The organism is Mycobacterium basiliense, from assembly GCF_900292015.1.
In the GTDB taxonomy this organism is placed as follows: domain Bacteria; phylum Actinomycetota; class Actinomycetes; order Mycobacteriales; family Mycobacteriaceae; genus Mycobacterium; species Mycobacterium basiliense.
This window is the reverse complement of the sequence record NZ_LR130759.1, coordinates 5,065,291-5,121,495: the sequence shown is the minus strand read 5'-3', so window position 1 is coordinate 5,121,495 and position 56,205 is coordinate 5,065,291. Positions and strand designations below refer to the sequence as shown.

Annotated in this window: 58 protein-coding genes and 1 pseudogene (2 of these 59 cut by a window edge); 30 read left to right on the top strand and 29 right to left on the bottom strand. The window is 64.3% G+C overall.

What is annotated here, in order from left to right:
- From MB901379_RS21780 to uppS, 4 genes are all read left to right on the top strand, one after another.
- Positions 1–143 carry the final stretch of a histidine phosphatase family protein gene (locus MB901379_RS21780; RefSeq protein ID WP_158018500.1) on the top strand. The gene continues 409 nt to the left of window position 1, outside the view, so the window shows 143 of its 552 coding nt (coding positions 410–552); its start codon lies beyond the left edge, outside the window; the stop codon is at positions 141–143.
- A 354-nt stretch (positions 144–497) separates the two neighbouring features.
- Positions 498–1,430: a polyprenyl synthetase family protein gene (locus tag MB901379_RS21775; RefSeq protein WP_158018499.1), complete on the top strand. Its 933-nt coding sequence runs from the start codon at positions 498–500 to the stop codon at positions 1,428–1,430.
- A 73-nt stretch (positions 1,431–1,503) separates the two neighbouring features.
- On the top strand, positions 1,504–3,060 hold the full coding sequence (locus MB901379_RS21770) for an MFS transporter (protein WP_158018498.1): 1,557 nt from the start codon (positions 1,504–1,506) through the stop codon (positions 3,058–3,060).
- Between the two features lie 591 nt (positions 3,061–3,651).
- Positions 3,652–4,350 carry a polyprenyl diphosphate synthase gene (gene uppS / locus MB901379_RS21765; RefSeq protein ID WP_232021935.1) on the top strand — a complete coding sequence of 233 codons (699 nt, stop codon included), beginning with the start codon at positions 3,652–3,654 and terminating at the stop codon, positions 4,348–4,350.
- Positions 4,351–4,387: 37 nt separating this feature from the next.
- On the opposite strand, the gene MB901379_RS21760 is transcribed toward uppS, so the two are convergent.
- Positions 4,388–5,695, bottom strand: coding sequence for a serine hydrolase (locus MB901379_RS21760; RefSeq protein WP_158019368.1), 1,308 nt, complete (start codon positions 5,693–5,695; stop codon positions 4,388–4,390).
- 31 nt (positions 5,696–5,726) lie between these two features.
- Positions 5,727–6,044: a mycobilin-forming heme oxygenase MhuD gene (mhuD, locus tag MB901379_RS21755; protein ID WP_158018497.1), complete on the bottom strand. Its 318-nt coding sequence runs from the start codon at positions 6,042–6,044 to the stop codon at positions 5,727–5,729.
- 56 nt (positions 6,045–6,100) lie between these two features.
- Here mhuD and MB901379_RS21750 point away from each other — a divergent pair, with 56 nt between their 5' ends.
- Together MB901379_RS21750 and MB901379_RS25380 are read left to right on the top strand one after the other, a co-directional pair.
- Entirely contained in the window at positions 6,101–6,868 is a 768-nt protein-coding gene (locus tag MB901379_RS21750; RefSeq protein WP_408632316.1) for an alpha/beta fold hydrolase, read from the top strand.
- 72 nt (positions 6,869–6,940) lie between these two features.
- Positions 6,941–7,165, top strand: a pseudogene (locus tag MB901379_RS25380) (PE family protein); the annotation flags it as partial.
- Between the two features lie 116 nt (positions 7,166–7,281).
- Here the strand turns inward: MB901379_RS25380 and MB901379_RS21740 are convergent.
- Positions 7,282–8,559, bottom strand: coding sequence for a cytochrome P450 (locus tag MB901379_RS21740; RefSeq protein WP_232021933.1), 1,278 nt, complete (start codon positions 8,557–8,559; stop codon positions 7,282–7,284).
- A 451-nt stretch (positions 8,560–9,010) separates the two neighbouring features.
- Between MB901379_RS21740 and MB901379_RS21735 the strand changes: the two genes are divergently transcribed.
- From MB901379_RS21735 to MB901379_RS21715, 5 genes are all read left to right on the top strand, one after another.
- Positions 9,011–10,225: a type III polyketide synthase gene (locus MB901379_RS21735; RefSeq protein WP_158018494.1), complete on the top strand. Its 1,215-nt coding sequence runs from the start codon at positions 9,011–9,013 to the stop codon at positions 10,223–10,225.
- Between the two features lie 8 nt (positions 10,226–10,233).
- Complete coding sequence (locus MB901379_RS21730; RefSeq protein WP_158018493.1) at positions 10,234–11,163, top strand: aldo/keto reductase; 930 nt, start codon at positions 10,234–10,236, stop codon at positions 11,161–11,163.
- 26 nt (positions 11,164–11,189) lie between these two features.
- Positions 11,190–11,588, top strand: coding sequence for a nuclear transport factor 2 family protein (locus MB901379_RS21725; protein WP_232021932.1), 399 nt, complete (start codon positions 11,190–11,192; stop codon positions 11,586–11,588).
- A gap of 179 nt (positions 11,589–11,767) precedes the next feature.
- Entirely contained in the window at positions 11,768–13,225 is a 1,458-nt protein-coding gene (locus MB901379_RS21720; RefSeq protein ID WP_158018491.1) for a cytochrome P450, read from the top strand.
- Between the two features lie 112 nt (positions 13,226–13,337).
- A complete protein-coding gene (locus tag MB901379_RS21715; protein WP_158018490.1) occupies positions 13,338–14,087 on the top strand; it encodes a sulfotransferase family protein in 750 nt (249 codons plus the stop codon).
- A gap of 36 nt (positions 14,088–14,123) precedes the next feature.
- Here MB901379_RS21715 and MB901379_RS21710 read toward each other — a convergent pair whose 3' ends face one another.
- From MB901379_RS21710 to MB901379_RS21700, 3 genes are all read right to left on the bottom strand, one after another.
- Positions 14,124–14,978, bottom strand: a complete 855-nt coding sequence (locus tag MB901379_RS21710) for an oxidoreductase (RefSeq protein WP_158018489.1) — start codon at positions 14,976–14,978, stop codon at positions 14,124–14,126.
- Positions 14,979–15,369: 391 nt separating this feature from the next.
- Entirely contained in the window at positions 15,370–15,789 is a 420-nt protein-coding gene (locus MB901379_RS21705) for a nitroreductase family deazaflavin-dependent oxidoreductase (RefSeq protein WP_158018488.1), read from the bottom strand.
- Positions 15,790–16,032: 243 nt separating this feature from the next.
- Complete coding sequence (locus MB901379_RS21700; protein WP_158018487.1) at positions 16,033–16,944, bottom strand: HhH-GPD family protein; 912 nt, start codon at positions 16,942–16,944, stop codon at positions 16,033–16,035.
- Between MB901379_RS21700 and MB901379_RS21695 the strand changes: the two genes are divergently transcribed.
- Positions 16,943–17,569, top strand: coding sequence for a carbonic anhydrase (locus MB901379_RS21695; RefSeq protein ID WP_158018486.1), 627 nt, complete (start codon positions 16,943–16,945; stop codon positions 17,567–17,569). The two genes, MB901379_RS21700 and MB901379_RS21695, sit on opposite strands and share 2 nt — an antisense overlap.
- 104 nt (positions 17,570–17,673) lie before the next feature.
- A complete protein-coding gene (locus MB901379_RS21690; RefSeq protein ID WP_158019367.1) occupies positions 17,674–18,474 on the top strand; it encodes a hypothetical protein in 801 nt (266 codons plus the stop codon).
- A gap of 9 nt (positions 18,475–18,483) precedes the next feature.
- Here the strand turns inward: MB901379_RS21690 and disA are convergent, their stop codons facing one another.
- From disA to MB901379_RS21675, 3 genes are read right to left on the bottom strand one after another with little or no spacing between them, the layout of a single operon-like run.
- Entirely contained in the window at positions 18,484–19,560 is a 1,077-nt protein-coding gene (disA, locus tag MB901379_RS21685) for a DNA integrity scanning diadenylate cyclase DisA (protein ID WP_158018485.1), read from the bottom strand.
- Positions 19,561–19,579: 19 nt separating this feature from the next.
- Positions 19,580–21,004 carry a DNA repair protein RadA gene (gene radA, locus MB901379_RS21680; protein ID WP_158018484.1) on the bottom strand — a complete coding sequence of 475 codons (1,425 nt, stop codon included), beginning with the start codon at positions 21,002–21,004 and terminating at the stop codon, positions 19,580–19,582.
- 46 nt (positions 21,005–21,050) lie between these two features.
- Positions 21,051–21,617: a hypothetical protein gene (locus MB901379_RS21675; protein ID WP_158018483.1), complete on the bottom strand. Its 567-nt coding sequence runs from the start codon at positions 21,615–21,617 to the stop codon at positions 21,051–21,053.
- A gap of 452 nt (positions 21,618–22,069) precedes the next feature.
- On the opposite strand from MB901379_RS21675, the gene carD reads away from it, so the two are divergent.
- The 5 genes from carD to rlmB are packed head-to-tail and all read left to right on the top strand — an operon-like array spanning position 22,070 to position 26,163.
- The gene (carD, locus tag MB901379_RS21670) at positions 22,070–22,558 is read left to right on the top strand and encodes an RNA polymerase-binding transcription factor CarD (RefSeq protein WP_003419482.1); all 489 of its coding nucleotides are present in this window, start codon (positions 22,070–22,072) and stop codon (positions 22,556–22,558) included.
- 17 nt (positions 22,559–22,575) lie between these two features.
- On the top strand, positions 22,576–23,259 hold the full coding sequence (gene ispD, locus MB901379_RS21665; protein ID WP_158018482.1) for a 2-C-methyl-D-erythritol 4-phosphate cytidylyltransferase: 684 nt from the start codon (positions 22,576–22,578) through the stop codon (positions 23,257–23,259).
- Positions 23,256–23,753: a 2-C-methyl-D-erythritol 2,4-cyclodiphosphate synthase gene (gene ispF / locus MB901379_RS21660; protein ID WP_158018481.1), complete on the top strand. Its 498-nt coding sequence runs from the start codon at positions 23,256–23,258 to the stop codon at positions 23,751–23,753. The genes ispD and ispF overlap by 4 nt, the downstream gene beginning before the upstream one ends.
- A 58-nt stretch (positions 23,754–23,811) precedes the next feature.
- Positions 23,812–25,230: a cysteine--tRNA ligase gene (cysS, locus tag MB901379_RS21655; protein ID WP_158018480.1), complete on the top strand. Its 1,419-nt coding sequence runs from the start codon at positions 23,812–23,814 to the stop codon at positions 25,228–25,230.
- Entirely contained in the window at positions 25,231–26,163 is a 933-nt protein-coding gene (gene rlmB / locus MB901379_RS21650) for a 23S rRNA (guanosine(2251)-2'-O)-methyltransferase RlmB (protein WP_158018479.1), read from the top strand.
- An 8-nt stretch (positions 26,164–26,171) separates the two neighbouring features.
- On the opposite strand, the gene MB901379_RS21645 is transcribed toward rlmB, so the two are convergent.
- The 9 genes from MB901379_RS21645 to MB901379_RS21605 form a co-directional block, all read right to left on the bottom strand.
- The gene (locus tag MB901379_RS21645; RefSeq protein ID WP_158018478.1) at positions 26,172–27,413 is read right to left on the bottom strand and encodes an SLC13 family permease; all 1,242 of its coding nucleotides are present in this window, start codon (positions 27,411–27,413) and stop codon (positions 26,172–26,174) included.
- 13 nt (positions 27,414–27,426) lie between these two features.
- Positions 27,427–28,347 (bottom strand): MBL fold metallo-hydrolase, encoded by a 921-nt coding sequence (locus tag MB901379_RS21640; protein ID WP_158018477.1) that lies wholly within the window; start codon positions 28,345–28,347, stop codon positions 27,427–27,429.
- On the bottom strand, positions 28,347–29,105 hold the full coding sequence (locus MB901379_RS21635) for a LamB/YcsF family protein (RefSeq protein WP_158018476.1): 759 nt from the start codon (positions 29,103–29,105) through the stop codon (positions 28,347–28,349). Before MB901379_RS21635 ends, MB901379_RS21640 begins: the two co-directional genes overlap by 1 nt.
- A 21-nt stretch (positions 29,106–29,126) precedes the next feature.
- A complete protein-coding gene (locus MB901379_RS21630) occupies positions 29,127–29,690 on the bottom strand; it encodes a sensor domain-containing protein (protein ID WP_232021931.1) in 564 nt (187 codons plus the stop codon).
- Between the two features lie 152 nt (positions 29,691–29,842).
- Positions 29,843–30,559, bottom strand: a complete 717-nt coding sequence (locus tag MB901379_RS21625; RefSeq protein WP_158018474.1) for a sensor domain-containing protein — start codon at positions 30,557–30,559, stop codon at positions 29,843–29,845.
- A gap of 14 nt (positions 30,560–30,573) precedes the next feature.
- Complete coding sequence (locus MB901379_RS21620; RefSeq protein ID WP_158018473.1) at positions 30,574–31,287, bottom strand: sensor domain-containing protein; 714 nt, start codon at positions 31,285–31,287, stop codon at positions 30,574–30,576.
- 49 nt (positions 31,288–31,336) lie between these two features.
- Positions 31,337–32,197 (bottom strand): metal ABC transporter permease, encoded by an 861-nt coding sequence (locus tag MB901379_RS21615; protein ID WP_158018472.1) that lies wholly within the window; start codon positions 32,195–32,197, stop codon positions 31,337–31,339.
- Positions 32,194–33,012 carry a metal ABC transporter ATP-binding protein gene (locus MB901379_RS21610; RefSeq protein WP_408632396.1) on the bottom strand — a complete coding sequence of 273 codons (819 nt, stop codon included), beginning with the start codon at positions 33,010–33,012 and terminating at the stop codon, positions 32,194–32,196. The genes MB901379_RS21615 and MB901379_RS21610 overlap by 4 nt, the downstream gene beginning before the upstream one ends.
- Entirely contained in the window at positions 33,009–33,926 is a 918-nt protein-coding gene (locus tag MB901379_RS21605; protein ID WP_232021930.1) for a metal ABC transporter solute-binding protein, Zn/Mn family, read from the bottom strand. Before MB901379_RS21605 ends, MB901379_RS21610 begins: the two co-directional genes overlap by 4 nt.
- A gap of 143 nt (positions 33,927–34,069) precedes the next feature.
- Here MB901379_RS21605 and MB901379_RS21600 point away from each other — a divergent pair, with 143 nt between their 5' ends.
- Positions 34,070–35,149 carry a LacI family DNA-binding transcriptional regulator gene (locus tag MB901379_RS21600; RefSeq protein WP_158018470.1) on the top strand — a complete coding sequence of 360 codons (1,080 nt, stop codon included), beginning with the start codon at positions 34,070–34,072 and terminating at the stop codon, positions 35,147–35,149.
- A 7-nt stretch (positions 35,150–35,156) separates the two neighbouring features.
- On the opposite strand, the gene kstR is transcribed toward MB901379_RS21600, so the two are convergent.
- On the bottom strand, positions 35,157–35,759 hold the full coding sequence (gene kstR, locus MB901379_RS21595; RefSeq protein ID WP_158019365.1) for a cholesterol catabolism transcriptional regulator KstR: 603 nt from the start codon (positions 35,757–35,759) through the stop codon (positions 35,157–35,159).
- 272 nt (positions 35,760–36,031) lie between these two features.
- On the opposite strand from kstR, the gene MB901379_RS21590 reads away from it, so the two are divergent.
- Positions 36,032–38,173 (top strand): acyl-CoA dehydrogenase, encoded by a 2,142-nt coding sequence (locus MB901379_RS21590; protein ID WP_158018469.1) that lies wholly within the window; start codon positions 36,032–36,034, stop codon positions 38,171–38,173.
- A 52-nt stretch (positions 38,174–38,225) separates the two neighbouring features.
- Here the strand turns inward: MB901379_RS21590 and MB901379_RS21585 are convergent, their stop codons facing one another.
- Both MB901379_RS21585 and MB901379_RS21580 read right to left on the bottom strand, forming a co-directional pair.
- Positions 38,226–38,756, bottom strand: a complete 531-nt coding sequence (locus MB901379_RS21585) for a hypothetical protein (RefSeq protein WP_158018468.1) — start codon at positions 38,754–38,756, stop codon at positions 38,226–38,228.
- Positions 38,757–38,801: 45 nt separating this feature from the next.
- A complete protein-coding gene (locus MB901379_RS21580; protein ID WP_158018467.1) occupies positions 38,802–39,878 on the bottom strand; it encodes a ferredoxin--NADP reductase in 1,077 nt (358 codons plus the stop codon).
- Between the two features lie 193 nt (positions 39,879–40,071).
- Here MB901379_RS21580 and hsaA point away from each other — a divergent pair, with 193 nt between their 5' ends.
- The 4 genes from hsaA to hsaB are packed head-to-tail and all read left to right on the top strand — an operon-like array spanning position 40,072 to position 43,610.
- Positions 40,072–41,256 (top strand): 3-hydroxy-9,10-secoandrosta-1,3,5(10)-triene-9,17-dione monooxygenase oxygenase subunit, encoded by a 1,185-nt coding sequence (gene hsaA / locus MB901379_RS21575; protein ID WP_158018466.1) that lies wholly within the window; start codon positions 40,072–40,074, stop codon positions 41,254–41,256.
- On the top strand, positions 41,256–42,131 hold the full coding sequence (hsaD, locus tag MB901379_RS21570) for a 4,5:9,10-diseco-3-hydroxy-5,9,17-trioxoandrosta-1(10),2-diene-4-oate hydrolase (protein WP_158018465.1): 876 nt from the start codon (positions 41,256–41,258) through the stop codon (positions 42,129–42,131). The genes hsaA and hsaD overlap by 1 nt, the downstream gene beginning before the upstream one ends.
- A complete protein-coding gene (hsaC, locus tag MB901379_RS21565) occupies positions 42,128–43,030 on the top strand; it encodes an iron-dependent extradiol dioxygenase HsaC (protein WP_158018464.1) in 903 nt (300 codons plus the stop codon). The genes hsaD and hsaC overlap by 4 nt, the downstream gene beginning before the upstream one ends.
- A 13-nt stretch (positions 43,031–43,043) precedes the next feature.
- Positions 43,044–43,610, top strand: coding sequence for a 3-hydroxy-9,10-secoandrosta-1,3,5(10)-triene-9,17-dione monooxygenase reductase subunit (gene hsaB / locus MB901379_RS21560; RefSeq protein ID WP_158018463.1), 567 nt, complete (start codon positions 43,044–43,046; stop codon positions 43,608–43,610).
- Between the two features lie 100 nt (positions 43,611–43,710).
- Here the strand turns inward: hsaB and MB901379_RS21555 are convergent, their stop codons facing one another.
- Entirely contained in the window at positions 43,711–43,962 is a 252-nt protein-coding gene (locus MB901379_RS21555; RefSeq protein WP_158018462.1) for a hypothetical protein, read from the bottom strand.
- A gap of 167 nt (positions 43,963–44,129) precedes the next feature.
- Between MB901379_RS21555 and MB901379_RS21550 the strand changes: the two genes are divergently transcribed.
- Together MB901379_RS21550 and MB901379_RS21545 are read left to right on the top strand one after the other, a co-directional pair.
- Complete coding sequence (locus MB901379_RS21550) at positions 44,130–44,507, top strand: BlaI/MecI/CopY family transcriptional regulator (RefSeq protein WP_158019364.1); 378 nt, start codon at positions 44,130–44,132, stop codon at positions 44,505–44,507.
- Positions 44,504–45,439, top strand: coding sequence for a M56 family metallopeptidase (locus MB901379_RS21545; RefSeq protein ID WP_158018461.1), 936 nt, complete (start codon positions 44,504–44,506; stop codon positions 45,437–45,439). The genes MB901379_RS21550 and MB901379_RS21545 overlap by 4 nt, the downstream gene beginning before the upstream one ends.
- On the opposite strand, the gene MB901379_RS21540 is transcribed toward MB901379_RS21545, so the two are convergent.
- Together MB901379_RS21540 and MB901379_RS21535 are read right to left on the bottom strand one after the other, a co-directional pair.
- Positions 45,402–46,304 (bottom strand): cytochrome c biogenesis CcdA family protein, encoded by a 903-nt coding sequence (locus MB901379_RS21540; protein ID WP_158018460.1) that lies wholly within the window; start codon positions 46,302–46,304, stop codon positions 45,402–45,404. The genes MB901379_RS21545 and MB901379_RS21540 overlap by 38 nt on opposite strands.
- On the bottom strand, positions 46,301–46,849 hold the full coding sequence (locus MB901379_RS21535) for a redoxin domain-containing protein (protein WP_158018459.1): 549 nt from the start codon (positions 46,847–46,849) through the stop codon (positions 46,301–46,303). The genes MB901379_RS21540 and MB901379_RS21535 overlap by 4 nt, the downstream gene beginning before the upstream one ends.
- Before the next feature lie 203 nt (positions 46,850–47,052).
- On the opposite strand from MB901379_RS21535, the gene MB901379_RS21530 reads away from it, so the two are divergent.
- Positions 47,053–47,889, top strand: a complete 837-nt coding sequence (locus tag MB901379_RS21530) for an arylamine N-acetyltransferase family protein (RefSeq protein ID WP_158018458.1) — start codon at positions 47,053–47,055, stop codon at positions 47,887–47,889.
- Positions 47,890–47,898: 9 nt separating this feature from the next.
- On the opposite strand, the gene MB901379_RS21525 is transcribed toward MB901379_RS21530, so the two are convergent.
- The 5 genes from MB901379_RS21525 to fadD3 form a co-directional block, all read right to left on the bottom strand.
- Positions 47,899–49,065 carry a pyridoxal phosphate-dependent aminotransferase gene (locus tag MB901379_RS21525; RefSeq protein ID WP_158018457.1) on the bottom strand — a complete coding sequence of 389 codons (1,167 nt, stop codon included), beginning with the start codon at positions 49,063–49,065 and terminating at the stop codon, positions 47,899–47,901.
- A complete protein-coding gene (ipdE2, locus tag MB901379_RS21520; RefSeq protein ID WP_158018456.1) occupies positions 49,062–50,012 on the bottom strand; it encodes an acyl-CoA dehydrogenase IpdE2 in 951 nt (316 codons plus the stop codon). The genes MB901379_RS21525 and ipdE2 overlap by 4 nt, the downstream gene beginning before the upstream one ends.
- Positions 50,013–50,350: 338 nt before the next feature.
- Positions 50,351–51,292 carry an acyl-CoA dehydrogenase family protein gene (locus MB901379_RS21515; protein WP_158018455.1) on the bottom strand — a complete coding sequence of 314 codons (942 nt, stop codon included), beginning with the start codon at positions 51,290–51,292 and terminating at the stop codon, positions 50,351–50,353.
- Positions 51,289–52,422 carry an acyl-CoA dehydrogenase family protein gene (locus MB901379_RS21510; protein ID WP_158018454.1) on the bottom strand — a complete coding sequence of 378 codons (1,134 nt, stop codon included), beginning with the start codon at positions 52,420–52,422 and terminating at the stop codon, positions 51,289–51,291. Before MB901379_RS21510 ends, MB901379_RS21515 begins: the two co-directional genes overlap by 4 nt.
- Positions 52,423–53,943: a 3-((3aS,4S,7aS)-7a-methyl-1,5-dioxo-octahydro-1H-inden-4-yl)propanoate--CoA ligase FadD3 gene (gene fadD3 / locus MB901379_RS21505; RefSeq protein ID WP_158019363.1), complete on the bottom strand. Its 1,521-nt coding sequence runs from the start codon at positions 53,941–53,943 to the stop codon at positions 52,423–52,425.
- 58 nt (positions 53,944–54,001) lie between these two features.
- On the opposite strand from fadD3, the gene ipdE1 reads away from it, so the two are divergent.
- From ipdE1 to kstR2, 3 genes are all read left to right on the top strand, one after another.
- On the top strand, positions 54,002–55,150 hold the full coding sequence (ipdE1, locus tag MB901379_RS21500; RefSeq protein ID WP_158018453.1) for an acyl-CoA dehydrogenase IpdE1: 1,149 nt from the start codon (positions 54,002–54,004) through the stop codon (positions 55,148–55,150).
- Complete coding sequence (gene ipdF / locus MB901379_RS21495; protein WP_158018452.1) at positions 55,147–55,935, top strand: (5R,7aS)-5-hydroxy-7a-methyl-1-oxo-2,3,5,6,7,7a-hexahydro-1H-indene-carboxyl-CoA reductase; 789 nt, start codon at positions 55,147–55,149, stop codon at positions 55,933–55,935. Before ipdE1 ends, ipdF begins: the two co-directional genes overlap by 4 nt.
- A 101-nt stretch (positions 55,936–56,036) precedes the next feature.
- Positions 56,037–56,205, top strand: the 5' end (the start) of a protein-coding gene (kstR2, locus tag MB901379_RS21490) for a TetR family transcriptional regulator KstR2 (RefSeq protein ID WP_158018451.1). The gene runs 434 nt beyond the window's last position; 169 of the gene's 603 nt are visible here — the first part of the coding sequence; its start codon is at positions 56,037–56,039; the stop codon falls past the right edge of the window.

The following is a 56,205-nucleotide window of genomic DNA, read 5'->3' as shown; positions in this document are numbered from 1 at the left end:
CCGTCACGCATCCCGCCGTGATTCGCGCGGCGACCCTTTTGGCGCTGGGCAGTCCCGCGGAATCGTTCTGGCGCATCGACATTGCGCCGGTCGGCCGCACCGTCATGCGTTTTCGAGACCATCGGTGGACGGTTCGGCTTTAGTGTCCGTCTCGGGATCCGCCACCGGCCATCCTGGTAGCTATCGCTGGGAGCGGTGGTGAGTCCCGCTCGGGCGGTCGGTTTGGAGTTGCGGATCGATGAGCAGGCGCTAGATCTCGCATGAGCGGCCTCCGCGCAACTGAACGCCCACACGTATGGTTTCACCGTGATACTTTTATCGACACTGTTGTAAATTCCACATTTGGGTAACGGCGAGCGGGCCGCTTCTGAGATCGCTCCAGGAGGGCGGTGGCAATGTCAGAGACGACGAACCCCGTTCGGGCTACGGCAGTGCCCACGCGAATTCCGGCCCTAATGAACGAGATTCGACGTCTCATTGAACCGAAGCAACGCGCTGTGATTGACAGTGTCCCGCCCGAGGTGCGGCGTTGCGCGGGGTTTCATTTCGGGTGGTGGGAAGCCGATGGACGCGAAACTTCGGCGCGCCATGGCAAGGCGATTCGGCCCGCTCTGACGGTTAGCTGTGCGCGTGCAGCGGGTGGGACCAAGGATGCTGCGATTCCAGCTGCGGTAGCGGTCGAATTGTTACACGACTTTTCGTTATTGCACGACGACATCATGGATGGTGATGTAACCAGGCGGCATCGCCCCGCGGCGTGGGTGGAATTCGGCGTACCGATGGCGATCCTCACCGGTGACGCGCTGCTGACACTGGCGTTGGACTTGGTTCACGAGGGGCCATCGGGGGCAGCGCTGCGCGAAGCTGCGCTAGAGTTGTGCGCCGGTCAATCCGCCGACCTCACCTTTGAGCATCGCACGGGAGTGCGGCTGTCTGAGTGTCTTCGCATGGCACAACAGAAGACGGGTTCCCTGTTTGGCGTGGCGTGTCAGCTGGGTGCGCTCTCGGCCGGGACCGGCAACCGCATCGCCGAGCGCTACACACAGTTCGGACGTCACCTGGGCCTCGTCTTTCAGCTGGTCGACGACATTCTTGGCATCTGGGGCCACGAAGCGGCTACCGGCAAACCTGTTTGCTCCGATCTCAAGTCGAGGAAGAAGTCTTTGCCGGTGGTAGCCGCTTTGTCCTCTGGAACGGCTGCGGGGGCAAGGCTGGAAGCGCTACTTGGAAGTGGTGACGTCCTGGATGATGACGCGTTGGCGCACGCCGCCGAACTGATTGAGGATGCGGGCGGTCGCACCTGGGCCGAAGCCGAGGCACTGCGTCATCGAGCCCTGGCCCTTGATGCTCTGGCCGCCGCCGAGCCGGAGCCGGCAGCGGCGGATGACTTGCTGGCATTGGTTGAGCTGATGACCGTGCGGGTTTCCTGATGGCCACGGTTGTTCGGCCGGAAGGGGTGGTGGCCGCACCGGTTGAGCGTGTGGTCCCGGGATTCGAGCTTTCATGAACAGCGGCAGCGTCCGTCCGAAGATCGTGCTGGGTGTCATCGTTCTGGGTAGTTTCACCGCCGCTATCGATTTGACCATCGTCAATGTTGCGCTGCCCACGTTGTCTGTTGTGTTTCAGGCGAGCAATGCCGAGCTGCAATGGATTGTCGATGCGTATGCGATTACCGCGGCCGGATTACTCTTGGCAGCAGGCAATCTGGGTGATCGCTACGGCAGGCGCGGGTGGCTCAGCATCGGGCTCGCTATTGTCGCCGCCTCGTCTGTGGTGGCCGCCAGCGTCAGCACGGCGCAAGCGGTCATCGCGGCGCGTGCGGTGATGGGAGTCGGTGCCGCGATCATTTTTCCGACCTCGTTGGCGTTGGTGGCAAATATCTTCGGTGATTCGACGCACCGAGCCAGAGCAATCGGAGTCTGGTCAGCGGTCACTGGCATTGCGGTGGTGAGCGGGCCGATTCTGGGCGGATGGCTCATAGCGCATTTTTCGGTGGTCTCGATCTTCTGGGTCAACGTGCCGATCGCACTCGTTGCCATCGTCGGTGCGAACATTTTCGTACCCACCTCGCGTAACCCAGATCGCCCACCCATTGATCTACCGGGTTTGGTCGTGTCCACAATTGGTGTGAGCGTCTTGACCTACACGCTCATCGAGGCACCTAACATCGGCTGGGCCAGTACGAAAACCGCTGCCGGTTTCGCGATATCGGCGGTCTTGCTCGCGGTGTTTCTCTGGTTGGAACGACGCACGTGGCACCCAACCGTTGATCTGTCGATTTTTGCGAATCGCCGGTTCTCCGGGGGGACCGTCGCGATCACCTGCGGCTATCTGGTGATGTGCGGCTTCATCTTCGTGGCCACGCAGTACCTCCAGCTTGTCGCTGCGTACAGTGCATTCGACACTGGGGTGCGATTGGTACCGCTTGCGATTTCCTATTCGTGTATCAGCATCGTGGCTCCGCGGAGTGTCGAACGGATGGGCACCACCGCTGTGGTTGTCGGTGGACTTGTGATCGTGGCGGTCGCGGTGGCTTGGGCGGGTGGCTTCGACGCCGGTACATCGTATTGGGTGATTGCAGCGGCGATGGCCGCACTCGGTGGCGGGCTCGGCCTCACGATGACCCCGGCCGGTGAGGCCGTCATGGGCTCGCTGAGCCCGGCGGCCGCCGGTGTCGGTATGGCGGTGACCGGGGTTGCCCGCCAGCTCGGAGGCTGTCTGGGTGTGGCGATCGTGGGCAGCGTTTTCGCGTCGGTTTACATGCGGTCGATGAAGAGTAGTGACGCGTTGCGTGACGTCGACCCCGCGGCGCGCGCCGCGATGCGCCGATCGATGGCCGCTGCTGGCCAGGTTCTTGACCAGCTCCCGGTCCACGAAGCGCCCGGGATTCGCCACGCTGTCGAATCGGCGTTCCTGGAAAGTTTGGAAATCAGTTGCCTGGCTTGCGCGGCGTTCGCGGTGCTCGGCGCTGTCGTGGTCGCCGTGCTGTTGCCTGCGCGCGGTACGGGGCGCGCCGACGTGACGATGCCTGTGACCGCCGCGGCTAGCGAAGTTCCGTAACAGGCGGGGCTAATGCCGGCGTGATCCGCCCATGAGGGGAATGAGCGTTCCGGATGTGCGGGCAAGGATGGCCACGAATATGTCGCCTGTCGTCCGATACGAGTGGCGACGAGCAGGGTGCCCGATGGGCGCTCAAAGCCAGATTGCGGCTGGTGCGTCTTCGCCGATAATCCTGCAGCCCTGCCGTTCTCGGCGGCAATCGGGGCGGAATTCGGAACGATCAATACTCGACACGAATTCGACCACAGTGCCGTCCCATCGGCGCGCGACAACGTCAATGCCGCCAACGCGAATCCCGGAATTTGGACCACGAGGCAATATTTCGTGTGTAATATTTCGTGAAACTGGACGGGGGCGTCTAGGTCGTCGTCTTCTCGCATCGTAATAACCTTGGGCAGGCGGGACTTGATGGAAACGGGCGGTCGTCAGCTCGCTGGGATCGGCGACGCGCCAACGGCCCGGCGGGCGCTCGAAACGGAGCCAACGACGCCACCTGTCCGCGCGCCCAACCAGCGGAGCGCCGAAAGCTCGCCTGGTTCGCAGCGTACTGACCAGCTGGCGGGCTCGTCCGGCCGACGGCTACCGCGCAACGTGGCCTTTGTTTTGGACGGGAACCGTCGCTGGGCCGCGAAGCGCGGACTCTCGTCGGAGGAAGGCCACCTGGCCGGCGGAAAGGTCGCGTTTCAACGGGTTCGCGACGCATGCGAGTTCGGCATCGAGCAGCTAACGCTATTCGTTTTCTCGACGGAGAATTCGGCTCGTTCCGTCACAGAAATCGCCAATCTTATGAATATCTTTGCCGCCGCCCTGGATCGCGGAATCGTGGAGTGGGCGCCCCTGGGAATTCGGCTGCGATTGATGGGTTCGCGCCAGGGGCTACCCCAGGCGGTATTGGACGCCGTGGACCGCGCCGAGGCGGCCATGGCGGACAACGATGGGATGGATCTGTTCATTGCGCTCAACTACGGGGGGCGTCAAGAGGTGCTCAACGCCGCACAGCACTACTCCGGCGGCGGCGAAGCGGAGTTCGAGCGATTGCTCTACGCTCCCGAAATGCGCGACCTCGATCTGATCATTCGAACCGGGGGCGACCGGCGCCTGTCCAACAGTTTTCTTTGGCACTCGGCTTATGCCGAATTACTGTTCGTCGACGAGCCGTGGCCCGAATTCACCCGCGAACGCTTCGAATTGGCGCTGGCAGACTTCGCACAGCGGGTGCGTACTTATGGCAGCTCTCACCGCCAACCGGACACCCTGGAAACCCGCTCGGGCATGACTGACATGGCCTGAGTTCTAGCGATCGGCTACGGCGCCGTGGTCCGGGCCGCTATTTGGGACCCACCAACGCGAACACCTGTTTTGCGAGCTGGAGCATCCACGCGGTCACGTTGGGTCCATGGTCGCGGGGCCAGTTCAGCTGAAAGCTGACCACCCAGGCGCGTCCCGTCTTGTCTTCGGCGTACCAACTGAAGGTCAGATCACCTGGCAGGCCACCGGCTTTCGCGCCGATGTAGGGCCAATCATTGCGGTCCAGCTGGATACCCGCGACGGCCGACAGGATCTTTTTAACGGGTGCGGCCGGACCGACCGCATCGGCTTGCAACGCCAGGTGCACCCGACAGATGTCCTCGGCGCTGCCGTACCACTCTGCGCCATAGTTGGAGGCAGGAGTGTGGGCCCGCGTCGGATCCGGTTGGTAGGGTGTGGCATTCGCCTGCTCCAGCAACTTGGCGCGATCCTGTTGCGACGCCTGCTTCCATTGTTCCCGTAGGTCGGGTCGGCCCCAGCCGACGGAGAACAGCTCATACATCGTGGGGAACGGAGTCATGCTGGCCGGATCGTGATGGCCGGCGGTGGCCAGCGCTTCTTCGATGGCATGGGTGCCCAGCCGGCCGATGAGCAAGTCGGTGGCCATGTTGTCGCTGGTGGCTATCATCTTCTCGGCGGCGGTGCGAACCGAAACGTGGTCCCCGGGAGCAAGTTCCAGGCCCGAGGAGCCTACGGCTTTGCTCTTGGTGGTCACGGTCAGCGAATCATCCCAGGACACCGTGCCGTCTTTGATCGCGCCGGCCACAGCATGCAGCACGTACAGCTTGAAAATCGATGCCAGCGGCAGGGATTCGCGGGTGTTGGTGCCGGCGACCGAGTCGCAGCTCCGGTTGGTCACATTGGCAACCTGGTACGAGTAACGGGCGCCGGTCTTGCTCAGCACCGCGTCGACGTCGCGCCAGGAGCTGATCGACGGCGGCTGTGTCTCGAGGTCGAACCGGTCGACCTGGCCCTCATCGTCGGTGTGGATCCGGATGTCCTGCCGCGCGCCGTACGACGAGATGAGGTGAAGCGTGGCCACGCTGGCGCCGATGTCGACGCCCTCAACCGTGAAGGGGCGATCCCACCAAAGCTCTTCCATGACGTGCTCGACGGGGTCGACCTGGCCGGGCGCGGCCAGGGTGCCCACCGAGACCGGACCGATCGGCCAATCCGAGTTGAGCATGTCCACGGTCTGCTGCGCCCGGAGGCCGGGCGGGGTTCCGGTGTCGATCCGATGCCCCGGGTCGGCGGCTTTCGCGGTCGGGGTGGGGGACTGCGCGCAGCCGGAAGCCAGGGTGGTGGCCAACGCCGCGGCGGCGCCCATCGCCGTCGCGCGACGCCGCACCGTCTGCCCGCTACCCAGCCTGGTCAGTACTGGCAACGTCGAGGACAACCTCAAATTCCAGCAGCGACGCGCCCGTCGCCACGGGGTTGGCCCGATGACCGGCATGGGCTTCTTTGGCGGGACCGTTCGCCCAGGCCTGAAAAGCTTCATCAGACTCCCAGTGTGTCACCACGAAGTAACGGTCTTCTCCCCTGACCGGACGTAGCAGCTGAAAGCCGAGGAAGCCCGGCGAATTCTCCACCGCGTGTGCGCGGTGGGCGAAACGCTTCTCCAGTTCGGGGCCGGCATCGGCGGGCACCTCGATTGCGTTGATCTTCACCACTGGCATGCCGCTAGGCTACCGCGCTTGGCTCAGACGCTTGCATGCCGCGCAAAGATAGGTCCATGCCCACCGATCTGTTGACTCCTCGCGGAGGCGAGGGTGAGCCGGTGGTCTTGGTGCATGGACTGATGGGCCGGGGGACCACGTGGTCGCGTCAGTTGCCGTGGCTGACCCGGTTGGGTGCCGTCTACACCTACGACGCGCCATGGCATCGCGGCCGCGACGTCACCGACCCATATCCGATCAGCACCGAACGCTTTGTCGCCGATCTGGGCGCGGCGGTGGCCGGGCTGGGGGGCCCGGTGAGGCTGGTCGGGCATTCCATGGGCGCCTTGCATTCGTGGTGTTTGGCCGCCGAGCGGCCCGAGCTGGTTTCGGCCCTGGTCGTCGAGGACATGGCGCCGGATTTTCGCGGCCGCACCACCGGTCCATGGGAGCCGTGGCTGCACGCACTTCCGGTGGAATTTGATTCCGCGGAACGGATATTCGCCGAATTCGGGCCGGTTGCCGGCCAGTACTTTTTGGAGGCATTCGACCGCACCGCCACCGGCTGGCGGCTGCACGGCCACACTGCACGCTGGATCGAGATCGCTGCCGAATGGGGCGGCCGTGACTATTGGTCGCAGTGGCGCGAGCTGCGCTCACCGGCCCTGCTCATCGAAGCTGGCAATTCGGTAACTCCACCAGGTCAGATGCGTGAGATGGCCGAAATAAATTGTGTCGAACGATATTTACGGGTTCCGGAAGCCGGGCACCTGGTACACGACGAAGCGCCCGGGATATACCAGCGCGCGGTCGAAACCTTTCTGACCGCGCGCAATGTTGGCTGAGAAGTCACCCGCCGGTTGCCAACGGGGGTTCGCTCAAAGCCGAGCGTAGCATACTAAGAGGTATGGAATGTCATTGGTGTTGGAGCGGCTGACGTCTTCGGCTTCGGATTTCACCGGTATCGGCTCGATGGTCACCTCGGCAAATGCCGCCGCGTCGACTCCCACAACTTCCACAACTCCCACAACGATCTGCCGGCCGCGGCTGAAGATGAGGTACCGACGGCCATCGCGGGGCCGCTTGGTTCGCAAGCGCAGGAATATCGGCTGATCAGCGCACAGCCGACGCGGTTTCATCAGCAGTTCGTTGCGGGGTTGACCGCCGGCGCGCGGTCGTATGTCAGCGCCGAGGCGCTCAACGTCGGGTTGCGGCGCGCGGATTGGCGGCAGTCTGGCGGCGCAGTGTTGCCGGTGAGCTACTGGGGCTCGTGTCTGGGTGCCTTTTCGCTCCATGCGATCGGCAACGTCTTGAGGCCGCGGCTCAGCACGAAATCGTTCTGGCGTGGCCGGAAGTCTGGGTCGGCCAGCTTCAGTCCCGGTAGCCGCGACAACAGTATTTCGAAGGCGATGCGGGCTTCCAGGCGTGCCAGAGGTGCCCCGACGCAGAAATGGATCCCACGGCCGAATGAGAGGTGTTGGCCGGTGCGGGGGCGGTGCAGATCGAATACGTCGCCGCCCGGGCAGAACGCCTGGTCTCGGTTGCCCGAGCCGTACAGCGCCAGAAACTTGGTGCCTTTCGGAAACGACATGCCGCCAAGATGGGTGTCGCGGGTGGCGGTGCGTAGAAAGCCGAGCACGGGCGCCTCGTAGCGCAGTGACTCCTCGATGGCAGCAGGTATCAAGTCGTGGTTGTCCCGCAGTGCGATCAGCCGCTCGGGAACGATCAGCAGTTGGTAGAGCAGGTTGCCCAACAGCTCCGCGGTCGTCTCGTACCCTGCCACGATCATCGAAATCAACAGCGACACAAGTTCTTCAGCGGTGATGCTTACTCCCGGATCGCCGCTGGGCGTGATCAATTCTTTGATGAAGTCGTCGCCGCGGCTGCGCTGCCGATCTGCTACCAAGTTGTGCAGGTAAGTATGCATGGCGCGCACACCGGAGGTTGCCGCCGCCATTGCCTGCTCCGGCATCTCGGCGACGAAATTGAGACCCATCAGGTCGGTGGTCCATCGTAGGAAACGTGGCTGATCCTCCGCGGGGACGCCAAACATGCCCAAGATGACTGCGACGGGTAGGGGATAGGCAAAAGCGGAAACGAAATCTGTTGCACTGTCCTGGAATCCGTCGATCAAGTCATTAGCGATGTGCTGGATCATAGGTGCCATCAGTGCCACTCTGCGGGGGGTGAAGCCGCGGCTGACCACTTGTCTCAGGCGGGTGTGATCGGGCGGGTCCAAGGTGTCCAGCCCGCGGATGACGGCCTCGGTCGGGAGGCTGCGCCCCGGGATGGTGGGCAGGCTGTCGTGTGAGGAGAAGGTCGTCGGGTCGGAGGTGATCGCCACGATGTCGTCGTACCGGGTGATTAGCCAGGCACCGAGCATCTCGTGGTAAGAAATCGGCGCCTCGGCGCGGGCCCAGGCAAAGTACTCGAACGGGTTCTCCGCATGCGCACCGTACGGCTCGAAGGACAGTGTCGGCGCATTCTCGGTAATCACCGCCGTTGCTGGATTATTTGTCCTTTCCCCGGCCTCCATACATAACCCCTTCCCGTATCTGCGTTGTGCGAGCGTAAAATAACACACAATTCTGCAAGCGCACAGGAAACAGAAATATCCTGCGACTTTTGTATGCCCACATTCCTCGAAGGAACCGGTTATTCGATCCGAATTTCGGAGCGCGCGAAAACGGCCAAAGCGGCCCGAGCTAGCTGTCGTGTACCGCCGATGGTGGGCAGGCATAGCGTGTGTCACAACGTATCTCATCGATACACGCCATAGCAAGACCGAGCGTGAGCGGGAAGCCAGGCGACATAGTATTAAGAATTTGTAACACCGATTCGACAAGTTTGGCCTCCGGATTGAGAAAAAACTATCGGCCCGATGTGTGTGCACAGTACACAGCGACTTTGTGCACATTACACATTGACCTCATTGGCTTTCGGAAGTGAAAATTCCGCAACCTCGATATCAACGGAAAGCGGGTTGCATGCCACTGCCGCATCGTGTCGATGCCAATAAGAAGCGTCCGGGAATAAATGGTGGCCCACAGACTGCGTCGGAAACATTTGAACTCGACGACGGCTCCGGATCGCTTGGCCCGATCCTTTGTCGCCCCGCGGTTCATTTGCCGGAGTGCGTAATCACGCTTGATCAGACACTGCAGTTGGCCGAAAACCTGCACTGGGACCATCCGCAATACGATTTGGCTGTCCAGCTGATTAGCAACACTGGAGTACTCACCCGGCACCTGGTGCAGCCGATCGACGTGACGCTCGAGCATCCCGGTTTTGAGGCCCGCAATGCCGTCTATGTTCGTGAGGCGAAGGCGCGGATCCCCGATGTGGTGTCAGCGGCGTTGACGAACGCGCAGGTGTCAGTCGATCGCATCGATGCGATCGTGTTCGTGTCTTGCACCGGCTTCACCATGCCGTCGTTGACCGCGTGGATGGTCAATAATCTGGGCTTTCGTAGCGACGTGTGCCAGATCCCGATTGCGCAGCTGGGATGCGCCGCGGGCGGCGCCGCCATCAATCGGGCGCATGACTATTGTGTGGCGCACCCCGGTGCCAATGTGCTCATCGTGGCCTGCGAGTTCTGCTCATTGTGCTATCAACCAACTGACATCAGCGTGGGAAACCTGTTGTCGAATGGCCTCTTTGGTGATGCGGTCGCCGCCGCGGTTGTTCGAGGCGATGACGGTGGGTTCGGCTTGCGGATAGAGCACAGTGGATCACGTCTCGTTCCGGACACCGAGGACTGGATCTCGTACGCGGTGAAGGCGACTGGCTTCCACTTCCTCCTCGACAAGCGCGTTCCCCGGACCATGGAACAACTCGCGCCGGTGCTGGCCGAGATCGCCGCGCAGCGAGGCTGGGATGCGTCCAACTTGGACTTCTACGTTATTCACGCGGGCGGGCCACGTATCCTGGACGATCTCTCCAAGTATTTACATGTGCCGGCGAGCAGCTTCGGGCATAGCAGGGCCACCCTGACGGAATGCGGCAACATCGCCTCAGCGGTGGTGTTGGACGCGCTGCGACGTCAATTCGAGACGGGCGATCTCAGCGAAGGTGCCCGGGGAATAATCGCAGGTTTCGGCCCCGGTATCACCGCGGAGGTCGCAATTGGTAGGTGGGCTGGTGTCCGCCAGAAGCCGATCGAGCGACCGCTGTCAAGCAATCTAGAAACCAACCTGGCCTAAGGAATTCGATGACAACTGCACTCAGCTCAGTCCCCCGGACCCTAACAATGGGTGGCGATCTGGTCGTCAACCGACTTGGTTACGGTGCGATGCACCTGACCGGGCCCGGGATGTGGGGTGACCCGGTTGACCCGGACAACGCAATTGCGTTGCTGCGCCGCGCGGTCGAGCTCGGGATCACCTTCATCGATACCGCGGACTCTTACGGACCCGGTCACAATGAGCGGATCATTCGCCGTGCCCTGCACCCCTATCCAGATGACGTGGTCATATGTACCAAGGGCGGCTTGCTGCGGTCGGGGCCCAAAGATTGGACGAGGGAGGGTGATCCGTACATTGTCCCCCTCGGGCGCCCCGAATACCTGCGCCAACAGGTTGAGGTAAGTCTGTGCAATCTCGGCATGGACTGCATCGATCTGTATCAGCTGCACAGCATCGATCCCACCGTCCCGGTTGCAGATCAGTTTGGTGCACTCGTCGAACTGCAGCAGCAGGGCAAGATCCGCCACATCGGGGTGTCTGGTCAGCCGGAAGTGACCGCGGCCGAGCTGGAAGCAATCGGCGCATACGCCGACATCGTTGCGGTCGAGAACCTCTTTAACATTGCCGATCGGGCCGGCACTGGGGCGTTGCGATATGCCGAGGAACACGATATTGCCTTCATCCCATGGTTTCCGCTGGGACACGGTGACCTTGTCGGGCCGGACAGCCCCTTGAACACCATTGCGGCCCAGTTTGGGGTGACACCACCGCAGTTGGCGTTGTCATGGCTGCTTCATGTGTCCCCCAACACCCTGCTCATCCCGGGAACGACATCGATCGCGCACCTTGAACAGAATCTCGCGGCCTGGAATCTGCAGCTCAGCGCGGCAGATATGACGGCGATAACCACAGCCGTCGACCAGTCAGGTGTTGATGTTTGGCGGCCGACACGATGACTACGCGTTGAGAAGCGACTGCGATGATGTCCGAGGAACACCCCAACGTCGCGACTCTTCGCGCGATCTATGCCGATCTCACCGCGATTTCGGCATACGTAACTGAGGACGTTGTGCTGCACGCCGCCGAACGTGCTATCCCAGGTGCCGTTCCCGTCTACACGGGTGCGCAGGCGGTTCTGGACAAAGAGGTTGACCTAATCCGAAGAACGGCCGGCACGTTGGTGATGGACGTCGACTTCGTCGTCGCAAACGACTATTTCGGTACGGCCGCTGGACTTCTGCGGGCCAGCTTGGGCGACGAAGCCATTACTATGCCGTTCTGCGGGCTCTGGCGATTCCACCACGGAAGGATCGTCGAACATTGGGAGAACGCTTATGCTGCAGATGAGTTCGCAAAGTTTCTCGCTCGGAATCCCGTGTGATGACGTCACCGGACCCAGCGTCTATCGGCAAGCCTCGCCCGTCGTCGGCCCTTTCCTGGGCATCGTGGCCAACGGGCCGCGACGATGCTAGCCGGGCGTTCGGTATGAGTGAAACGCGAAGTATGGCCATCTCGTGTTCATTTCCGATGGCACGCGGTTATCTCTGAGAGGAATGAAGTATGGCCAGGTCCACCGTGGATTCGGCGGTCCACTCCGACGAGACGATTCCTATGGCGCCCGGGGGATTGCCACTGCTCGGCCACACCCTCCGGCTTCGGCGCGATCCACTGGGATTTCTGGACTCGTTACCCGCAGTGGGTGACCTGGTTCGATTCCGCATCGGCCCCAAACATGTGGTGATGGTTTGTGATCCGGAGCTTGCCGGTCAGGTGCTCGGCGATGACCGGACCTTCGACAAGGGAGGACCGCTGATTGAACTGGTCAAGCCGTTGGTCAGCGACGGGCTGGCGACGTGTCCGAGGAGTCGACACCGACGGTATCGGCGGCTGATTCAACCGGTCTTCGATGCCGCGCGCTTCCCCGACTATGCCGACCGCTTAACGGCCGCGACCAGGTCGGTCACCGATGGTTGGCGCGACGGCGGTGCCATCGACGTACCGGCGGAAATGCGCAGGATTTCCATCCATGCCGCAGTGCGGGTGTTGTTCTCAGGGGTGCTGGCGCCCTCGGTGGTGGATCGAATGGCGGATGACTTCACCACCTTCCTGGTTACCGTCGCTCAACGGGTAGGTAGGCCACCGATTTTCGATCGGCTGCCCAGCCCGGATAACCGCCGGCATGACAAGGCGATCGGCCGCCTTCGCAACACCATCCAGCAAGTAATCGATGATCGTCGTAGTTCGAGGGGCACCTACGACGATTTGCTCACCGCGCTGCTGACAACGAACGCGGAGGGCCAGCAAGAGCTGGCTGACGACGTGATCCTGGGACATGCGGCCACTTTCATCGCGGCGCCCACCGCGACTATTGCCAGCGTGATGGGCTGGGTGCTGCTGATGGTGGCAAGCCATCCCGACATTGCTGCTCGTCTACACGCCGAAGTTGACACCGTTTTGGCGGGAGCCGCGGCTGACTTCGGACATGTGGCGGAGTTGAAGTTCACCCGCCAGATCATCATGGAAACCATCCGGATGTACCCCAGTGTGTGGATCATGACGCGCGTTGTCACGGCGTCGACTCGGCTTGGCGGGCACGTCATCCCGGCCGGAACGGTGCTCACCTACAGCCCCTATCTTGTGGGCCGCAGCGCCCTCTATGACAACCCCGAGCGCTTCGATCCGGACCGCTGGGATGAGTCTCGTCCCGCACCGCCCCGGCATGCATCGATCGCTTTCGGGGGAGGAGCCCGCCAATGCATCGCGATCCAGGCGGCACCACTTGAAATGATCCTTGCCCTCGCCACGATCGCGTCTCGCTGGCGTCTCGAAGTCGTCCCCGGTACACCGCTGCGCCCACGCGCAACCGTCAATCTGACCGCGCGGGGTCTACGCATGCGTACATTTCTTCGGGCAAATCGGGACGTTGGACGGCCTTTAGCTGATATGGCGGACATCGCACGCAAGAACGCCTCCGCGGGAACGCGGAGGCTGACACGTCGAAAGCCGTGGCTGATCTAGTATCCGGGCCGGTAGTCCGGTTGCGCGTACGGAGATCGAAATCGCGGGTCAGCCAGTGGTCAATCGTGTGTTCACCGTCAGGGGTCAACCCCACGCTGAGTGAGGAGTAGCTATGCAGGTCATTGGTGTTGGATTTGGCAGAACAGGGACGAATTCGCTCAAACTTGCGCTCGAGGCTTTGGGTTTCGGTCCGTGCCTGCACGCCTCCAACCTGGTCCCGACTCCCGAGCTCACAAGGGAATGGGCCGACTTGCTGACCCATCGATCGGTGGACAAGCGCGCAAAACTGTACGAACTCCTCAGTGATTATGAGTCCACCGTCGACTGGCCTTCGTGTTTGGTCTGGTCGGAGATGATCCGCATGTATCCGGCCGCGCGTGTCATCCTCACTGTTCGCGATCCTGACAGCTGGGTGAACAGCTTTGTGGAAGCACTTGCTCCGCTTTGGCTCAACGCAATGGAGAAGGTGAATGACCCAGGCCTTTCACAGTCGCCCCTGGGTGCGTCCTACCAGCTACTTAACTCCTTCGCCCAGTTGGAATTCGGCGGACGTGTGTTTGACCCCGCGGTGCTCAAGCGCCGCCTCCTTGAACATCACGAGCAAGTGAAAGCTGCCGTGCCACAAGAGCGTTTGCTGGTCTATTCGGTTTCCGAGGGCTGGCCAAGCCTGTGCGAGTTTCTCAACGTCGATGTCCCGTCGATCGAATTTCCGCACACGAATGACCGGGCGGCGTTCAAGGTCAAGCAGGAGGAATTCTTCAAACTGCAGGAGAATTTCTCTCAGTTGCCTTCTGGGTCTGCGCCGCTCAGCTGGGACCATGAGTTCAGGGCTTCTGACGCCAAGCCCGCGTCCGGTCGGTAGTTTCGCGACCAGGTTCCACTCGAGATGCGTGCGGACTCACGTCCGATGTACGGCGATGTTTGTATCGGAGTCTGGCGTTGCTGTTAGGTTGTGAGCTTTGCGAATTCCCTTGTCCATCACCGTAGCGGGAGCCAACTTGTGCATCAGCGACAGTCGGCGGGCCAAGGATCCGGCCGTATACCGTAATTTCGGCCGAAGGCTGGTCGCCGCCCTAAGGGCGACGCGCGCGACCACCAAGGGGTCGTCTCCAAGGTGGAGCGCCTCGTGCAGCGCCTGTCGGACTCGCTCGCGCGTGGCCGCATAGCTTTCGATCGGTGAATCCGCATCGGCCGCGTTGGCGCCGAACGCTGTGTTGGTTAGTGCGGGCTCGATGACTGAGACTCGAATCCCGAATTCGCGGATTTCGTGATCGAGGGATTCTGAGTAGCCTTCGATTGCATGCTTTGTGGCTGCGTAGAACGCTGCATAGGGTGCCGGCAAGAAGCCCAACACCGAGCCCATGTTGATGATGCGGCCGCTGCGCTGAGCGCGCAGATGTGGTAGCACCTCACGGGTTACTCGCACCAGCCCAAAGAAATTCGTATCGAAAAGCTGCTGCGCTTGGGCGAGCGACGTCTCCTCCGCGGCGCCGATAATGCCGGCACCGGCGTTGTTGACCAGAACATCGATACGGCCCGTGCGTTGGATAACCATGGCGACAGCTTCGGCAACCGAAGCGGCATCGGTCACATCGAGCCGCACTAGTTCCACGCCGGGAATGGGGTCCGTCCCGTTCGGCTTGCGATAGGTACCGAACACCTGGAAACCGTTCTCGGCGAGGGTCTTCGCAACGGATCTGCCGATTCCCGAGGAGACCCCAGTGACCAATGCCACGGATGGTCGTTGATTCATGTCGACTCCTAGCAGACCCCAACCGCGTACGTCTGGCATTGGCAACCTCGCGCCAGTTGTAGTGCGATGTTGGCTCTACCTTGTTGGTGCTCAAGGGGTTAAGCCTGGCGAACGCAGTACTGGACAGCCCGCTGGTGGGCTGATCTACACAGACTTTTATACCTGTGTTCCGCCGGCCGGCCCGATGGCAAAGTGCACATATGTCAAGGATTTGCGCAGAGGAAGTGCTCTTGACAACGCCGTGTGATTTATTGTGAGTCCTAGCGGGCAGATGTCCGTTGTGTCGGCGGGGCAACTGCGTGGAAAAGCTCTGCTTGTCTGGCTGGCGCCCGCTAGGCCCTGGTCTTATTGCCGCTGCGGAATGGCGTCATGTCGGCCGCATAGCGCCGGATCATATTGGCTGCAACTCGATTACGGGAATGACACGGTTGGTCTTGGATTGGTATGCGCCAAAGCCCGGCTGCTGTTCGACGATGCGTGCAAAGGCTGCGTTGCGCTCGTCTGGGGGCAGTTCACGGGCACGTACCGCGTATGTGTCGGTTCCGATTTCGATGCGTGCGGTTGGGTGGGCTCGTAAATTGTGCAGCCAGGCTGGGTCGACGTCGGCGCCCGCATACGACCCGACGATGAGCAGTGTGCCGTCGAATTTAAACGTCATCAGCGGGTTGATACGCTCCTTGCCGGATTTGGCGCCGGTGGTGTGTAGAAGTATTAGGGGTGCGCCTTCAAACGGACCTCCGACCTTTCCGCCGTTGGCGCGGAATTCCGCGATGACCTGGTCGTTTCCGGGCATTTCGGGTTGATCGGCCATCGCTGTGATCTCCATATCCGGTCATGGGTTTGGCGCCCTTGGGTGGGCGCAGGTCGGTCGGCTTGCGCCATCTGAGTGAGTCTGTGACGGTCGAACTGGAAGTGGGTCAATCATATCCGTTGACGAGTTGCGTTTGCGCGGTATGACTGAATTTCTCTGTTGCCCAAGGGCTTCAACCCCAAGGGCTTCAACCCCAAAGGCCAACCCCAAGGCTTCGACTGACGCGTTGGTCCGGCGGAGAATCTACTGCTCGCCGGCCAACGCGAAACGGCCGTCGACCGTCTTGGTTATCAGGCCGTCGGCAAGCAACGAGTCCAGTGCCCGGTCACGCTGTTGGGTATCGGTCCGCCAGGCCACATCCAGCTGTGACTTGGTGACTGGAGCATTGTTGGCGCGCAACACGTCCAGTAGGCAGCCGCGGACCTGGCGGTCCGTTCCCGCGTAGCGCTGAACTGGGCGGGGGAGACCGGCGGACGCCGGAAAACCGGCCTGGCGCCATGCGCAGGCATCCAGTGGGCACAATCCGCATCGCGGGGTTCGTGCGGTACACACCGTGGCGCCCAGCTCCATGAGTGCCACCGAAAATTGTGGGGCGGTAGCGTCATTGGGCAATAGCGCAGAGACGTCGGCGTGATCACGCCTCGCCGACGGCGCACCGGCATCGGAGCGGCCATGGATGGCCCGGGCCACCACGCGTCGTACGTTGGTGTCCACCACCGGAACGCGCTGTTGGTAGGCGAAACAGGCCACCGCCCGTGCGGTGTAGCTACCCACGCCAGGCAAGGTGAGTAGGACCTCGACGTCGTCGGGAACCACGTCGTCATGATCGCGCGCGATCACGGTGGCGCACTCGTGCAAGCGCTTGGCTCGCCGCGGATAGCCCAGTTTCCCCCACGCACGCAGCACATCGGCGGCAGTTGCTGCGGCAGTCGCTGACGGCGTCGGCCACCGCCGCACCCAGTCCGGCCAGATCGACAGCACGCGCGACACCGGCGTCTGCTGCAGCATGAACTCACTGACCAGGATTTGCCACGCGCTGACCCCGGGGTGTCGCCAGGGTAGGTCGCGGCTCGTTCGCTCAAACCAACCGACAAGATTGGCGGCTGATATGTGTTGCGGACCGCTCATCGGCGCTTGCGGCACAATGGCTGGCATGCCCAATACCAATCCGGTAACCGCGTGGAAAGCACTCAAAGAGGGTAACGAGCGTTTCGTTGCAGGCAAGCCCCTGCATCCCAGCCAAAGCGTCGACCATCGAGCCAGCCTGGCTGCCGGGCAGAAGCCGACAGCGGTGATCTTCGGGTGCGCGGACAGCCGCGTGGCGGCCGAGATCATCTTCGACCAAGGGCTGGGCGACACGTTCGTGGTCCGAACGGCTGGACATGTCCTCGATTCGGCCGTGCTGGGCTCCATCGAGTACGCGGTGACGGTGCTCAGTGTGCCGCTCGTCGTGGTACTAGGACATGACAGCTGTGGTGCGGTCAATGCCGCGTTGACGGCGATCAACGACGGCAATCTGCCCGGCGGCTATGTGCGTGATGTGGTTGAGCGAGTGGCGCCGTCGATTCTGCTCGGCCGGCGTGACGGCCTGAAGCGCGTCGACGAGTACGAGCAGCGGCACATATACGAGACGGTGGCGCAGCTCATGTCGCGTTCCATGGCCATATCGGAGCGGGTTGCCGCGGGAACGTTGGCAATTGTGGGCGTTACCTACCAGCTTGCGGACGGGCGGGCGGTGTTGCGCAACCACGTGGGCGAGATAGGCGACGCGGCCGTCTAGGCCGGAGTCTTTCGGTGGCACTAACACGGCGGTTGCTCAGCTAACCGGGCGACACGCCGAGGCGGGTCAATCAAGACAGCGTGACCTGGCCCTACGGTGTGAATGTGCTGGATCTGGAACCGCGTGGCCCGCTACCTACGGAGATCTACTGGCGGCGCCGGGGCCTGGCCCTGGGCATCGCGGTGGTAGTGATCGGGGTCGCGGTCGCCACCATCATCGCCTTCGTCGGCAGTACCGCCGGCGCCAAGCCTGTTGCCAAAGCCGACAAGACCGACTCGGCTCAAGGGCATCCGGGCACCGACGCGCCGCAGGCGCCGCAGCCGGCGGGCCAAACCGAGGCCAATGCTCCGGCGGCGCCGCCGCAGGGTCAAAACCCGGAAACGCCGACACCTACCGCCGCGGTACAGCCGCCGCCGGTACTCAAAGAGGGCGATGACTGCCCCGATTCCACCTTGGCGGTCAAAGGCCTGACCAATGCCCCCCAGTACTACATCGGTGACCAGCCGAAATTCACCATGGTCGTCACCAACATCGGGCTGGTGGCGTGCAAGCGTGATGTGGGTGCCGCGGTACTTGCGGCCTACGTCTATTCGCTGGATAACAAGCGGTTGTGGTCCAACTTGGACTGTGCACCGTCCAACGAGACCCTGGTCAAGACGTTCGCGCCCGGCGAGCAGGTGACCACCGCGGTGACCTGGACCGGGATGGGGTCGGCGCCGCGTTGCCCACTACCGCGGCCGGCGATTGGGCCGGGTACCTACAACCTGGTTGTGCAGTTGGGTAATCTGCGGTCGCTTCCGGTCCCGTTCATTTTGAATCCGCCGCCACAGCCGCCCGGCCCGCTACCCGCTCCTGGTCCGGCGCTAGCGCCACCGCCGGAGGCTCCACCCGCCCAGGGCGGGTAGCTCAGCCGGCTAGTGGTCGGCAATGGTCGACTCCGCTAGCTGAGACAGCCCCTCGCGCACGTGACGGGACCACATGGTCCCGATGCCGTCCACCGATTGCAGGTCGCTGGCGCTCGCTGCGAGCAATCCCTGCAGGGTTCCAAAGGCACGCACCAAAAGATCGGCATGTGCGAACTGCAACCGGGGAATACCCGCCATCGCGCGATAGCCACGCGGGCTCAACGCGGAATCCTGGGCCTCGGTTGTCGTTGGATACCTGAAAACCTTTGCCAGCACCGTGAAATCGAGCAACTCGGTGTCCGATAGCGCATCCAGCTCGCTGAGCGTGGCGTCGATTTGCATTCTGGACAGTGGTTCGGGGCTCGCATGGTAATCGCGCACGATCAACTCCCGGGCGGTGTCGTTACCACCAAGCAGCTCTTCCAGCTGCAGGCGCAGCTGGCGACCGTCGGTGCCAAGTTCGACTGCGTCGTAGTCGATTCCGCGACCGATCCGGCGGACCAACTCGAGCCGCTGTACTACCGTCATCACGTCGCGAAGCGTGACGAAGTCCTCGATTTCAGCCCTGGACAGCTGTCGGCTGACTTCGTCAAGCCGGGTTTTGTACCGCTCCAGCGTGGCAATCGCCTGATTGGCGCGCGACAGGATGGTCGCGGAATCGGTGAGGATGTGGCGTTCGCCGCCAACGTAGACGGTCACGATGTTCATCGAATGGCTGACCGAGATTACCGGGTGACCGGTCTGGATCGCGGCCCGTTCCGCCGAACGGTGGCGGGTGCCCGATTCTTCGGTGGGTATGGACGGATCCGGGACCAGCTGCACGTTGGCCCGCAAGATCCGGCTGCCGTCGGTGGATAGCACCACGGCGCCGTCCATTTTCGCCAGCTCGCGCAGCCGGGTCGGTGCATAGCGGACATCCAGGGAGAAGCCGCCATCGCAGATGGCCTCCACATTCTCGTCGTGGCCAAGCACGATCAGGGCGCCGGTGCGCCCGCGCAGGATACGTTCCAGCCCGTCCCGAAGTCCGGTGCCGGGTGCCAAACGGGCGACAGCTTCACGCAGAGTCGGACGAGTCACAGCGTGCATTCTGCTATGCATTCGCCGGTTAGCGTGCGGTGTCCAGCCGATGCGCGGATGCCGGGGCGGCGCTGCGGTGATCGGCGATGTCGATCATGTGCTCAAGCGCCGCCACGATGGTGGGGGCGCACAGCGCGTGCAGACCCGCAGGTAGTGCCTCGCAACCCGGGGGGATTAGAGCGACGCTGAACCCCTGGCGGGCGGCTTCAACCAGGCGCCGTTCCATGCCGTTGACCCGCCTCAGGTCGCCGGCCAGACCGACCTCGCCGATCATCACCGCGGTGGTGGGCAGTGGCAGGTTCGCATATGCCGAGGCCAGCGCGATAGCGACCGCCAGGTCCGACGATGGATCGGTCAACCGCATACCACCCACCGTGGACAGGTAGATGTCGTTGGCGGCGAGCGTCAGCCGGGCGTGTTTCTCCAGGACGGCGGTGATCATCGCGGCCCGAGCATGGTCGATCCCGCTGACGGCACGCCGAGGTGAGCCCCCGGACGGCGTCGCCAGCAGGGCCTGGACTTCCCCGATGAGCGGCCGTTTTCCGTCCAGGGTGACCGTGATGGCGGTACCGGGCACCGGTGTCGGTCGCTGGTCCAGGAACAGGTTGGACGGGTCGGCGACTCCTTCGATGCCGGTTTCATGCAGGAGGAAACAACCGACCTCGTCGGCGGCGCCGAATCGGTTCTTGACGCCGCGAACCATCCGCAACCCGCCGTTGCGGTCGCCCTCGAAGTGCAACACCACGTCGACGAGGTGTTCCAGCGATCGCGGGCCGGCGATCGCCCCGTCCTTGGTGACATGACCGACCAGGATCAGGGCGAACCCGTCGGCTTTAGCGGCCGTGGTCAACGCGGCCGTGACCGCGCGCACCTGCGTGACTCCACCGGCAACGCCGTCGGCCTCGCTGGTGGACATCGTTTGCACCGAGTCGACGATGACCAGCGCCGCTTGCATGGCATCGATGTGGCCGAGCACCGCGTGCAGGTCGGATTCGGCAGCCAGGTAGACCTCCGCGTCGACGTCCGTGTCGCCGCAGCCGATTCGATCGGCGCGCAGACGGATTTGTCCAGCGGACTCCTCTCCGGAGACGTACAGCGCGCGCTGCCCGGACTGTGCCCAACGGTGGGCCACCTCAAGCAGCAGCGTCGACTTACCCACTCCTGGCTCGCCGGCCAGTAGCGTCACCGAGCCGGGCACGACCCCGCCGCCCAGCACTCGGTCGAGTTCGTCGATGCCGGTGGGGCGGTGCTGGCTCAGATTGGGTTGGATGGAGCTGATCGGGACGGCGGGCGACGTGGGCGCCGATGCTGGGTGGCTGCGACGACCGGCCGCGCTGAGCAAGGACACCTGTTCGACGGTGCCCCAACCGCCGCATTCCAAGCAGCGGCCCACCCATTTGGCGGTGCGATGGCGACAGTCTGAGCAGCGGTATTGCGAGCGAGCGTTGGCCACGCCGCGACCGTATCGGTTGGGTGTGACAGCCCGAGCGGACCGTCGTTTAGTGCTTGCCCGACTCCGGCGCTACTTCTTGCGGCTCGGACAGCGGGGCCGATATGGGCACCGTCACCGTACCCTCCCCGGCCTTTTCGAAGCTGAAGGTGAAGGTGTAGTTGAGGCCATTTGTGATGGGTTTGGCCAACACCACGCTTGCCCTGGCCGCTTGGTTGGACTCGAGCGGGCCCGGTGCGACGATCTGGCCATCAGGTGTGCCGATAAACAGCATGCCGCCCGCTGGTAGTCGAGCATCGCCAGTCATTACCACCGCGCCGATGTCGCTGGTGATGCTGACCAGTCGATCCTCCTGGTCGGGCGATTGGTTGACGGCCACCAGCACCAAGTCCACGGTCCTACCGGGTTGCAGAAAATCGCCGTTGCGCTGCAGGGCCTGGATTCGGATGTCACGCAGCGCCACGTTGTTGATGGTGAGCCTGTTGCCGTTCACCGCCGGCTCCTGCACAGCCGTCTGGCTGATCTGCCCCGCTCCGCAACCGCTGACCAGAGTGGATAGCAGCGCGACCAGGCCGACGAAGCCGATCGAGGAGAGGCGGATCTTGAAGCGGTTCACTCAATGCCTCCTGCTGGGCTCCAAGCATGTTCGGTCACCTGACGGCATGCTGCGGGCGATTCAACTATGCACAGTAGTAGGTAGCCGTCGCCGAGGGTAGCGCACGGGTATCGCTGCCGCCTGGCTGGCCCCGTTCAGTAAATGGATCGTTTAACCCGCAATTAACCCGCAAGCAACCCGCAGTGCGCCCTTTGCGATTCTGTGACGCGATCGGGAGGACGCCGCGGGTCGGCCGTCGGAACCGATGACCGGCCGCCGCATTGGCGGAGCCCGGGGGCTGTTGCGGACCGTCCAACTCGCTGGCACGAGGCCTTCCAGAACCTGCTGTCATGCACGTCTTGAATCCCCTGTCAACCCCCAATCTTCAGCCGCGGTGCCCCTGACCTGCACCGTTGGCCCCCGTGTGTGAGGGCGGCGTGTTAGGATGGAGTGACGAAAGGGGCTCAAATCAGATGATCTTCAAGGTCGGTGACACCGTTGTCTACCCGCACCACGGTGCTGCGTTAGTCGAGGCGATCGAAACCCGAACCATCAAAGGGGAACAAAAAGAGTATCTCGTCTTGAAAGTGGCGCAGGGCGACCTGACTGTTCGAGTGCCTGCCGAGAACGCCGAGTATGTCGGGGTTCGCGACGTCGTCGGCCAGGAGGGTCTCGACAAGGTTTTCCAGGTCTTGCGTGCCCCGCACACTGAAGAGCCAACCAACTGGTCACGTCGGTACAAGGCAAACCTCGAGAAGCTCGCGTCGGGCGACGTGAACAAGGTTGCCGAGGTAGTGCGCGACCTTTGGCGTCGTGACCAGGAACGCGGTCTGTCCGCCGGTGAGAAGCGGATGCTGGCCAAGGCCCGGCAGATCCTGGTTGGCGAATTGGCGCTGGCCGAAAGCACCGACGATGCCAAAGCCGAAACCATCCTCGACGAGGTGCTGGCCGCCGCTTCCTGAGTACCCCGAGGCTCTAGGTGGCCGACGGAACGGGCACCGTAGTCGCGATTGTTCCGGCCGCCGGGTCGGGAGAGCGGCTCGCGGTCGGTGTGCCTAAGGCGTTCCATCAACTTGGCGGTCAATCGCTCATGGAACGCGCTGTCGACGGCCTGCTGGGGTCGGGCGTCGTCGATGCCGTCGTGGTGGCGGTACCGCCGGATCGTACCGATGAGGCCAAGCTGATCCTGGGCCACCGAGCCATGGTTGTGGCCGGCGGCGCCGACCGCACTCAAACGGTAAGCCTGGCCTTGGCAGCGGTAGTCGAGATCGCCGTACCGGAGTTCGTGCTTGTGCATGACGCTGCGCGCGCGCTCACCCCGTCAGCGCTGATCGTGCGGGTGGTTGACGCGCTGCGGGCCGGTCAGGTGGCGGTCGTGCCGGCACTACCACTCACTGACACAATCAAGGTCGTGGATGCCAACGGAGCGGTCCTGGGCACCCCGGAACGGGCGGGGCTAAGGGCCGTCCAAACCCCGCAGGGGTTCGCCACCGATGTCCTGCTGCGGGCCTATCGGCACGCGGACGGTGCCGGCTTCACCGACGATGCATCGCTGGTCGAGCACATTGGCGGCCAAGTTCAGGTGGTCGCCGGCGACCCGCTGGCGTTCAAGATCACCACCAGGTTGGATCTGTTGCTGGCGCAGGCGATAGTGCACGAGTGAACGGGCTACCACGCGTTGGTCTGGGCGTCGACGTGCACCCGATCGAGCCCGGAAGGCCCTGCTGGCTGGTTGGACTGCTGTTCCCCAGTGCTGATGGTTGCGCGGGACACTCCGACGGTGACGTGGCCGCGCACGCGCTGTGTGATGCCGTGCTGTCGGCCGCCGGGCTGGGTGACATCGGCGACGTATTCGGAGTCGGCGATCCGCGTTGGGAAGGCGTCAGCGGAGCAGCCATGCTGCGCCACGTCGTTGAGCTGATTACTCAGCACGGCTATCGAGTCGGCAATGCTTCCGTGCAGGTCATCGGAAACCGACCCAAGATCGGTTGGCGCCGTTACGAGGCCCAAGCGGTGTTGTCGCGCCTACTCAACGCACCGGTCTCGGTATCGGCCACCACCACCGATGGCCTCGGCCTCACCGGGCGAGGAGAAGGTTTGGCCGCCATCGCGACGGCGTTGGTGGTTTCACTTCGTGATCCACTCGCGGCCCGGTAGGGCCGCGCGCGGCGCTCGCGCCCATCGTTTGCGGTAGTAGGCAGTAAGCTGGCACGCCGTGACCGATCCTGCCCGCTTGCGGCTACATGACACGGCGGCCGGCGCCGTGCGTGACTTCGTCCCATTGCGCGAAGGGCACGTTTCGATCTATCTCTGTGGCGCCACCGTTCAAGGCCTGCCGCACATTGGGCATGTCCGCAGCGGGGTGGCATTCGACATCCTGCGGCGCTGGCTGATCGCACGAGGCTTCGACGTTGCCTTCATCCGCAACATCACAGACATCGACGACAAGATCCTCAACAAGGCCGCGGCCGCCGGGCGGCCGTGGTGGGAGTGGGCGGCCACCTACGAGCGCGCATTTACCGCTGCCTACGACGCCCTGGACGTCATGCCGCCATCAGCGGAGCCGCGTGCGACCGGGCACATCACCCAGATGGTCGAATTAATCGACCGCCTGATCGAAAATGGCCATGCCTATCAGGATCAGCGGGCCGGCGGGGGTGACGTCTACTTCGACGTCCTTAGCTACCCCAACTATGGTCAGCTGTCCGGGCACAGGATCGACGACGTCCACCAGGGTGAGGGTGTAGCGACCGGGAAGCGTGATGAGCGCGACTTCACGTTGTGGAAGGGGGAGAAGCCCGGCGAGCCGTCGTGGCCGACGCCGTGGGGTCGGGGACGTCCCGGCTGGCATCTGGAATGCTCGGCAATGGCGCGCACCTACCTTGGCGCCGAGTTCGATATCCATTGCGGTGGAATGGATTTGATCTTCCCGCACCACGAGAATGAGATCGCGCAGAGTCGCGCGGCCGGCGACGGGTTTGCCCGTTATTGGCTGCACAACGGCTGGGTGACGATGGGCGGGGAAAAGATGAGCAAGTCGCTGGGCAACGTGTTGGCCATCCCGGCGATGTTGCAGCGGGTACGCCCGGCCGAGCTGCGTTATTACCTGGGTAGCGCCCACTACCGTTCCATGCTCGAATTTTCCGATACCGCATTGCAGGACGCGGTCAACGCCTATGTGGGGGTTGAGGAATTTCTGCACCGGGTGCGTTCTCGGGTGGGCGTCGTCCCGCCGGGCGTCTGGACGCCGCGATTCGCCGAGGCGCTCGACGACGATCTGTCGGTGCCGATCGCGCTTGCCGAGATTCATCACACGCGGGCCGAAGGCAACCGGGCGCTCGACGCCGGAGACCACGACGGCGCCTTGGAAAGCGCTAGTTCCATCCGCGCGATGATGGGCATCTTGGGCTGCGACCCGCTTGACGAACGGTGGGAATCTCGTGACGAGACGTCGGCCGCCCTGGCCGCCGTCGACGTGCTGGTGCAGGCGGAGCTGGAGAACCGACAAAAGGCGCGCGAACAGCGCAACTGGGCGCTTGCCGACGAGATCCGCAACCGCCTCAAGAACGCCGGCATCGAGGTCACCGATACCGCCGACGGGCCGCAATGGACGTTGGGTGGTGACGGCAAGTAGATGGCTGGCAACTCGCAGCGTCGGGGAGCGGTTCGCAAATCCGGCACCAAGAAGGGCCCCACGGTCGGCTCGGGCGGACAGCGCCGTCGCGGCCTTGAGGGCCGCGGTCCCACGCCGCCAGCGCACATGCGTCCCAACCACCCCGCGGCAAAGCGGGCAAAGTCGCAGGCACGCCGTCCGGCTCGGGGACGGATTGACGAAGCCGAGATCGTGCTCGGCCGCAACCCGGTGCTGGAATGCCTGCGGGCCGGCGTTCCGGCCACCGCCCTCTACGTTGCTCTCGGAGTTGAAGCCGACGAACGGTTGACCGAATCAGTCTCGCGGGCAGCGGATTTGGGAATCTCCATCCTCGAGGTGCCGCGCAGCGATTTGGACCGGATGACCACCAACCACCTGCACCAAGGCATCGCGTTGCAGGTGCCGCCCTACAATTACGTCCACCCCGACGACCTGCTTGCGGCCGCCACCAAGACTGCACCCGCGCTGTTGGTCGCATTGGACAACATCTCCGACCCGCGCAACCTCGGTGCGATCGTCCGGTCCGTGGCGGCCTTCGGCGGCCACGGTGTGCTGATCCCACAGCGCCGCTCGGCTTCGGTGACGGCCGTCGCTTGGCGGACCAGTGCCGGCGCCGCCGCCCGGATTCCGGTCGGGCGAGCCACCAATCTTACTAGGACACTGAAGGATTGGGCCAGCCGTGGATTGCGGGTGGTGGGTTTGGACGCCGGTGGTTCCACGGCTGTCGATGACCTGGACGGCGGTGATCCGCTGGTCGTGGTGGTCGGTTCGGAAGGCAAAGGGCTGTCCCGATTGGTGCGGCAAACCTGCGATGAGGTGGTATCCATTCCGATGGCAGGCGCGGCCGAATCGCTCAACGCCTCGGTGGCCGCCGGGGTGGTGCTCGCCGAAATCGCTCGGCAGCGCAGAAGCTGACTGCCGGGCTAGAGTCCCAGTACCCGCACGCTGACCCACAGTCCGAGCACCGCGGCCACCAGGGCCAGCGGCACGGTGCACAAGCCGAGTCGGGTGTACTCGCCGATACCGGCTTCGACGTTTTGCTGACGCAGCACCCGCCGCCACAACAGGTTGGACAGCGAACCGACATAGGTCAGGTTGGGGCCGATGTTAACGCCGATCAGCACCGCCAATACGGCGGCCGGGCCGCTGGCCGCCACCAGTGGCACCAGCACCAGCGTCGCCGGTAGGTTGTTGACCACGTTGGCCAGCAGGGCGGCCACCGTGGCGATGCCAAGCAGCGCGAATAACCCCGACCCGGAGGGCAACACCGCAGACATCGCGGTATCGATTCCATTGAGCATGACGGCCTTTACGACGACCCCCAACGCCAGCACGAACACCAAAAAAGACACGTTCGCCGAACCTACGATCTCGCCCACCGAGGTGTGGCGTCGTCGTAGGCTGCGCGCTGCCAGCACCGAGGCCCCGGCGAGGGCGGCCCAGGCCGGGGCCACCCCCAGCGACTCGGCGATAGCGAATCCGGCGAGCGTCAACGCCACTACGACCAGGACGAACACCGGCGGACGTGGAGGCGGCCCTTCATCGGCGTGGTCGGGTTGGATGCGCAGATCTCGAGCGAAAAACCAACGGAAGACCACATAGACCGCGGCCACCGCGGCCAGCCACGGCGCCGCCATCACCAGCGTGAATTCGGTAAACGAGATGTTGGCGCCGCGGTAGGCGAGCAGGTTGGTCAGGTTGGAAACCGGAAGCAGCAGTGAGGCGGCGTTGGCCAGGTGGGCGGTGGCATACGCGTACGGCCGTACGGGGGTTCGCAGTCGACGGACAGTTGCCAGCACCACCGGGGTCAACAAGACCACGGTGGCGTCCAGGCTGAGCACGGCGGTGATGATGGCAGCGATCACGAACACCTGTCTGAGCAGTCCCCGTGACCCCGCGCTGGCCCGCGCCATGGCTGCGCCGGCAGCCTCGAACAGGCCCTCGTCATCGCACAGTTTGGCCAGCACCAGTACGGCGCCCAGGAAGGCGACCACTCGGGCCAACCCAGACACCTGTGCCATGGCCTGTTGCGGTGAAATGGCGCCGACCAGGATCAGTAGGCCGGCCGCCGGTAACGCCGCCAGCGCCTCGGGCCATCCCCGTGGGCGCGCAACGGCGAACCCGAGCACCACCGCAAGCAACAACAGCGCGAATATCAGTGTCAAGATCTCGAGCTCTTCACGCCCAAGGATCCTCCCGCCGCCAAACCGTCGGCATCTGCAAACTGACTCCGTCCCGGCTAGCCAGCTCGTCGAGGATGCCCATGCTCGCGTCCAGGTTGTCGGCCGCATATGGAATGGCCCGCAACGGTTTCGACAGTGGGCTGAAGAAATCGTCCCAATGGATCAGGATCACTCGGCGGGCGCCGACCGCGCGCACTACCTCGGACCAGTAGTCGACCACGTATGACCGTGGCTGTAGCCCCAGCTGGCCGACGCCAAGATAGACGACCTCGGCGCGGTGGCCGTCCAGCACGCCTTTGACGAAACCCGCACTGCCCTGGATCAACAGCTGCCGTCCCGACGGGCGGTGGCCGATGAGCGTCGACCACGCCTCACCACATCGATAGACCGATGCCCGCACCGGCGGTATCACCGGCTTACCGATCACCCCGGGATACCGGTCTGGAGGACAGTGCTGCGACTCGACCAAGGTGACGTGGTATCCGCCCAACTCAATGGGCTGCCCAGGGACCGCAACGACGAGCCGGTCCTCGGGCAGCCCGTAGCCACGCCCAACATTGGCCGCCGATTCGCCGCCCACCAATCTTGCGTCGGTACGGTCTGCCACCAGCGCGGAATCCATCACGTGGTCGATGTGGGTGTGCACCGGGATCACGGCCGCCAGCCGAGACACCTTGGCGCGGGCCAGGCAGCCGTCGACGCGCGCGGCCGAGGGGGCCACCTTGGTGGTGGCCACCCGCGCCAGGCTGGGCCGAGAGAAGTACCCGTCGGTCATCAATGCCGACGAGCCGTCATCGAGGAGCAACGTCGCCACCCCAATCCACATCACCGACAGCGATGTATTGGGTTGGGCCGCCGGAACATTGAACCGGCCCGAATATCGGGTGAGGTTGGGCCGACCGACCTTCAGCCGCATCAGCAGAAGGCCCTGATCTCGACACCCGAAGTCTGCAGGCGGTCACGCACCGCCGCCGCGATCGTAACCGCGCCCGGCGAATCACCGTGCACGCATATCGATTCCGCGCTGATGCGCACCTTGGTGCCGTCCACCGCTGCGACCTCGCCGGTAGTGACCATCATCAGCGCCCGCTGCGCGATCGCGGTGACGTCGTCGAGTACCGCGCTCGGCTCGCGGCGGGAAACCAGCTGCCCGTCGGGGCGGTATGCGCGATCGGCGAATGCCTCCGCCACGGTGCGCAGGCCAAGCTTGGTTGCCTCCTCGAAAAACACCGAACCGGTCATGCCCAGTACCGGCAGCGTGGCGTCCACCATACGCACCGCCTCGGCGACCGCCGCGGCCTGCTCGCAGTGGGTCACGATCGTGTTGTACAGGGCGCCATGAGGTTTGACGTAGGACACCGTCGAGCCGCAGGCCTGAGCGATCGCCTGCAATGCCCCGATCTGATACACAACATCGGCGAGCAGATCCTCGGCGGCGATGTCCATGAAGCGCCTACCGAATCCGGGAAGATCTCGGTACCCCACCTGTGCGCCTATGCGCACTCCTCGCTCGGCGGCTAGCTTGCACACCCGAAATAGGCCCGCCGGTTCTCCGGCGTGGAAGCCGCACGCGATGTTGGCGCTGGTGACGATCTCGAGCATGGCGTCGTCGTCACCTAGCTGCCAGATGCCGAATCCTTCGCCCAAGTCGGAGTTGAGATCGATACGGGCCACGTGGCTAGCCTAGGAGTTGGCCTATTGGGGGATCCTGGCAACCACCTGATTGAGGAGATTGTTCACCGCTGCGGCGGTGTCCTTGCCGAGCAGGCACACGCGGGCCTCGGTGAGGACGCTGCTGTGCACCGCCATCGCGTGCGAGCACGCCCATCGGGGGTCTTCCACTTGGCGCAGCAACACCTCGATGCGTGCGCCGGTGCCGATCACGGGGCCGGCGTTGAAATAGCTGTGATTGCCGTTGGACGAATGAAAGCCGTATCTGGAATTCGCGCATCCTTGCCAGTCCTGGCGTGCCCGCTGCAGCAGGGCCGTCGCATCGGCGCCCGCCGTAAACGACGTGACCAGCTGCGTGACGTCGGCCTGAACGACATTGGGGCTGGTCATCTGGTTGCCGCGCATCGCGACCCAGCCGCTGTTGGCGTAGACGGACGCATCCCCGATCGAACCGACGCCCAGGCAGGGGCGCTCGTCAACGATCTCGGATGCGTCCGACGTGCCGGTGATCGGGCCAACCAGGGACATGTGCGTTCCCCCCACGAGCTCAACGACTTGTTCCTGCGTCAGCAGCAGGCTCTTGAGCACGGTCGCCGGAACCATGCGTGGTGCCGGGCTGGCGGTCGTCGTTGCGGTGTGGCCCAAGCTAGGGGCGGGCCGCGCCGTTCCGACGACGGTCACAGTACAGCCCCCGACCACCAGCGTGGCCGCGGCGATCAGCGCTACCGCCCGGGACCTGCTCATGTCGGAAACTTGCCGGCGACGGCGCCCACCAGGGCGGCAACGATACTCCCACCTTGGTCGGCGATGTTATAGCCGCAGACCGAAACATCAACGATCACATTGGATTTCGCGGTGATCCCGTGCGAGCAGGTGTAGCCGTCGCCGGCCTCCCGATCGACGACGGCGGCGGTGATCCCGTGGGCGGTGACCGGCGTGCGGATGGTCCACGTGCTGGGCCTGCCCGCCAGCGGGGTGTAGGTGACGTGTTTGCCCACGCAGCGCCCCCATACACCGCGCGATGTGGCGAGAAACGTCCGCGCCTCCTTGCCGCTGCCAAACAAAACCACACCCTGGTCGACGTAGTGCTGGAAATGCTCGTCGGGTTCGCTCAACTCCAAACCCCTTGCCGCAACGTAATGGCTGTCCCGGTATCCGCTCTCGACGGTGTTGAACACCGCCCCTGCGCACCCCGGATCCGAGTAGCTGGCGCCGGCGTCGTTGGGCATGGCGTCGTAGCGCTTGACGGCCACCATCTCGGTGCTGCCGACGATCTCGTCCACCTGTGCGACGTCGAGCAGGACGGTGGCCAGCTGCGCGCCGGTGAGATCGGGGCCCCAGCTGAGCGGACCGCGGTCGCTGCCGGCTTGCGGGTCTCCCGAGACCGTGGCAGCGCATCCGGCTACTCCCAGCACCGCGGCGACCAAAACGATTGACCATCGCGGTGTCCGATGCATCACCTATTTGCGGCCTACTGCTTCGCGGCCTTGGCCGCTATCTGCTGAGCGATATCGATAGCCACCGAACTCTGTTGGCTGTAGGCGCATGTCACCACGTCGATGGCGACGTTGTTGCGTACGGTAAGCGCCCGTTGGCAGGTCCATCCGTCGCCACCCTCCTGGACCTGAGAGGTGCTCAGCGTGCCGTTTTCGTCGACGATCTGCGCGACCGTCCAGATAGTGTCGGGCTGGCCCGGGCTGGTGTCGCTGAACCGCCGATTCGAGCAGCTGCGCCAGCTCTGCGCCGACGAGTTGTAGAAGGTTGACGCATCGCGCGCGCTTGGGAAGGCGACGACCGCCTGGATGGCGTAGTGCTTACGCTTCTTCGAGTCATCGACACTGTCGTCCATCCGCTGTCCGCGCATAGCGGTCCAGCCGGTGCCGGCATACACCTCGTCCTGCGCGGGGCCATCTACGGCAAGGCAGTTTTTGTCGGCAATGTTTTTGCTCCAGTCCCACATCGCCTTGGCGTTGAACCACACCTTCATCGACGTGGCACCCAGAGCGGCGTTGATCTGACTCAGATCCAGCAGCAACCCGTCGAGAGCTGCGACCCGGATCGGGGTCTGGTTCAACGGTCCCGATGCGTCGGCGGCTACGGCATTTCCGTCGATGGTGGTTGTGCAGCCAGCGACGAGCATGCAGGCACCTACCAGCGCAGCGAGCGCGGCTAGTCGCTGGCGCACGGTTTCCCTCCCCCGAATGACTTCAGCTGTGCGGCTGTGTGCGACCAGCTTAAAGGCTGAGCTGTTGCCGCCGCCCCCACAGTCGGCAAAACAGGTAGATCAGAAACGAGATGGTGGCCACGAACACCGACACCGGGACACCGGGGGCCAGCGAGAGCACGATGCCCCCGACTGCCGAGATTTCGGCGAAGATCACCGAGGCCAGCATCGCGGCGCCGGGGGCGGCGACCACCCGCACGGCCGCGGCGGCGGGGGTGATCAACAGTGACATCACCAGCAGCGCGCCGACGATTTGGACGGCTTGGGCCGCCACCACCCCGACCAGCGCAGCGAACACAATGCCCAGCGCACGTACCGGTACTCCGCGAGCGGCCGCAACCTCCGGATCCACGGTGGCGAACAACAGCGGGCGGTAACAGATCGCCAGTACGGCGGCCACAAGCAGGCAAACCAGCGCCAGCATGGTCAGCCCGGAGTAGCCGACCCCGACGATCTGGCCGGTCAGCAAGGCGAAGCTGGTCCCGGTCCGGCCCGGGTAGAGATGGATGAACAGCACGGCCATGCCCATCCCGAAGGCCAACACCACGCCGGTGACCGAATCACGCTCGCGGGCCCGCTGGCCGAGAATGCCGAAGAGGGCCGCGGCCAACGCGCTACCCACCAGGGCGCCGATACCGACCTGGAAGCCGGTCAGCAGCGCGAACGCGGCTCCCGTCAACGACAACTCGCTGGAGCCATGCACGGCAAACGACATTTGGCGCATCACGATCAAGGGGCCGATCAATCCGGCCGCCAGTCCCAGCAGCGCGGCAGCGACCAATGCTTGCTGGACGAAGTCGTGCCTGAGCAGGTGGGCGGTGGTGTCGAAGCAAAATAGCCGTCCCAGCAGGTCGGTGAGTCGAGTCGTCACGGTGTGCGCCCGTCGGGCTCACCGACCACCAGGTACCGGTTCTTGACCTTCACGACCTGGATGTCCGCGCGGTACAGCGCCGATAGTGTCTCGGTGGTCATCACCTGCTCGACAGGGCCGATCAGAAATCGCCCGTTGGCCAGATAGAGCACCCGGTCCACATACGGCAGGATCGGATTGAGCTCGTGGGTGACCACGATTACCGCGGTGCCGGCATCACGCCGGCGCCGCTCGATCAGTGCAGCTACCAGCTCGGTGTTGGCGGGATCCAAGGCCAGCAAAGGTTCGTCGCACAGCATCAGCAGCGGATCGCTGGCCAATGCCTGGGCGATTCGCACCCGCTGCAACTCCCCACCCGACATCAGCCCCACCCGGACATCGGCGAGCTGTTCGCCGTTGACCTGTTGCAACGCGCGCCGCACGGATTCGTTGCGGCGGATCCGATCCGAAGAGCGTAGCGGCATCGCGCCCCACCGGCATCCGTCGACACCGAGCCGAACCAGATCGCGTCCGCGCAGCATCACTTCCCGATCGATCGGATGGTGTTGCGGCACATAACCGATTGGGCCGATGCGCCGTCGGCCAAGGCCGACCCGCTTGCCGTCAACCAGGGCGACGCCGGCGCTGAGCCGGACCTGACCGAGCAGCACCTTGAGCAGCGAGGTCTTCCCGCTGCCGTTTGGTCCCAGCACTGCGACGAATTCACCCGCTGACAGCGATAGGTCCAGCTCGTCCCAGAGCACGCGATCACCCAATGCCAGTCGGGCGCCCCGGAGGGCGACAGCTTCGTGAGCTTCGTGCACCGGTCGAGTCAGCGGGTCGACCGCAAGGCGGCGCGGAGTTGGTTGACGGTGTCGCGCTGCCACGTCAGGTAATCGGTGCCGCTCGGCAGCGTTTCGGATACTTCGGTCACCGGAACACCTGCCCGACGGGCGGCCGCCTGCAGATCCGCGGTGGCGGCGGTGGTCGTCTGCGGGTTGACCAGCAGCGCAGAAACCTCTCGGTGGTTGATCAGATCCAGCACCGACGCCATGTCTGCGGGGGCGGGATCGTCGTCGTTTTCGCTGGCCGTGGCGAAGGCGGCCGGGGTCCGATCGATCAGTCCCGAGGCCGCCAGCAGGTAGTGCACCACGGGTTCGGTCGCGAGCACACCGGTGGCCGGGTATGCGATGGCGATGGCATGTTCGGAGTTGGCGATCGTGTCGGCGTCGCGGCCGAATTCCGCGGCGTTGGCCCGGTATGACGAGGCGTTGGTGGGGTCGATCAGCGCCAACCGCTCAGCGATGGTGGCGGCGACCGCCTTGGCGACGCTCAAGTTGTAGAAGACGTGTTCGTCAGGCTGGTATCCATTGTCGGCGGCGCCAAGGAAGGAGTAGGCGTTGACCGCGTCGATGGCCGGATGGTTGGCCAGCAGCCGATCGACCCATGGGTCATAGCCGCCGCCGTTGTAGATCACCAGGGCCGCGTCGGCGATTTCGGCCGCATCCGCGGGAGTCGGTTGGTAAGAGTGCGGATCGGCGGCGGCGCCGGCCACGATCGACTTCACGGTGACATGGCCGCCGGCGACCGCGCTCGCCACGCTGCCCCACACGTCGGTGGAGGCCACTATCGCGCCCGCGCCCGGGTGCGCCGGGCCGGCAACGCCGCAGGCGACCGGGGCGCTCGATGCGATGGCGCAGAACAGGATGGCTGAGAGCCGGTGCGCCATCACCACCACCGCCGGAGCCATGTCCAGTTCCTTTCACCGCCGACCTGCGGCCCCAAGTAGTCCGCAAAACAACCCTCTAATAGTAATGAAAACCGTTTCCAATAGAAAACCGGGCGGCGGTTCCGCATGGCCGTTCCGCCGGTGCCGTTGTAGCCTCACCGAACGTGAGTCCCACACCGCGCCGGCGTGCGACTCTCGCGTCATTGGCGGCCGAACTCAAAGTGTCGCGCACCACCATCTCGAACGCCTTCAACCGACCGGATCAACTTTCCGCGGAACTGCGTGAGCGGGTACTCGCCACGGCCAAGCGGATCGGCTATGCCGGACCCGACCCGGTCGCGCGATCGTTACGCACCCGAAAAGCCGGTGCGGTCGGTTTGGTGATGGCAGAACCGCTGACCTACTTCTTCAGCGATCCCGCGGCCCGTGACTTTGTGGCTGGAGTGGCGCAATCATGCGAAGAGCTGGGGCAGGGGCTGCTGCTGGTCGCCGTCGGACCCAGTCGAAGCCTCGATGATGGCACGGGCGCAGTGCTGGGTGCCGGGGTCGATGGATTTGTCGTGTATTCGGTACGCGACGACGATCCCTACCTGCAGGTGGTGCTGCAGCGCCGGCTGCCCGTGGTGGTGGTTGACCAACCTAAAGACCTTGCTGGAGTTTCGCGGGTTGGCATTGACGATCGGGCGGCAATGCGCAAGGTCGCCGACTACGTGCTGGGGTTGGGACATCGCGAGATCGGCCTGTTGACCATGCGACTGGGCCAAGACCGCCGCCAGGACCTGGTTGACGCGGAACGGCTGAAGTCGCCGAGCTTCGACGTGCAACGGGAGCGCATCATCGGCGTCTGGGACGCGATGGCGGCCGCCGGGGTCCACCGGGAGTCGCTGACTGTCGTGGAGAGCTACGAGCACCTGCCGACATCGGGCGGTGCAGCCGCCAAGGTGGCGTTGGAGGCCAATCCGCGGATCACCGCGCTGATGTGCACGGCGGACATACTGGCCCTGTCTGCCATGGATTACCTACGCGGACATGGCATTTACGTGCCGGGCCAGATGACCGTCACCGGATTCGACGGGGTACCGGAAGCGATTAGCCGGGGACTGACCACGGTCGCACAGCCGAGTTTGCAGAAGGGCCGGCGCGCCGGTGAGTTGGTGCTACAGCCGCCGCGGTCGGGTCTGCCCGCCGTCGAACTGCTCGAAACCGAGTTGATTCGGGGCCGCACCGCGGGACCGCCGGCCTGATGGGCGGCTAGGTGGTGTCTGCTTGGTCGCCGATCAACAGGCGTACCGCCAAGTCCAGCCGTTTGCTGACATCGGTGGCAGAAGCCCTTCGAGTGAGCCATGCGAGCAGGTTCGACAGCCACACATCGGAGATCACCCGGGCGATGTGGTACTGGTCCTCGGTGGGCTCACCGTCGGCCATCGCCCGGGCGAACATGCTGTCGATGAGCTTTTCGACCTGGTCGACCTCGGTGGCTGCCGACGCGTCGGCAAACACGTAGGCACGCGTCATGGCCTCGGTGAGCAGTGGATTGCGCTGCATGGCGCGGTTGAGCTTGCCGACCATGAAGTTCAGCCGCTGAAACGGCGTACCGCCGGTCATTGCGGACCGGTCGGTCTTGGCGTCGATGCGACTGAATTCGCGGCCTAGCGCCGACACCAGCAGATGCACCTTGGACGGGAAGTAGCGGTACAGCGTACCCACCGCGACGTCGGCGCGATCCGCGACCGCGCGCATCTGAACGGCTTCATAGCCGCCCTTCGAGGCGATGGCCATGGTCGCGTCCAGGATGCGTTTGCGCCGCTCCCGCTGCGCCTCCGATCCGAGTTCGGACTCGGCCAGCACTGCCACTTTCATGACCTCGCGCGGTTGCGTGTCAGCGGCGCGGCCAGGATCGATGTTCGCTGGCGACATGTAGCGCGCAACTCCTCTCCGGCGCGGCTCGTTCGAAAACGATACGCATGTTGTGCGAAAATTTCCCACCTCCCCGCGGCCGGGACGATGACGTGTACTGGTGCGATAGCCATCGACTTGACGGTTGATCGTCTGCAATATTAGAACACGTTCTAGTGGGTAGCAGCGGTGTTCTTGCCATGTGAATTTGACGACTCGGAGGACTGCAGGTGGTAGCGACCGTCACCGACCAACTGCTCGCGGCGCGCGAGCTGGTGCGCGACTGGGCCCGCACGGCGGCCTCCGGGGAGGCCGCAACCGTGGCAAGCCGTCAAATGGAGTCGGGGAGCGAGGCGCCGAACGCCGATGCCTGGCGGTCGATTTTCGCGGGCCTGGCCGAGTTGGGGCTGTTCGGCGTCGCAGTCCCCGAGGATCGGGGTGGTGCCGGCGGCAGCATCGAGGACCTGTGCGCCATGATCGAAGAGGCGGCGAAGGCCTTGGTGCCGGGTCCCGTCGCGACCACCGCGCTGGCCGCTGTGATCGTCTCCGATCCCGAGTTGCAGACCGCGCTGGCCGCCGGCGAACGCTTCGCGGGACTTGCGCTGGAAGGCGAGGTGCGGTTCGACACCGAGAGCGCACGGGTGTCGGGCACCGTGCCGCTGGCGCTGGGCGGTGCACCCGGTGGCCTGTTGTTGCTGCGGGCCGAGGGAACCTGGCTGCTCGTGGATACCACCGCCGCGGAAGTGGCGGTGGAGCCGTTGTCGGCCACCGACTTCTCCCGGCCGCTGGCCCGGGTGGTGCTGACTTCGGCTCAGGTTGGCTGGGCGGGGCCCGCGGAGGGGGCCCAGCGGGTCGAGGACCTGGTTGCGACCGTGTTGGCGGCAGAGGCGGCCGGGGTTACCCGATGGTCGCTGGAGACCGCGGTCGCCTACGCCAAGGTGCGCGAGCAGTTCGGTAAGCCGATCGGCAGCTTTCAGGCCATCAAGCACTTGTGTGCCGAGATGCTGTGCCGGGCCGAGCAGGCGGAGGTGGCCGCCGCCGACGCGGCTCGGGCGGCGACCGAACCCGATGCTCAGCAGTTCTCGATCGCTGCCGCCTTGGCCGCCAGCATCGGTATTAGTGCGGCGAAGGCCAATGTCAAAGACTGCATCCAGGTGCTCGGCGGCATCGGCTGCACGTGGGAGCACGACGCGCACCTGTACCTGCGCCGTGCGCACGGCATCGGCCGATTCCTTGGTGGTGCCGAACGCTGGCTGCGTCGGATTACCGCGCTGACTCAGGCCGGCGTCCGGCGTCGTCTCGGCATCGATCTCACCGGGGTGGAAGGCCGGCGACCCGAGATCGCCGCAACCGTCGCCGATATCGCCGCATTGCCCGAGCAAGACCGTCAGGTTGCCCTGGCCGAGACGGGGCTGTTGGCGCCGCACTGGCCCGCTCCGTACGGTCGTGACTCTTCCCCGGCCGAGCAGCTGCTGATCGATCAGGAGCTGGCGTCGGCGGGCGTCGTCCGGCCGGATCTGGTGATCGGCTGGTGGGCAGCGCCGACCATTCTGGAGCACGGCACGACCGAACAGGTACAGCGTTTTGTGCCGGCCACCCTGCGCGGTGACATCCTTTGGTGTCAGCTGTTTTCCGAGCCAGGAGCGGGGTCGGACTTGGCGTCGCTGCGAACCAAGGCGGCTCGTACGGACGGGGGCTGGCTGCTCACCGGGCAGAAGGTGTGGACGTCTAAGGCGCAGCTAGCCAAATGGGGCGTATGCCTGGCGCGAACCGATCCCGACGCGCCGAAGCACAAGGGCATTACCTACTTCTTGATGGACATGGCCGCACCTGGCATCGAGATTCGGCCGCTGCGCGAGATCACCGGCGCATCGTTGTTCAACGAAGTCTTCCTGGAAAACGTCTTCGTTCCCGACGAAATGGTCGTCGGCGCGGTCAATGACGGCTGGCGGCTGGCCCGCACCACCTTGGCCAACGAGCGCGTCGCGATGGCCACCGGTACCGCACTGGGCGACCCGATGGAAGAGTTGCTGGCGGTGCTCGCCGAGCTACCGCTCGACGTCGCCCAGCAGGATCGGTTGGCCAGACTGATCGTTATTGCGGCCACCGGTGCGCTGCTGGACCAGCGCATCGCCCAGCTGGCGGTCGGGGGTCAGGACCCGGGCGCGCAGTCTAGCGTGCGCAAACTCATCGGGGTCCGCTATCGGCAGGCGCTCGCCGAATACATGATGGACGTGTCAGAGGACGGCGGGCTGGTCGAGAATCGCGCGGTGTACGACTTCCTCAACACCCGGTGTCTGACCATCGCCGGCGGCACTGAGCAGATCCTGCTGACCGTCGCCGCTGAGCGGCTGCTGGGTCTGCCGCGTTAGGCGCCGGCTGTTGACTCGGCCCGAAATAGCCGCGGGAAAGCCGCGAAAAGGCTCAGGAAAACGTCGTCTGTGCGCAGGTGCTGGGCGAGGTGAGGTTGACCCCGGGATAGACCACCTGCATGTGCGTGCACACGATGACGTTGACGTTGGTCATGGGTTGGCCGGTCGACCAACTGGTCGAGTCGATGACACCGGTTGTCTGGTATTTGTCCGGCGGGCCTTCACCGAAATAGACGGTGGTAATCACATCGGAACCGCCCGCCTTCATCACCCGCTCGAACTGGCTGGTGGCGTGGGCGTCCAGATAGGCCAACCGGTTCGACGACCGGATCTCGGTGGTTTGACGCGCCCACAAACCGGGGGGGAAACCCGCCGGGCCATCGGGGGTGCGCAGATTCGCGCCGGCGACAAAGTCGCAGCTGCCGTTCGGATGGCAATCGACGAACGAGTGTGTCTCCAGCTGGGTGGCGTCATCGATGGGGAACAACGTGGTGGCCGTGTTGCTGGCCGCGGCGGAGGTGGGGTGGGGCAGGAACATCAGCATCAGCCCCGCCAGCGCCGGGCTCGCCATCAGCCGCTTCATCCTGCGTCCTCTCGTCGACCCGCCGGGGTGAACTTAACGCCGCGACTACTCGTCGTAGGTCACTTCTACCGAATCAGATTCCGGATGAGATTGACAGGCCAAAATTAGCCCGTCGTCGAGATCCTGCTGCTCCAGAACATCGTTGACTTCCATGGTCACTTTTCCCTTGCGCAGCGTGCAGGCGCAGGCACCGCAGTGGCCTTCCCGGCAGGAGAACGGCGCGTCCAGACCCTTGGCCAGCAACACGTCCAGCAGCTTGGCGTTGCGTGGCCAAGAAACGGTGTGCGTCTCACCGTCGAGCTCGACCACCGCCGTGGCTGGTGGTTTGTCTCCGGAATCTTCGATCTTCACCGCCGCGAACGGATCTGAATCCAAGGATTTGAACACCTCGATGTGCACCTGCTGGGCGGGCACTTTGAGTGTTTCGAGGGCAATGCGCGACGTGTCCATGAAAGGGCCGGGGCCACAGATGAAGGCCGGCCGGCCGATGAACGGGGCGGCCAGCTTTGCCAGTGCCGTTGGGCTCGGCAGCCCTTGTAGCGACTCGAGCCAGTGCAGCACCGTCAGCCGGTCGGGGTACTTGGCGGCCAGCTCGTTGAGCGCCTCGCGGAAGATCACCGAGCGGTCGTCGCGGTTGGCGTAGAGCAGTGTCACTTGACCGCCGCCCTCTGCGAGCGCCGACTTGCAGATCGACATGATCGGGGTGATCCCGCTGCCCGCGGCCAGCAGCAGGAAATCGTCGTCGAGCGTCTTGGGCACAAAGTTGCCCGAGGGTGCCAGCACGTGGACACGCATGCCCGGGTGCGCGTGGTCGCACAGCCAGTTGGACGCATATCCGTCCGCGGTGCGCTTGACCGTCACGGTCAACGCGTCGTCGGTGAACGGCGAGCTGCACAACGAGTAGCAGCGGGCCACCGAGCCGGTCCGGTCACTGGGTACGCGCAGCGTCAGGAACTGCCCGGGTGCGTAGCGCAGCCGATCCGGTGGAATTGCCGGGTCGTCGGGTCCGTCTGGAACCGTGAAAACCAGCGACCGTGCGTCGTCGGTTTCGGCGACGACCTCGGCGATCTGCAGCTCCAGGACGTGGCTGCCGAGTGGTTCGTCGGGAATCGCCTCGGTCAAGAACCGCCCTCTCTTCCCTCATCGCGAGAACTGCAACTAGAACATGTTACAGAAAACCCGATTCGTATTGCTACCAGCCGCAGGAATACCCTGCTCGACACAAATCGGAACGTGTTCTAGTCTTTGACTAAACTCAAATCGGTCCGTGTCGGTTGTGCAGCCCAGTCCGCCACTTCCCAGGAGGCAAACGTAAGTGACAACCATTCAACAGCGCGATGCGCAGTCGGTGCTGGCTGCCATCGATGATCTGCTGCCGCAGATTCGGGAGCGTGCTCAAGCCACCGAAGATCTGCGCAGGTTGCCCGACGAGACCGTCCAGGCGCTGGAGGACGTCGGTTTCTTCACTCTGCTGCAGCCCGAGCAGTGGGGTGGACTGCAGTGCGATCCCACGCTGTTCTATGAGGCGACGCGACGCCTGGCCAGCGCGTGTGGTTCCACCGGTTGGGTGAGTTCGATCATCGGGGTGCACAACTGGCATCTGGCCCTGTTCGACCAGCGTGCCCAGGAAGAGGTTTGGGCTGACGATCCCAAGACGCGCATTTCGTCGTCGTATGCGCCGATGGGTGCCGGTGTCGTTGTCGACGGCGGGTACTTGGTGAACGGTTCGTGGAACTGGTCGTCGGGCTGTGATCACGCCACGTGGTGCTTCGTCGGCGGCCCGGTGATCAAAGATGGCCGGCCCGTCGACTTCGGCAGCTTCTTGATCCCGCGCACCGAGTACCGCATCGACGACGTCTGGCACGTGGTCGGACTGCGCGGCACCGGCAGCAACACGGTGGTCGTCAAGGATGTGTTCGTGCCGCGGCACCGGTTTTTGTCCTACAAGGCCATGAACGACCACACCGCGGGTGGATTGCAGACCAACACCTCGCCCGTCTACAAAATGCCTTGGGGCACCATGCATCCCACCACCATCACGGCTCCGATTGTGGGCATGGCCTACGGCGCGTACGACGCGCATGTCGAGCATCAGGGTAAACGCGTGCGCGCGGCGTTCGCCGGCGAGAAGGCCAAGGACGACCCGTTCGCGAAGGTCCGCATCGCCGAGGCCGCCAGCGACATCGACGCGGCCTGGCGTCAGCTGATGGGCAATGTCGGTGACGAGTATGCGTTGCTGTCTGCCGGTAAAGAGATTCCGTTCGAGCTGCGCACACGGGCACGTCGCGACCAGGTGCGAGCCACTGGCCGGTCGATCGCCTCGATCGACCGGCTCTTCGAGGCCTCCGGTGCCACCGCACTGGCCAATGACGCTCCCATACAGCGGTTCTGGCGGGACGCGCACGCCGGTCGGGTGCACGCGGCCAACGACCCTGAGCGCGCATACGTGATTTTCGGGAACAACGAGTTCGGGTTGCCTCCCGGCGACACCATGGTCTGATGACGGCTACCGAGGAACTCACTTTCGAATCCACCTCTCGCTATGTCGAGGTCGATGTCGACGGACCGCTGAAGCTGCATTATCACGAAGCCGGCGTCGGCAACGACCAGACGGTCGTGCTGCTGCACGGCGGTGGGCCCGGTGCATCGAGCTGGACGAATTTCGCGCGCAATATTGCGGTGCTGGCGCAGCAGTTCCATGTACTGGCCGTCGATCAGCCCGGATACGGTCACTCGGATAAGCGTGCCGAGCATGGGCAGTTCAACCGCTATGCCGCGGCCGCGCTCAAGGGTCTGTTTGATCAACTGGGCTTGGGTCGGGTTCCGCTGGTGGGTAATTCGCTAGGTGGCGGCACCGCGGTGCGATTCGCGCTGGACTACCCGGACCGTGCCGGTCGGTTGGTCCTGATGGGTCCGGGCGGGTTGAGTATCAACCTGTTCGCGCCGGACCCGACCGAGGGCGTGAAACGGCTGGGCAAATTCTCCATTCAGCCCACCCGAGAGAATCTCGAGGCGTTTCTGCGCGTCATGGTCTATGACCAGAAGCTGATCACTCCGGAGCTGGTGGACCAGCGCTTCGAGCTGGCCCGCACGCCGGAGTCCTTGATGGCGACGCAAGCAATGGGCAAGTCCTTCTCTGGGGCAGACTTCGAGCTCGGCATGATGTGGCGCGAGGTATACAAGCTGCGCCAGCCGGTGCTGCTGATCTGGGGACGGGAGGATCGGGTCAATCCGCTGGATGGCGCGCTGGTCGCGCTCAAGACCATCCCCCGTGCGCAGCTGCACGTCTTCGGGCAGTGTGGACATTGGGCGCAGGTGGAGAAGTTTGACGAGTTCAACAGGCTGACGATTGATTTCTTGGGAGGTGCGAGATGAGTATCCGGTCGCTGGGCTATCTACGCATCGAAGCCACCGATATGGCGGCCTGGCGCGAATACGGTCTGAAGGTCCTCGGCATGGTCGAGGGGAAGGGCGGCACCGAGGGTGCCCTGTATCTGCGGATGGACGATTTCCCGGCTCGGCTGGTGATCGTCCCGGGCGAGCAGGACCGGTTGGCGGAGGCGGGTTGGGAATGTGCGAATGCCGAAGGCCTACAGGATATTAGGAATCGGCTCGACGTCGAGGGCACACCGTACAAGGAGGCAACCGCCGCTGAAATGGCGGATCGTCGGGTGGACGAGATGATCCTGTTTGCCGATCCCTCGGGCAACCCGCTGGCGGTCTTTCATGGCGCCGCCTTGGAACACCGCCGCGTGGTAAGTCCCTACGGGCACAAGTTCGTCACCGGTGAACAGGGCCTGGGGCACGTGGTGCTAACCACCCGCGATGACGCCGAAGCATTGCACTTCTACCGAGACGTGCTTGGCTTCAAACTGCGTGACTCGATGCGGATGCCGCCGCAACTGGTGGGCCGGCCCGCCGACGGCGCGCCGGCCTGGTTGCGCTTTTTTGGCTGCAACCCGCGCCACCATTCCCTGGCTTTCTTGCCGCTGCCGACGCCCAGCGGCATCGTGCACCTAATGGTCGAGGTGGAGAATGCCGACGACGTCGGTCTGTGCCTGGACCGAGCGCTGCGCCGCAAAGTGCCGATGTCGGCCACCCTGGGGCGGCACGTCAACGATCTAATGCTGTCCTTCTATATGAAGACTCCCGGCGGTTTTGACGTCGAATTCGGTTGTGAAGGTCGGCAAGTCGACGATCACGACTGGATTGCGCGGGAAAGTACCGCTGTCAGCTTGTGGGGCCACGACTTCACCGTCGGCGCGCGCGGGTAGCTGTGGACGAATAATGGCCGCCCCGTCGATCGACCCGCGCACCTTTCGGAGTGTGCTCGGTCAGTTCTGCACCGGGATCACCATCATCACCACGGTGCACGACGAGGTGCCGATCGGTTTTGCGTGCCAGTCCTTTGCCGCGTTGTCACTCGATCCGCCGCTGGTGCTGTTTTGCCCGACCAAGGTATCGCGGTCCTGGAAGGCCATCGAGGCCAGCGGCCGCTTCTGCGTGAACGTGCTGACCGAGAAGCAGAAGGACGTTTCGGCGCGGTTCGGCTCCAAGGAACCCGATAAGTTTGCCGGTATCGATTGGCGCCCTTCCGAACTCGGTTCTCCGGTGATCGAGGGGTCGTTGGCGTACATCGACTGCACGGTGGCCTCGGTGCACGACGGTGGCGATCACTTTGTGGTATTCGGCGCGGTCAATTCGCTCTCGGAGGTCCCCAAGATCAAGCCGAGGCCGCTGCTGTTCTATCGCGGCGACTACACCGGCATCGAACCGGACAAGACCACGCCCGCTCAGTGGCGAGACGACCTGGAGGCGTTCCTCACCACCACCACCGCAGACACCTGGCTCTAACCTGGCTGCCCACACGTAGCTGGCCGCACGTAGCGCTACCGCGAAAATCAAGGGGAAAATTTCGCAGTAGCGCTACGTCCGAATGTGCCGTGACCGGCTGCTACCGAAAACCCAACGTTCGATCTTGGCTGCTGGCCACGAAGCCGACTCGCGCGCTTCTGACTCGGCCTTTGGGGCCATGCGGTCGGCACGTTTTGGCTGCGTCCCTTGCGGCGCGGGCCCGGGCCCCCGCTTCTTCGGCCAGCGTTTCCCGTCGTTTCAGTGTCACGTCGAGCACGACTATCAGGGCGGCGACCACGGCGAGGGCTATCGCCGCTGCGGCGGCGACCATCCAAAGATCGCTGGTATCCATTTGCGGCTCCGTTGCTGTTCATGTCGGTATTGCAGCCGTCAGTAACAGAGATCCCCATATTTGACAGGAATCAAACAAGCGCCGATCCGGCCTGCTCGCTGCGGGGCCAAAGCCGGGCCGAGGACGACGGAATGGCGTTGAATCGAAACGTGCGAGAGAGTAGTGCCATGCAGGTCCGGGGCTTCGGCGAGCTAGAGGCGGTCATTATGGACCGCGTATGGAGCCGCCGCGAGGTGATCACCGTCCGCGACATGTTCGACGAGCTGGCGCACCATCGGCAGATTGCGTATACCACCGTCATGTCCACGATGGACAACTTGCACCGCAAAGGGTGGTTGCAACGGGAACGCGCGGGGAAGGCCTTCCGCTATTGGCCGACTATGACCCGCGAGGAACATTCGGCCAGCCTCATGCGGGACGCCTTTGATGCCGGTGGAGACTCGGATCTGGTGTTGACCTTTTTCCTCAAGCAGATGGACGCGGAAGAATCGACGCGGGTCCGTGACGTGCTGCGCCGGATCATCGCCGATCGGGACGAATCGTGAACACCGCGCTTCTCTTGCTCGGGTATGCGGTGGCGTTGGTTTGGCTTGGACCCCTACCGCTGCGGCGCATCACCCGCACCAGCGCCCACCCGAAGCTGGCCGTGGCGTCCTGGTTGACGGCGGTCGCTACCGCGCTCGCCGCGTGGTTCGCCGCCCTCGGGGTGCTGGGCACCGCCGTACTGGACAGCGCGTGGCACCACGGGCAGCTAACACTTTGCTTGAAGACGTTGGGCCTTACCGGCGAACTGGGCCTGCCGCGCACAATCGCTTCGGCGGTCGCCATTGGCCTGCTGTTGGCGGGCCTGGTAGCAACCGCCGTAGCCGGTTGGCGCGTTGTTCATCGATGGCGGCGGCAGCGATCCCTTAGTCGGCTACACGCCGCCAACGCGCGGGTGGTCGGAGGACCCAGCGACTGGCCTGGCGTGGTGGTCGTCCCGGCGCCACAACCTGCCGCCTACTGCGTCGCTGATCGACCCGAGAGTGTCATCGTGGTCACCAGCGCCGCTCTTAACCGCCTCGACGAGCGGCAGCTGGCCGCCGTGCTCGCGCACGAATACGCACACTTGGCGAGCCGACACCACGACCTGCTGATGGCGCTGCGTGCGATGGCGGCGAGTCTGCCTCGACTGCCCTTGTTCGCTGCGGCCGCAGACGTAGTGGCGGACCTGCTGGAGCTATGCGCTGATGATGTTGCGGTGCGACGGCACGGGAAAACGGCCTTGCTGCATGGGCTATTAGCGTTGACGGGGGGACCGTCGGTGATGGCGTCGGCGACGTTGGGTGCGGCCAATACCGCGACGTTGGCCCGCGCCGAGCGGTTAGCCATCCCGGTGTCCCGCGGCCGATCGTGGCTTGAGCGGGTGATGTTGTCCACCACCATCGGTCTCGCGATGACTATGCCGCTGGTGTTTGGTCTGGCCTGCCAGCTGTAGTCACCGCGTTACGGGTATTCGCGCGCGATCGAGACAGGATGTGCCAGCTCACTCCGGCGGCCACCAGCACAGCCGAGGCGCCCACCAGCGCCCATGGGCTGACACCGTCGACCAACTGGATTAACCAGTCCTGCATCGTGTTTGCGGTTCGAATTACCGGATCGTCAGCCTCGGCGCCGGTGAAATAGAGTCGGATTTCGTAGTAGCCGTAGTACGTCACGTATAGGCCGGTGAGCAACACGATAACGCCGGCGATCCGGCCGACGAAGGGCAAAACGCGCCGAAACGCCACGCTCGCCGAGGAGCCGGCCAGCGCAACGGCGAGTGCGGCCACCCCTACCGTGATGGTCATGCCGGCCGCGTAGGCGACAAACGCCAGCACGCCAGAGACCATCGAACCGTGCTTGAACGTCGTGCTGATCACCGCCAGAAACGGTGCGACGGTGCAGGATAGCGAAGCGATCGCATAACCGACGCCGTAACCGTACATCGAACCCAACCGGGTCGTCGGCGCACCGCCCGCGCGCTTGGGCATGATGATGTTGACGTCCTTGCCGGCTAGCAGCCAGAGCGCCAATCCGATGAGCAGAAGTCCGATGATCGCGGTGCCAAACGGCAGGTACTTCTGAGCCGAGGCGATTACCGGTGCGATTAGCAGACCGAAAATGCCGAACACCGTGAGGAATCCGAGGGACATTCCCGCGGTGGCCGCGCCGGCACGAAACAGGGCGGCCGGACGTGAGGCGCCCTGACTGCCGGCGATCACCAACCCCAGGTAGCCGGGCAGAAAGGCAAAGCCACACGGGTTGAGGGCGGCGACCAACCCGGCGCCGAGCGCAAAGCTCAGGGCGGCGGTGTCGATCATCGACCGGCCAGCTCGTTGACCCGCTCCGTCAATTCCTGAGCACTCAATGTGCCTTTGACCACGTCGACCTTGCCGTCGGCGCCGACGAACGCCCACGCCGGTTGCTGCGTAACACCGAACTTAGACCAGACGGTTCCTTCGCTGTCGGCGAGCTGGGTGGTGCTACCCAGCTGGTATTTGTCGACGAACGCCTGCATCGCGGAAGCTTGCTCCTGTGCCCCCACGCCAACGAACGTGACGGTCGAGTTGGCCGCCGCGACGTTTCCGAAGATCGGCGCCTCATGCTGGCAGGTCGGGCACCAAGGTGTCCAGAACCATAGCACCGCCGGCTTACCCGCCAGACTCGTTCCCGAGAATGTCTGGCCCCCAATGGTTTTAGCAGTGAACTGCAGCTGTTCCGGTACGTGCGTCGAGTTTCCTGCCGCCGCATGAGACGCCGAACCGGCTGCGTTGGTGGGCGCGGACTGCGCCCCGGGCGCGCCGCATGCGGTAATGGCCGTGGCAGCGACGCCGATAGCAAACAAGGTGATCCAGCGCCGTGGCATGGCTATTCCCTCCGTTGTGTGCAGCTTGAACTTTGTCTCGAACCGTGTGGTGGGTGGCCACCAACATACTATCTACGTACGTAGATAGTATGTTGGTCCGTGACACACTCTCACCGATGTGCCGCACGGCGGCGCTCACCCGAACAATGGCTTTCGGTCGCCTGGGTAGGCGCGCGAGGCAAGGTTGCCAGCAGAATGGCCCTATGACGCTGGACCTGACCAGATACTTCGAACGCATCAACTATGGTGGCGGCACCGAACCGACCCTGGAGGTATTGCGGGATCTGGTGACCGCCCACACGCGCACGATTCCGTTCGAAAACCTCGATCCGCTCATGGGAGTGCCGGTCGACGACCTGAGTCCAGCAGCGCTGGCCGACAAGCTGGTTCACCGGCGCCGCGGTGGCTACTGCTATGAGCACAACGGACTGATGGGATACGTGCTGGCAGAATTGGGCTATCAGGTACGCAGACTGGCCGGACGAGTCGTGTGGATGGCCCCGCCAGACGCGCCGCTGTCCGCACAGACACACACCGTGCTGGCGGTGACCTTTCCCGGCTCGCAAGGGTCGTATCTGGTGGACGTCGGGTTCGGCGGCCAGACCCCGACCTCTCCGATTCGGATCGAAACGGGCAGCACCCAACAAACGACCCACGAACCGTTTCGCCTGGATGATCGTGGCGACGGGCTGGTCTTGCAGGCCATGGTTCGCGACGAGTGGCAGGCGCTATACGAGTTCAGCACGCTCACCCGACCGCCGATCGACCTGAAGGTGGCGTGTTGGTTTGTCTCGACTCACCCGTCATCGCACTTCGTCACCGGCTTGATGGCCGCGACCGTTACCGCCGACGCCCGGTGGAACTTGACGGGGCGCACCCTGGCCATCCACCGCGGGGGCCTGACCGAGAAGACCGTTCTGGACACTCCTGCCGCGGTTGTAGACACGCTGGGTGTCCGGTTCGGCATCAACCTGGCCGAGGTCGGGGAGCGTAGTGCGCTGGAAGGCCGCATCGAAGAAACCTGCTTCGCCGCGCGATAACGCCGGCGGCTAGCGTCGGGGCAGCCAAGACCCGATCCGGTGCACCGCGTCTTCGATGTCGCTGGTCGGCCCGGCGAATGACATCCGGACAAACGCATTACCCCGTACGGTGTCGAAGTCGATGCCCGGCGCGATAGCAACGCCCGTGTCAGCCAGCAACTTTGAGCAGAACGTTAGCGAATCGGTGGTGAAGTCTGAGACGTCGGCATAGACGTAGAACGCGCCGTCGGTGGGCGCCAGTCGGTCAATGCCGATACCACGTAGACCATCGAGCAGCAACGAACGGTTCAGGGCGTAGTGACGCAGATTGGCCTCGGCCTCGGCGGTGGCCTCAGGGGTGAAGGCCGATACCGCCGAAATCTGCGATAACACCGGTGGGCAGATGGTGAAATTGCCGGTGAGACAATCAACCGCGCGGCGCAGCTCGGTGGGTACCAGCAGCCAGCCCAGTCGCCACCCCGTCATCGCGTAATACTTCGAAAAGCTGTTCACTACCACCGAATTCCGCGAGGTTTGCCAAGCGCAGCTGGTCTGCGGTGCACCCGGGTAAACCAGGCCGTGGTAAACCTCGTCGCTGATCAGCCGAGCCCCCGACTCATCGCACCAGGACGCGATCGCCGTCAGCTCCTCGGCGGGGATGACCGTTCCGGTGGGGTTGGCCGGGCTGGCGACAACCACGCCCCGCACCGGTGGGTCCAGTTCGGCAAGCATCTGCGCAGTGGGTTGGAATCGGGTCGCCGGCCCGCAGTGGAGCTCCACGACCTCACACCCCAATGCGGTCAGGATGTTGCGGTAGCACGGGTAGCCTGGACTGGCCATCGCCACCCGATCGCCGACATCGAAGCAGGCCAGGAATGCGAGCAGGAAGCCGCCCGACGATCCGGTGGTAATCACCACCGCGTCTCGTTCGACAGAGATGCCATGCCGCCGTTGGTAATCCGCGGCGATGGCGTCACGAAGCTCCGGAATACCCAGCGCCACGGTGTAGCCCAGTTGATTGAGGTGCAAGGCGGCGGCCGCGGCGGCGCGCACCGGCTCAGGTGCGCCCGCGCTGGGCTGGCCCGCCGAAAGATTCACCAGATCACCGTGTGTGCGCTGGCGCTCCGCGGCCGCCAGCCAGACGTCCATCACGTGAAACGGTGGGATACCTGCTCGCAGGGCGACACGATTGGTCATGATGCGGGTATCGCCTCGGACTCCAACCGGCGCAGCAGCTCTCTCGGCGGAGGTAGCAGATGGGTGCTGCCGTGGGCACGCTTGAAATACAGATGCATATCGTGTTCCCAGGTGATCGCGATGCCACCATGCAACTGGATGCCCTCGGCGGACACCACGTTGAGTGCTTCGCAGGCCGCCAGTCGCGCGGTGGCGGCATTGGTGGGTGTGGGTTGGTCGCATGCGTCGGCGACGACGGCCCGGGCCGCGGCGACGGTCACGTAAAGATCGGCCATCCGATGCTTAAGCGCCTGGAAGCTGCCAATTGGACGACCGAACTGCACCCGGTTCTTGGCGTATTCAACGGTCAGCTCCAAACAGCGCTCGGCGGCGCCGATCTGTTCAGCCGCCAACAGAATGGCCGCGGCGTCGGCGACGCCGGGGTCAGGACCCATCGCGGTCTTTTCCTCGGGCCGTACCAGGGCCAGCCGGCGGGTGGGATCCATGGCGGCAACGGGCCGCGCATCGAAGCGGGTCCACCGGCTGAGCTTGCCGTCCTCGATAGCGACCACGACATCGGCGATGTCCCCGTTGACCACGTAGTCGGGGTCGAGCACCAGCGCGCCGATCGAGCGACCGTCGGCTAGCGCTTCGAGCGTCTCGGCCTCCGGTGTGGGTGCGGCCAACAGTGCCAACTCGGCGAGGGTGGTGCCCAGCAGGGGAGAGGGCACCAGTGCCCTGCCAAGCTCTTGCAGAACTGTTGCAGCGTCTGCTATTTCGCCACCCGCACCGCCCAACTCTTCGGGGATCACCAGGGCCGCCGCGCCAACTTGCTCGCACAGCAGCCGCCACAGCGACTCGTCATAGCCGCGTTCGGATTCCATCGCCGCCCGCACCGCAGCCGGCTCGGCGTGTTTGGCCACCAGCGCGGCGACCGTTTCCCGCAGCATCTGGCGCTCGTCATTCATGGGCGCCGCTCCTCCTCATCGCTTCGCTCTGCATCGTCGCTGGCGCGATTCATGGGCGCCGCTCCTCCTCATCGCTTCGCTCTGCATCGTCGCTGGCGCGATTCATGGGCGCCGCTCCTCCTCATCGCTTCGCTCTGCATCGTCGCTGGCGCGATTCATGGGCGCCGCTCCTCCTCATCGCTTCGCTCTGCATCGTCGCTGGCGCGATTCATGGGCGCCGCTCCTCCTCATCGCTTCGCTCTGCATCGTCGCTGGCGCGATTCATGGGCGCCGCTCCTCCTCATCGCTTCGCTCTGCATCGTCGCCGGCGCGGGTCATTGGCGCGGCTTTTCCTCGAGTCATAGCGCTTCAAGCACCCGACGTCGATGCGCCGCGGGCGTACCCCACGCCGAACGCAAAGCCTGCACCCGCAGCAGCCACATCGACAAGTCGTTTTCCTGGGTGAAACCGATCGCACCGTGCGTCTGCAACGCACAGCGGGCGGCCAGCAGACCGGCCTCGCCCGCAGCCACGTTGGCGGCACTGACGTCACGCGGTGCCAGTGACAAGGCGGCGCCGTATACCAAGGGCCTGGCCAACTCGATCGCGATATGCACGTCGGCAAGCCTGTGCTTGATCGCCTGATAGGAGCCGATAACCCGGCCGAACTGCGTGCGTTGCTTGGCGTAGTCGACGGTCACGTGCAATAAGGCCTCCGCGGCCCCGACCAGCTGCGCCGCGGTGGCCAACGCGCCGAACTCATAGGCCCGTTTGATATCGGCCTGCCAGGATTCGCCGGCCGGCGCCACCTCGTAGAGGCGGCGGCTGGGATCAACGGACTGGCGGCAGTCGCCTGACAAACCCTCACTGACGCCGTCTTCATCAACCAGCAGCAGCAGCCCGGCGCTGTCGGCGTCCACCGCGCGCGGGACGTGCGGCGGCATCGCGACGGTGACGATCAGTTCACCGGACGCCAGCTGGGTGCTGCGATCGTCGTCGGCAAGCAAAACTGGTGCCACGGCAATGGACTCGGTAATCGGCCCGGGCGCACACCATCGCCCCAGGCGTTCGAGCGCGACCACCAGATCAACGGGGCTGGCGCCGAGCCCATCGAACTTCTCCGGCACGATCAACGCGGTGACTCCGAGGTTGGCCAATTGCTCCCACATCTTGCGACCGGGTGCCACCTCGCCCGCGGACCAGGCCCGGACGGCACCGGGCAGATCCGCGGCGCCGAGCGCCGCGTCGATGCTGGCCGCGAAATCACGCTGCTGTTCGTCTAGTTGAAACTCCACGGTCACTTCTTCTCTCGCGGCAAACCCAGCAGTCGTTCAGAAATGATGTTGCGCTGGATCTCGTTGGTGCCGGCGTAGATTGGCCCACCAAGGGCGAACAGCAAGCCTTCGGTCCACGGACCGGCCAGCTCGCCGTCGGCGCCACGGAGGTCGAGTGCAGTCTGATGAATCTCGACGTCGAGGTCCGACCAGAACACTTTGGTTACCGACGATTCTGCGCCCAGCTCGCCACCGGCGGCCAATCTGGACACGGTCCCAAACGTCTGTAACCGGTAGGCCTGCGCCTTGATCCACGCATCGGCAACCCGGTCGGCGAACGTGGTCGGCGAGCCGCTGTCTTTCCACAACTGCACCAGTCGTTCTGCGGCCGCCAGAAAGCGGGCTGGGCTGCGCAACGACATGCCGCGTTCGTTGCTCGAAGTGCTCATGGCGGCCCGCCAGCCGTCGTTCGGGGTGCCGATCACGTCGTGGTCGGGCACGAAAACGTCGTCGAGGAAAATCTCGCCGAAGCCGGTGTCGCCGCCCAGCTGAACGATCGGCCGTACCGTAATACCCTTGGCCTTCAGATCGAACATGAAATAAGTCAGTCCGCGATGCCGCTCGGCGGATGGGTCGGAGCGAAACAGGCCGAATCCCATGTCCGCGAACGGCGCCCGTGAACTCCATATCTTCTGGCCGTTGAGCAGCCAGCCGCCGTCCACCTTGGTCGCTGTGGAGCGCAATGACGCCAGGTCGCTGCCGGATTCGGGCTCAGACCACGCTTGGGCCCAGATCTGTTCGCCGCTAGCCATGTTGGGCAGGATCCGGTCCAACTGCTCCTGGGTACCGTGTGCGAACAGCGTCGGCGCCAGCATTGATGTGCCATTGGCACTGGCCCGTCCCGGCGCTCCGGAGTGAAAGTATTCCTCCTCGAACACCACCCAGTGCAGCAGTGGTGCGTCACGGCCGCCATATTTTCTCGGCCAGGTGATCACCGAGAGGCCCGCGTCGAAGAGCACCCGGTCCCAACGCCGATGCTGGGCAAAGCCTTCGGCGTTGTCGTAGGACTCGGTGGGAATGGCTTCTGTATTGGCGGCCAGGAACTCGCGCACCTCGGTCCGGAAGGTCAGTGTCTCTTCGTCGAAATTCAGGTCCATTCAGGCCAACTCTCGCAGTTGTGGTTTGACCACCTTGCCGCCGGCATTGCGCGGCAGCGAGTCGACGAACCGCACCGATCGGGGTGCCTTGAAGTTCGCCAAATGCTCACGGGTGTAGGTGATCACCGACGTTTCGTCGAGTGTTGCACCTGGCCGAGTGACCACGAACGCTCGGCCAACTTCGCCCAGCCGTTGGTCGGGAACCCCGATCACCGCAACGTCGGCGACGCCATCCATGCGCGCCAGCACCTGCTCGATTTCGGCGGGATAGACGTTGAATCCTCCACAGATATACATGTCTTTGAGCCGGTCGGTGATGCGTAGGTTTCCGGCGGAGTCGACCTCACCGACATCCCCGGTGTGCAACCAGCCGTCGGCGTCGACGGCCGCGGCGGTGGCCGTCGGGTCATCGAGGTAGCCGAGCATGACATTCGGTCCTCGCAGCAGGACTTCACCACCATCTGCGATCCGCAACTCAAAATCGGCGAACGGGCGCCCGCACGTGGTCGCGACGGTCGCCGCGTCGTCCTCGGCACGGCACATCGTCCCCATCCCGTTGGCTTCGGTTAGGCCGTAGGCGGTCAGCACAATGTCGATGTCAAGTTCGGACTGCATGCGCTCCACCAACACCACCGGCACGGTGGCCGCGCCGGTCACCGCGAACCGAAGCGAACTCAAGTCGTACTCCTGGCGTGCCGGGTGGTCAAGCAGGGTCTGGTAGATGGTGGGCGGGCCGGGCAGCACGGTGATGCGGTGCTGTTCGATCGCTTGCAGAGTGCGCAGCGGATCGAAGGTCAGGTGCGGGTAAAGCGTTGCGCCGGTTTGCAGACAGGCGAGGATGCCCGCCTTGTAGCCGAAGTTGTGAAAGAACGGGTTGATGCATAGGTAGCGATCATCGTTGGTGATCTTGCCGTTGGCGGCCCACGATGCCGAGGCGGACAGCGATTGCCGGTGCGCGCACAGAACGCCCTTGCTACGTCCGGTGGTGCCCGAGGTGAACAGGATGTCGCTGATGTCATCTGGGGTAACGGCGGCTGCCCGGGCGTAGGCGGCATCGGTGTCGGTACCGCCGGCGATGAACTCGTCCCAGGTGCCGTCGCGTTCCTCGATCGGCACCCGCACGATGTGCCGCAGCGTGGGCAAGGCTTTGCGGCCCAACGCTGCCACCCGGTCGGTGCCAAGGAAGCGGCCCATCGCGAACAGCACCGGTGCCCCGGTTCGGGCCAGGATGTCGGCCGCTTCGTCGGCGGTATAGCGGGTGTTCAGCGGCACCATGGCGGCGCCGGCGTGCTGGATGGCCAGGCAGGCCACCACCCAATGCCACGTGTTCGGCGACCACATCGCCACTCGGTCTCCGGGCTCGACACCAAGCCCGACCAGCGCCGCTGTCGCACGGTACACCTCTTCTCTCAGCCCAGCGGCGGTGAAGCAGCGCTCGTCGGTGACCAATGCGTGGTGGTCCGGGAACTGGCGGGCAAAACGATCGAGCGCCGCGGGTACGGTGCGGGGATCGCTAGTCATCATGGTCCTCTGGCAAGCCGCTAACAAAGCAAGTGCTTGGTAGGTTAGCCTACAGGTCATGCAGGACGTCGAGCAGTTCCGGGCGGAGGTCCGCGAGTGGCTCACCGACAATTTGGTCGGCGAATTCGCTGCACTCAAGGGTCGGGGCGGGCCGGGGCGCGAACACGAGGCGTTCGAAGAACGCCGGTCCTGGAACCAGCATCTCGCTGCCGCGGGACTGACCTGCCTGGGGTGGCCGGTCGAGCACGGTGGCCGCGGGCTTTCCACCGCGCACCGGGTGGCGTTCTATGAGGAGTACGCCCGCGCCGACGCGCCGGACAAGGTCAACCACTTCGGCGAGGAGCTGTTGGGGCCGACGCTTATCGCGTTCGGAACGCAGGAGCAGCAACAGCGATTCCTGCCGCGCATCCTCGACGTCACCGAGCTGTGGTGTCAGGGATATTCCGAGCCTGGCGCCGGCAGTGACCTGGCCAACGTGTCGACCACCGCCGAACTGGACGGCGACCAGTGGGTGATCAACGGCCAGAAAGTGTGGACCTCGCTGGCCCACCTGTCGCAGTGGTGCTTTGTGGTCGCCCGCACCGTCAAGGGCTCCAAGCGGCACGCCGGCCTGTCGTACCTGCTCGTGCCGCTGGATCAGCCGGGTGTGCAGATCCGCCCGATCGTCCAGATCACCGGCACCGCCGAGTTCAATGAGGTGTTTTTCGACGATGCCCGCACGGACGCCGGCATGGTGGTCGGCCAGCCGGGCGACGGCTGGCGAGTCGCGATGGGCACGCTGACTTTCGAGCGTGGAGTTTCGACGCTAGGCCAGCAGATCGTCTACGCGCGAGAGCTTTCCAATCTGGTTGAGCTTGCGCGCCGCACCGGTGCCGTCGAGGATCCGTTCATCCGGGAGCGGCTGACCCGGGCGTGGACCGGACTGCGGGCCATGCGCAGCTATGCGCTGGCCACCATGGATGTTGAGCAGCCGGGCCAGGACAACGTGTCAAAGTTGTTGTGGGCCAACTGGCATCGTGACTTGGGTGAGCTGGCGATGGACGTGATCGGCCGGCCGGGGATGACCATGCCGGACAGCGAGTTCGACGAATGGCAGCGGTTATACCTGTTCACTCGGGCCGACACCATCTATGGCGGTTCCAACGAGATCCAGCGCAATATCATTGCCGAGCGGGTGCTCGGCTTGCCCCGGGAGGCTAAGGGATGAGCTTGTCTGAAGCGCCGAAAGAGATTGCTGGACACGGTCTTTTGGTGGACAAGGTGGTGGTGGTGACCGCGGCGGCGGGAACCGGTATTGGGTCGGCAACCGCGCGTCGGGCCCTGGCCGAGGGCGCCGACGTGGTGATCTCCGATCATCATGAGCGCAGGCTGGGGGAGACCGCCGAGGAACTGGCCGCGCTGGGGTTGGGCCGGGTCGAAAGCGTGTTATGCGACGTGACGTCCACCGCCCAGGTTGACGCGCTGATCGATTCGACCACCGCCCGGATGGGGAGACTCGACGTACTGGTCAACAATGCCGGCTTGGGTGGGCAGACCCCGGTCGCTGATATGACCGACGACGAATGGGACCGCGTGATGGATGTGACGCTCACCTCGGTGTTCCGTGCCACCCGCGCGGCGCTGCGCTACTTTCGCGAGGCGCCGCACGGTGGTGTGATCGTCAATAATGCCAGCGTGTTGGGCTGGCGAGCCCAACATTCACAGTCGCACTACGCAGCCGCCAAGGCCGGGGTGATGGCGTTAACCCGTTGTAGCGCAATAGAAGCCGCCGAGCACGGGGTGCGGGTCAATGCGGTCTCACCTAGCATCGCCCGGCACAAGTTCCTGGACAAGACGACCTCGACGGAATTACTCGACCGACTGTCCGCCGGCGAGGCGTTCGGTCGCGCGGCCGAACCCTGGGAAGTCGCGGCCACCATCGCGTTCTTGGCCAGCGACTATTCCAGCTACCTGACCGGAGAGGTGATTTCGGTTTCCAGTCAGCACCCGTAAAGGGGCTGAGTCATCCGCACGGTGATCCGATGGGGGGCGGCGTGCAGAGTGTTTGGCAGCCGCAGCTGGCCGAGCAAGCGCTTGGTTGATAATCTGTTCGGATGGACCGAGTGGCCGGTCAGGCTATTAGCCGGCGCGACGAGCTGTTGGAGCTTGCCGCGGTGATGTTCGCCGAGCGCGGGCTACGCGCTACGACGGTGCGCGACATCGCCGACGGCGCGGGGATCCTATCCGGCAGTCTTTATCACCATTTCGCGTCCAAGGAAGAGA

Coding starts and splice junctions, on each gene's coding strand:
- MB901379_RS21730 (WP_158018493.1), top strand. CDS start 10,234: ATGACAACTGCACTCAGCTCAGTCCCCCGGACCCTAACAATGGGTGGC.
- ipdE1 (WP_158018453.1), top strand. CDS start 54,002: ATGCAGGACGTCGAGCAGTTCCGGGCGGAGGTCCGCGAGTGGCTCACC.
- MB901379_RS21530 (WP_158018458.1), top strand. CDS start 47,053: ATGACGCTGGACCTGACCAGATACTTCGAACGCATCAACTATGGTGGC.
- MB901379_RS21555 (WP_158018462.1), bottom strand. CDS start 43,962: ATGGATACCAGCGATCTTTGGATGGTCGCCGCCGCAGCGGCGATAGCC.
- fadD3 (WP_158019363.1), bottom strand. CDS start 53,943: ATGACTAGCGATCCCCGCACCGTACCCGCGGCGCTCGATCGTTTTGCC.
- carD (WP_003419482.1), top strand. CDS start 22,070: ATGATCTTCAAGGTCGGTGACACCGTTGTCTACCCGCACCACGGTGCT.
- MB901379_RS21770 (WP_158018498.1), top strand. CDS start 1,504: ATGAACAGCGGCAGCGTCCGTCCGAAGATCGTGCTGGGTGTCATCGTT.
- MB901379_RS21740 (WP_232021933.1), bottom strand. CDS start 8,559: ATGGAGGCCGGGGAAAGGACAAATAATCCAGCAACGGCGGTGATTACC.
- MB901379_RS21540 (WP_158018460.1), bottom strand. CDS start 46,304: ATGATCGACACCGCCGCCCTGAGCTTTGCGCTCGGCGCCGGGTTGGTC.
- hsaC (WP_158018464.1), top strand. CDS start 42,128: ATGAGTATCCGGTCGCTGGGCTATCTACGCATCGAAGCCACCGATATG.
- MB901379_RS21585 (WP_158018468.1), bottom strand. CDS start 38,756: ATGAAGCGGCTGATGGCGAGCCCGGCGCTGGCGGGGCTGATGCTGATG.
- MB901379_RS21710 (WP_158018489.1), bottom strand. CDS start 14,978: ATGAATCAACGACCATCCGTGGCATTGGTCACTGGGGTCTCCTCGGGA.
- MB901379_RS21525 (WP_158018457.1), bottom strand. CDS start 49,065: ATGACCAATCGTGTCGCCCTGCGAGCAGGTATCCCACCGTTTCACGTG.
- MB901379_RS21535 (WP_158018459.1), bottom strand. CDS start 46,849: ATGCCACGGCGCTGGATCACCTTGTTTGCTATCGGCGTCGCTGCCACG.
- hsaD (WP_158018465.1), top strand. CDS start 41,256: ATGACGGCTACCGAGGAACTCACTTTCGAATCCACCTCTCGCTATGTC.
- MB901379_RS21605 (WP_232021930.1), bottom strand. CDS start 33,926: ATGGCTCCGGCGGTGGTGGTGATGGCGCACCGGCTCTCAGCCATCCTG.
- MB901379_RS21550 (WP_158019364.1), top strand. CDS start 44,130: ATGCAGGTCCGGGGCTTCGGCGAGCTAGAGGCGGTCATTATGGACCGC.
- MB901379_RS21705 (WP_158018488.1), bottom strand. CDS start 15,789: ATGGCCGATCAACCCGAAATGCCCGGAAACGACCAGGTCATCGCGGAA.
- MB901379_RS21700 (WP_158018487.1), bottom strand. CDS start 16,944: ATGCCAGCCATTGTGCCGCAAGCGCCGATGAGCGGTCCGCAACACATA.
- MB901379_RS21695 (WP_158018486.1), top strand. CDS start 16,943: ATGCCCAATACCAATCCGGTAACCGCGTGGAAAGCACTCAAAGAGGGT.
- MB901379_RS21750 (WP_408632316.1), top strand. CDS start 6,101: ATGCCCACCGATCTGTTGACTCCTCGCGGAGGCGAGGGTGAGCCGGTG.
- MB901379_RS21510 (WP_158018454.1), bottom strand. CDS start 52,422: ATGGACCTGAATTTCGACGAAGAGACACTGACCTTCCGGACCGAGGTG.
- ipdF (WP_158018452.1), top strand. CDS start 55,147: ATGAGCTTGTCTGAAGCGCCGAAAGAGATTGCTGGACACGGTCTTTTG.
- MB901379_RS21640 (WP_158018477.1), bottom strand. CDS start 28,347: ATGCGGCTGAAGGTCGGTCGGCCCAACCTCACCCGATATTCGGGCCGG.
- MB901379_RS21735 (WP_158018494.1), top strand. CDS start 9,011: ATGCCACTGCCGCATCGTGTCGATGCCAATAAGAAGCGTCCGGGAATA.
- hsaB (WP_158018463.1), top strand. CDS start 43,044: ATGGCCGCCCCGTCGATCGACCCGCGCACCTTTCGGAGTGTGCTCGGT.
- ipdE2 (WP_158018456.1), bottom strand. CDS start 50,012: ATGAATGACGAGCGCCAGATGCTGCGGGAAACGGTCGCCGCGCTGGTG.
- MB901379_RS21715 (WP_158018490.1), top strand. CDS start 13,338: ATGCAGGTCATTGGTGTTGGATTTGGCAGAACAGGGACGAATTCGCTC.
- MB901379_RS21760 (WP_158019368.1), bottom strand. CDS start 5,695: ATGGGCGCCGCCGCGGCGTTGGCCACCACCCTGGCTTCCGGCTGCGCG.
- rlmB (WP_158018479.1), top strand. CDS start 25,231: ATGGCTGGCAACTCGCAGCGTCGGGGAGCGGTTCGCAAATCCGGCACC.
- MB901379_RS21625 (WP_158018474.1), bottom strand. CDS start 30,559: ATGCATCGGACACCGCGATGGTCAATCGTTTTGGTCGCCGCGGTGCTG.
- disA (WP_158018485.1), bottom strand. CDS start 19,560: ATGCACGCTGTGACTCGTCCGACTCTGCGTGAAGCTGTCGCCCGTTTG.
- mhuD (WP_158018497.1), bottom strand. CDS start 6,044: ATGCCAGTGGTGAAGATCAACGCAATCGAGGTGCCCGCCGATGCCGGC.
- MB901379_RS21720 (WP_158018491.1), top strand. CDS start 11,768: ATGGCCAGGTCCACCGTGGATTCGGCGGTCCACTCCGACGAGACGATT.
- MB901379_RS21725 (WP_232021932.1), top strand. CDS start 11,190: ATGTCCGAGGAACACCCCAACGTCGCGACTCTTCGCGCGATCTATGCC.